The following is a 57,671-nucleotide window of genomic DNA, read 5'->3' as shown; positions in this document are numbered from 1 at the left end:
GCGCACACATTAAGCCATTTTCACAGTTTTATGATAGCAAAATTAATAATGGAATTGCTCTTTGCAAAAATCATCATTGGGCATTTGATAGGGGTTGGTTTACTGTAGATAAACAATACAAAATCATAGTTAGTAATGATTTAGTAGAAGTATCTCCCCATGTTAAACCTATGAAAGATTTTCATGGTGAAACAATACTTCTACCAAATACAGAGCAACACTTTCCAGAACTAGAAGCACTGCAATGGCATCGCCAAAATATATTTCAAGCATAATTACAGGATAGGTGGAAGTCCTACCGCTTTCGGTTCAACAAGCTTGCCATCAAAACTTATAGTTTTATCTTCCACAGTCCTAGCATCCGCCAAAGCTTTACGAAGTTCAGCACGTTCCATCTGTTCCTGAATTCCACCCAGGATGTAAACCAATAACTTCGCCGCTAAATCTCGTCCAGCAACCTGCACCCGCTTTTTATTTGGGTCATACAAAACCCCATACCAGAGAGATTGGGGATATTCCATACCACTAAAGCCGCCTTGTTGGTCGAACTTCCGCAGCTTCTTAAAAATATCTGCTAGGGAAAAACCTTTTTTAAATACCAAAATTCCTAAAGCTTGCGCTAATGCAACTTGAGCAACCGGACGGAAAAGCATATTTCCTTCACCTCCATCTTTCTCAAAGCTAAAGCGCCGCAAAGCTGGTGTATCCTCGTGTTCTAAAATTTTATAACTTGAAAGACTAGCTAAATTATCAAATAGCTTGCTAAATTCCTGAATTCCCTGCTCAAGTTCTTCATCTTCTGGACGCATGGGTATTAGACCTTTCTCCAAGGGTTTCCAGTGGGGGAACTTTTGAGCCAAATATCGCTCAGACATATCTTGTAGAGCTTGCAATGTCGTCAAAACTGTAGAATTGGAAGCCACTGTTGCACTATTCCAATTAACGCGGGGATTGCGTTCTTGTCGTTGTTCTAATAGTGGATGTGTAACTGCAATTTTTCTAGCAACGATCGCAAAACCATCATCCTCATTCAACTGTGTTAGTTGCCCTTTAGTCAACGGTGCAGCCATCAGGTTGACATGAACAAAAATCGATCTTACCCTCCGCCTCGCCTGGGTGCGAGTTTCCCCAGCCGCTACCGCACAGATAAACTCAATACCAATTTTTTCCTTGGGTAAATTTTGCAAGTAAGCAAGGTCTACTTGGTACTTTTCTATCAAATCATTGACTGTAATAAAACTGTCATCAGCACCTTTATCTTTTTTATATCGCTGGAGTTTACGAGTTTTGATTAACTCCATCAACCCCTGAACCCCCATTAATCTGTGTTGCCCATCTAGTGCATAAATAGTTACATCATCCTCAGAAATATTTAGCAGACCTACCTTACCGTCTTTATCTAGGGGTATAAAATCAGTCGTAGACTTTGTAGCGCGTCCTTCACTATCCCACTCAGCAGCTTTGGGATTATCCACCCACGGTTGATTAATCACCACTAGCACCGGCGGAAACTTATGATTGTCTCTAGCCGCTAAATACTGGACTAGCGGTGCTTGACGTGACCAATCAAGCGGACGTTGCTGAATTTCATCAATACTATCTGCGTCAATCTCGACATTATCAGTTTCAGGATTGTACTTTTTTTGAAACAAAGGTAAGCCAGAGGCGAAGTGAACCCGACCTGCGAACCATTCCAATGTAACAGAGCTAACATAAGCCTCAGTACCACCCATCTCGGTTTTTTGAACGAGAATCTGATCTTTTCTCCCTAAAAACTTCTCTAGGAGTAATGCTAGTACCTGCTTTTCCTTGTTTTCCCGTTCCAGGTATTCTCTAGCAATGTCAGCAGTGGGGTCAGATGCGCTATCTTTCATGTTAATTTTAAAAACAGAATAGGATTATGTCGTTTAATTATCCAAAAATTTGGATATTAGTAGTAAAGTTTTTAAAAACTTTTCTTCAGCCCAGGTCGGTGGGTTTTGTCTATATAGCCGCGAATTCTATTCGCCCGAATATTACGCCAGGTTTCCAGAGAGAAGGAGAAATGACTACAGCACAACAAGCAGAAAATAAAGGTCAGCAAACACGTACTGTAGCAGAGTTAGTGGAATACATCCAAGCTCTCACCACTGAAATTCAAGAATTGTATTGTTTAGACCAGATACCTTGGGTAGTAGGCTATTCCGGTGGTAAAGATAGTACTGCCACTTTACAGCTTATCTGGAATGCGATCGCAGCACTACCAATTGAAAAGCGAAAAAAGACTATTCATGTTATTACAACTGACACACTGGTAGAAAACCCTGTAGTCTCTGTTTGGGTACGCAAATCCTTAGAAAGGATGAAAGTTGCTGCTCAAGAACAGAAAATGCCCATTGAACCACATTTATTACACCCAGAAATCAAAGAGACATTCTGGGTAAGCTTGATTGGTAAAGGTTATCCAACGCCGCGAGGAAAATTTCGTTGGTGTACAGACCGTCTAAAAATTCATCCTTCTAACCACTTTATACGTGATGTGGTTAGAGTAAATGGGGAAGTTATTCTTGTTTTAGGTACGCGCAAGGCTGAAAGTGTCAAACGTGCTATCTCAATGGAAAAGCATCAAGCAGGTAGCCTTAAAGATCGTCTTATTTCTGATTCAAGTTCACATACATCTCTGCTTTACCATAGTGCAAGCTTGCCTAATTCTTTAATTTATAGCCCTATTGAAGACTGGCGTACTGATGAAGTTTGGATTTACCTAAATCAATGGCAAAACCCTTGGGGATATAGCAACAAAGATTTGTTCACTATGTATCGAGGTGCTACAGCAGATAATGAATGTCCACTAGTTGTTGATACTTCGACTGCTAGCTGTGGTGATTCTCGATTTGGGTGCTGGGTTTGCACAATTGTTAGTAAAGATAAATCAATGGAGGCAATGATTCAAAATGATGAAGAAAAAGAATGGATGCAGCCTCTATTAGATATCCGTAATGAATTAGATAATAGAGATGACCGCGATAAAAGAGACTTCCGTCGCATCTGGGGAGAAGTCCAACTTTTTGAACGCCATGTAGATGGTGAAACCTCTATTGAACCAATTCACGGCCCCTATACTAAATTTTGGCGGGAACATTGGCTCAGACGATTATTAGAAGCGCAAACAAAAACTCGTCGTACAGCGCCAGAAAATATGCGCGACATCACCCTAATTACTCTAGAAGAAATGAGTGAAATTCGCCGCATTTGGCTAGAAGAAAAACACGAATTTGATGATAGCTTACCCCGGATTTATCAAGAAGTGACTGGTGAAGAATTTCAAGATCCCCGTCCTGGTGCTGACTATAGCTTACTAGGTCGTGATGAGTGGATAGTATTAGAAGAAATCTGTGAAGGTGACGCGATGCACTTGGAACTCATGGCGAAATTGTTAGACACAGAACGCCAGTATCGCAAAAAGACTCGTCGCGTGGGAATATACGAAACCCTAGAAAAATGTTTTAATACAAGTTCCCGTTCCCCAGAAGATGCGATTAAAAATGCTCGTTTGAAACGCGAGTTAAGCGAAGCAGTTAGTCAAGGTGATGTTGCAAAAGTCAAGCAGATGACTTTGGGCGATGTTGCACCAATCAATGAAGTAGATGAAGGTAAAAGTGAAAGCGATGAAGAGGTAACTTGGGCAAGTATGAAATTCAAAAAGGAAAACTCAGAATAATAGAAGATGGGAGTCAACAAACTACTTAAAGAACGCTTGACAAAGTTTGATCATTTTAAAACAAGCGAGGTTCTATGATTCAAGCCATACACAAATTAGTAACTTTTGAAGATTTTGCAGCTTGGCGGCCTGAAGGTGGAAGATACGAATTACATGATGGCGTGATTGTTGAAATAGCTCAACCAGTAGGAGATCATGAGGATGTTGTTGGTTTTTTGGCGCTAAATATATCTATCGAAATTGGGCGACAAAAACTTCCTTACTTCATTCCAAAAACTGTATTAGTCAAGCCATTTGAAGGTGAATCAGCTTATTCACCAGATATTTTAATAATCAATCGACCAAATTTAGTGAATGAGCCTTTCTGGAAAAAAGAATCAACTGTATCTCAAGCTACATCTATTCCCTTAGTTATTGAAGTTGTTAGTACTAATTGGCGAGATGATTACTACAAAAAATTAGCTGATTATGAGGCTATAGGTATTCCCGAATATTGGATTATAGATTACGCGGCTATAGGTGCTAGGAAGTTTATTGGTAATCCTAAACTGCCTACTATATCCATTTATGAATTAATTGATAGTGAGTACCAAGTTACTCAATTTAAAGGCGATACCCATATTGTCTCCCCTACTTTCCCAGAATTGAATTTAACCGCCGAACAGATTTTTCAAGCTGGAGGTGTGCAAATCTAGCCACGCTTACCAACACCGAGACAGATGCAATCGCATTTCTTAACAGTTAGTGATGGTATTATCTATATTTCATAGACAATATTTTTTCTCAATGCATCAGACAAAATCATCTAATTAATTTTATCTGATTCCTTTGATCGCAAAGTTTCTGCTTCTGCGATCGCCGTTGAACTCATGTTAATCTTAGGATGTTTTAAAAGTCGTGATTGATTTATCAAATATTTTACCCCACCCTAACCCTCCCCTTATAAAGGGGAGGGAACTTGATTTTCTTGTTTCCCCCCTTTATAAGGGGGGATTAAGGGGGGTAAAAAATCACACCATATAACTTTTCAAACACACTCTTAAAAATCAATGATATTTCTTGAACTCGTATTACAAAACTTTGGCCCCTATAGTGGAAAACAAGTAATCAACCTTAACCCAAAAATTGATGAGGAAACCTCACACCCAATTATCTTATTAGGTGGGATGAATGGCGGCGGAAAAACTACCCTTATGGATGCCATTCGTCTCGCTCTTTATGGCCCCCGCGCCCAATGTTCTACCCGTGGGAATTTAAGTTATAGCGATTTTCTCAATCAATGTGTCAACAACAAAATAGATCCAATTGCAGATACCCGGATTGAATTACTTTTTGAACATATTGAAAACGATAAACCAATAAAATACCGTGTTGTGCGTAGTTGGACAAAAAATCCTAAAGACGGGAAAGATACATTAGGTATTTTAGGTGACAGTGATACCTGGCCTGATGCTTTAGTTAATATTTGGGATGAATATATTGAAAATCTCCTACCATTAGGTATTTCTAACTTATTTCTCTTTGATGGTGAACAAGTTAAAGAACTCGCAGAACAGGAAACACCACCACCAGTTGTAGTAGATGCGATACGCGGACTTTTAGGTTTAGAATTAGCAGATCGTTTAGCAGTTGATTTAGATATCTTGGTTAACCGTAAACTTAAAGAAGTTGGTAATAGTAAAGATTTAGCAAACCTAGAGGAAATTGAAACTAGGTTAACCCAACAGCAAGAAGATTATCAAACAACAGAAGAAAAGTTAGAAACTCTCAAAAATCAGGTAGAAGACTTAGAACAAAAGCAGCAAGAAGCCTTTGATAAATTCATTTCTGAAGGTGGGAATATTGCCGCAGAACGCAATCAACTAGAACTACAACAGGATACAAAAACTGCGGAAATCGAACAAGTACGTCAATCGATGTGTGAATTGGCGGCTGATGTTTTACCTCTGGCATTAATTCCCAATTTGCTTAATCAGGTACAAGCACAGGGAGAAAAGGAATTTCGCCATCAACAGGTACAAATTTCTAAAAATTTGTTAATTGAGCGAGATCAGCGCTTACTCGCTTGGCTAAATCAAGGGGAAATTTCTCCGATTCAAGTTGAAAAAATTCAATCTTTTCTAGTCCAAGATGTAGATAATTTATATGCCAAGACTATCCAAATAGAAGCACCTTGGCTATTAGCTGATGATGAAAGCTTAAGTCAGCTAGATAATCTCATATATCACTTACAAAATTCTAAACTTTCTGCAAAAGAGAAATTAGGTATTCTCAAAAATAAAGAAGAAGAAATTCATACTCTAGAAAGACAAGTGCAAACAGCAGCAGCACCAGAAGATTATACAAAGCTGCGTCAAGCACTAGAAACGGCACAAAATCAAGTTGTTGAAGCTAAAGCAAATTACGAAACAATCCGCCGCCGTTTAGCTGAATTAGAAACTATTATTGCCAAGTCAAAAAAAGAATTAAGTGATTATACTGTCGAAAATATTAAACATAAAAATAGCGAACATATTATTACTTCAGCAGCAAAAGTTCAAGAAACACTCAAGACTTTTCGGGAAAAATTAACTCTGCGAAAACTCAATAAATTAGAAGAAGAAGTTAAAAATTGCTTTCTTTATCTCCTGCATAAATCAGATTTAGTGCATCGCATCACTATTGATACTAAGACTTTCAGCCTTTTGCTATACGATTTAAATGGTAAACCTGTTCCTAAACATCGTTTATCAGCAGGTGAAAAACAATTACTTGCGATCGCCTTCCTCTGGGGTTTAGCCAAAGTCTCTGGACACCGCCTCCCAGTAGCAATCGATACACCATTAGGTAGACTAGATTCCTCTCATCGCAACAACTTAGTTGAACGTTACTTTCCATCTGCTAGCCATCAAGTAATTTTACTATCTACAGATACTGAGATTGGCAAGAAAGAAGTAGAAACACTGCGAGAAAACGAAGCGATCGCCCGCGAATATCTCCTCAAATACGACTCCTCCACCCGCCAAACAACTATTCAACCAGGCTACTTTTGGTAATTCGTAATTCGTAATTCGTAATTCGTAATTATTTACCTTTGAGTCGTTTGGTGGAAGCAACTAGAATTTTGCCAATTTCATTTGCCTCTTGGAGAAGTAGTTGAAATTTGTGTCTATCCACTAATTCGGATTCAATTAATATTTCCAACCAGTATTGTGTTTCTCTTGCTTCTTTCAAAGCGATTTCTAATTTATTGATAAAATCTCTATTAGATTGGGCAGACTGTGCTTCTCGAACATTTGCACCAATCGAAGTACTGGAACGAAGTAATTGTTTAGAGAGAATTCTATAAACACCAGGTTTTTCCTCTAAAAAGCAACAAGCTTTAACAATTCTTACTGCAAAACTTCTTGTCCGATCAGTAATGCTACTATTAGTTACCAGATTTCTCTTTTAAATCTTAATATCTATGTTTCCCCCATCTAAAATAAAAATTACAGTATCAGTCTAAATCAATTACGAATTACGAATTACGAATTACGAATTATTATGGAATCCCCAATCGAAAGAATAAAACTGTCTCAAACAGCCAAAGACCAACTTACCAAACTTAAGCGCAGCACCAAAATCGATCAATGGAATATCCTATGCCGTTGGGCGTTTTGTCGTTCCCTCGCAGAAGCAACCACACCCTCCCCCGTCCCAATTCCCCAGGATAGTAATGTCGAAATGAGTTGGCGCGTTTTTGGTGGCGAAATGTCTGATATACTCCTCCTCGCCCTCAAGCAACGCTGTCATAATGACGGTTATTCTATTGACAAAGAAACCCTTGCTACCCAATTTCGGTTACATTTGCATCGCGGAATTGGCTACTTAGCAGGCGATCCAAATATCAAGAAAATTGAAGATTTAATTGAACTGGCTGTTAAACCTTGAAAGAATATTAGCTGCTAACTGTCTTAATTACGAATTACGAATTACGAATTACGAATTAGTATTATGCCTGAAGCGCTAGAAATTGAGCGTCATAGAGCTGCGATCGCTCGCACTGATTTATCTCGCCCCGTGCGATTGGCAATAGAATGGGCAATCCTGAATCCAGACACCACTTTTTTTGATTACGGTTGCGGCTATGGTGGTGATGTCCAACGAGTTAAAAACTTAGGCTACACCAGTACAGGCTGGGACCCTTACTACTATCCCGATGTCCCACGCACCCCCGCCGATGTGGTCAACTTGGGCTATGTCCTCAACGTCATTGAAGACTCAGAGGAACGCCGTCAAAGCCTAATCCAAGCTTGGGAACTCACCGGGAAAGTTTTAATTGTCGCGGCTCAAATACTAATTAACGCTCCCAGCAAAACCCAACTTGCTTACAATGATGGCATTGTGACGCGCCGCAATACTTTCCAGAAATATTACGAACAACAAGAACTCAAAACTTATATTGATGAAGTCCTAAATGTAGATGCAGTGCCGATCGCATTAGGCGTTTACTTTGTTTTTCGAGATGAAGCTGAAAAAGAAAGTTACAAAGCTATCCGCTTTTTTTCTACCACTTCTACACCGCGAGTCCGCATCCCCACTAAGCGGTTTGAAGATTATCAAGAACAACTGCAACCACTCATGGCTTTTTTTACCAAGCGCGGTAGACTACCTGTGAAAGGCGAATTGGAAAATGAGCAAGAATTACTGAGGGAATTTGGTAACTTTCGCCGCGCCTTTGGTGTAGTTTTGCAAGCTACTGATGAGGCTGAATGGGATGCGATCGCTTATCGTCGTTCTCTGGATATCCAAGTTTATCTCGCCCTGACTCACTTTGATAAACGTCCCGCATGGCAAAAACTAGCTCCAGAAATGCGTCACGATATCAAAGCCTTTTTTAGTAGCTACGAGGAAGCGTGCCTTGTAGCCGATCAAAAGCTTTTCAGCTTGGGTAAATCTGGAGTAATTCAAACTGCTTGCGAAAAAAGCAAAATTGGTAAACATACGCGCGGTGCGCTTTACGTCCATGTTTCCGCACTAGCAGCACTTGACCCAGTACTGCGAATTTGTGAAGGTTGCGCTAGCCGTACCATTGGGCGTGTCGATGAAGCCACATTAATCAAATATCACACTGATAAGCTGCAAATATCCTATCTGTCTTACCCCGAATTCGACACCGATCCTCATCCGGCATTAAAAGCCAGCATTGGTATTGATTTAAAAACCCTATTCGTCACTCATCGAGACTATGGAACTAGGGCAAATCCGCCGATTTTGCACCGAAAGGAAACATTTGTGATCGGCAACTACCCAGGCTACGAAGAATTTGCTAAACTCACCCAACAAGAACAGGAATTAGGATTGCTCAAGGACAAAAGCGACATCGGCACTCGTGAAGGTTGGAAAAAATGCCTAGCTGCCCACAGAGTCGAAATCAGAGGGCATCAGGTTTATCCAATTTAAGAAAGTTAAGAAAACGCTGACCTATAAGGTTATCCTGAATTTGTATTTAACCCAAGTAAATCTTGGTAGTTTGTCATATTTGCGATAAATTACACAGCTGCTGTAGCAAATTCCAATCCCCGATCGGGATTATATAAGGAACTGCTGCCGCTCGGATAATTCAAACCTTTATAGGTAATAGTTACATGATATGCTTTTACATTTCCTCGTTGGATTTTATTGATATTTCCTCAAAAGAGGCAAAAAGTTGAGAATATGAGGAAAATTAAATCGCTGCTGGGAGTTTTCGGTAGTCGCAAGATGGCGGCTTTATTATTTTTAGGTTTTTCATCGGGTTTACCATTATTGTTAATTGGTAATACCTTAAAAGCTTGGATGACCGTAGAAAAGGTAGACTTAGCCGCTATTGGTTGGTTTAGCCTTGCTAGTTTGCCTTATTCCTTGAAGTTTCTGTGGTCGCCGTTCCTGGACAGATTCAGCTTACCAATTTTGGGACGAAGACGGGGTTGGTTAATTTTGACGCAGATTGCTTTGATTATAGCGATCGCATTCATGGCTTTCCAACAACCCAAACAAGCATTACAGCTACTAGCCATCAACGCCATAGTCATCGCTTTTATCAGTGCAACTCAAGATATCGCTGCTGATGCCTACCGTACCGACGTTTTGGAAAAACTAGAAATGGGGGCTGGTGCAGCAGTTTTTATCTTAGGTTATCGAATTGCCCTATTAGTCGCAGGTGCTTTAGCTTTGATACTTGCTGACAAACTGCCTTGGTCATCGGTTTACTTGTTTATGGCAGGAACGATGGTAATTGGTATTCTTGCCACCTTGTTCGCACCAGAACCCCAGGAAATTAGCCCTCCAAGTTCTCTTGCTGATGCTGTCATCTTGCCGTTTCAGGAATTTTTTCAGCGTCAAGGGATTATCAAAGCTATTTTAATGCTTGCATTCATCACTCTATACAAGCTAGGCGATGCTTTGTTGAGCAATATGACCACGCCTTTTTTGCTGCAAACTGGTTTTACCAAAACCGACATTGGGGCAATTCAAGTGGGGATGGGGTTAATTGCGACGATTGTTGGCGCTTTAGCAGGTGGTTCAATTTTGAGTGCTATTGGCATCAATAGATCGCTTTGGGTTTTTGGTATTCTACAAGCAGTAAGTAATTTAGCTTACTTTTTTCTAGCATATATCGGTCAAAACTACCAAGCTATGGTACTTGCCATCAACGTAGAACAATTTTGTGGTGGATTGGGGACAGCAGCCTTTGTTGCCTTTTTGATGAGTCTTTGTAACCAGCGATTTTCCGCTACCCAATATGCTTTGTTATCCAGCTTAATGGCTGTCAGTCGTGATATTCTGGCGGCCCCTGGAGGCGCGATCGCCCAAAGCACGGGTTGGCCTATATTTTTCTTAATTACCATCGCCGCCGCTGTACCAGGACTATTCCTATTGCCAGTATTTGCCCCCTGGAACCCTCAGCCAGTGGCAGTATCCAGACCAGGACTTGAGGACGAAGAAGAGGATATATGGGGAATCAAGTAGTTATTGCTGTCGGCACATTCATCCTCTTACTGACTGGTTTATTACTTGGCTATGTTCTCTCGCAGTTAGTTCTAGGATTTTTAGCATTTAACCTCTTAACTTTTTTTGGAACACTCAGCCTAATTTTAATTTTTGGTACGCTTTATTACGTTTTATTTTGGCAATTGCGAAGAGAACAATCCCGGCCATCAACTCCATCAACCATCAATCAAGGGATACCAACCCAGGTAGAGGAGGGTTTATCTGATAGCTATCTCAAAAACAGGCTAATAGCTAAATTATCTGGTGACACTGCCGCAGCCGAACGGTTAATTGAACAGGCAAAGGAAACTTATCCTGGGATGCCGGAGAACTGGTATTGCGAAAGAGTACTTGATGACTTGGAAAGCGATCGCCAGAGGGAGTAGGGGAAGCAGGGGAGGCAGGGGAGCAGGGGGGCAGGGGAGCAGGGGAGCAGGGGAGCAGAGAAGAATAATTAATCCCTAATGCCCAATTCCCAATGCCCCATTCCCATCTACAAAAAATTGCTAAAATCAATCAAGAATACTTCACAAATCTTTAGCTAGGTTCTCATAAAAGTTCCTAGCTTCTTGCAATTAAAATATGGCTATTTTTCGTCAATACATCGCCCCACTGCTTGTAGTACTAGTATTTGTTTTTGCCCTAGTGGCAGTCAGCGCCCGGATATTTTTACCATCCGATATGGCAGCACCCGCACCAATTGAAGAGGTACAGGTAACTTCTCAACCTACTCCAACTGATTTACCTCCAGCAACACATAACGCGATCTAGCTAAGTCAATAAATATCAGTAGTGTCTGAGCAACTATTACCTGGATACATTATTCGCCGTGGCTCCCTTTTAGAGCGATCGCTGCTGCTCAAATTCATGCAGCGAACTTACCAGGATCTCTTTCCCAACGAGGATTTTTCCCACTTAGAGCAAACAGTTAAGCAATACTTTTCTAGCGATACGCCCTTGTGGTGGGTAGAAGAGGAGGGGGAGCTGGGAGCAGGGAGCAGGGAGCAGGGAGAGCAGGGGGAGATGAGGGAGACAAGAAGAATAAGCAATGCCCCATGCCCCATTCCCAATGCCCAATTCCCAACGCCCAATTCCCCCATAGCCTGCCTCTGGGTGGGCAATGCCATAGATCAAGTACATGGGAACCGTCATGCTCACATCTTTATTCTCTACGTTGTACCAGAACATCGGCGGTGGGGTATTGGTACAGCTTTAATGGAATATGTGGAAAATTGGGCTATTCAAAGAGGCGATCGCCAGATTGGACTGCAAGTATTTCAATCAAACAAACCCGCATTGAATCTTTATAATCAGTTAGGCTATCAAACCCAATCCCTATGGATGGTAAAATTCCTGAGTGCAGAAAAATAAACTCAAGGATAGCGATAATATACTGTTGCATCTGAGTTATGGAGGTTCTCGTTTGCATAAAACTCAACGAGGAAGAAAGGAAAATGTATAAGAACCCAACTAATATATATAAATATAAAGATAAAGCTTTAACTTATTAGCGCGGGGGATTATGTGTTAATCCCTTTTCGGGATTGAAATCAAATTATGTATGACGAAGACGATCTAAGCCTACTGGATATTGAGGAGGAGCTAGAAAGCCCCTTAGATAAAATAGAGCCGCTAACTGCCGAATCAGTTGTGGCCAAGCCCGATCCAGAAGTGATGCTAGCCTTGCTGGAAAATCCCCAGCCCCAGCAAAGAATGTTAGCAGCACGTGCTTTTTGTGATATAGAAGATGCCCGTGCTACCCCCCATCTGATTCGCCTGTTAACTGATACCTGTCCCTTGGTGCGGGTAAGTGCAGCTTATGGCATCGGACGCAATCCCAGTTTAGAAGCAGTGAGTCCGTTAATTGCTCAACTAAACAGTGATTGGAATGGCTATGTGCGTAAAGGTGTAGTTTGGGCTTTAGGAAACTGTCGCGATCGCCGTTCTTTAGCACCTTTAGCAAACGCTCTCAGAACCGACATTTCCGCAGTGCGTTTGTGGGCTGCTAGCGCCTTAGCACAAATGGCAGAAGTCGGTTATGAAGCAGTGATAGGCGCAATACCACCATTAATTGAAGCCTTAGTCCAAGATCCCGTGGCAGCAGTGCGGAGTAACAGTGCTTGGGCAATCGGTCAACTGTGCCGCGAATTACCTTCTAATGTAGTTTATGCCACAGCGATCGATGCCCTAATTCAAGCCTTTGCCGAAGACCAAGATTTGGGAGTGCGAGAAGACGCTAAAGCCTCACTGTTAGGAGTGGGCGATCCCCGTGGCTTACAGTTGATTGAAACGCTGGAACAAGAAGGGTGGTTTTGATTTGGGCATTGGGCATTGGGCATTGGGTATTAATCACTTGAATTCCAATTCCTAACTCCCAACTTCTAACTCCTAACTCAGCCCTTACTGTCCTTCAGCTACAGGTTTGACCAAATTTAAGTCATAAGGGCGCTCAGTATCATCCTCACCCAAATATTCACCATTTTGAATTTCCAGAATAACTAGCGGAATATGCCCAGGATTATCTACTTTATGTAGTGTTGCAGCCGGGACATAAGTTGATTCGTTTCGATTCAGTAATATTTCCGTATCGCCACAAGTCACCTTCGCCACGCCGGAAACTACAACCCAATGTTCATTGCGGTGATAATGAATTTGTGGTTTAATTCCGTGCCTGGGCTTAATTTCCACACGACTAATTCTATAAGTTTCTCCCTCCTCGATTACCTCTACCTCACCCCAATATCGTGTACCTGAATGTGGAGACAATTCGTTGATATTTGACTGGGTATTATTTTCATTGGGAGTCATAATTAATTTCTCAACCAGATAAGTATTAGTATTTATCAGTAATTTACCGTAAACGAGATAAACCTGGGTAGGGAGATGCAGTAACAACGTCTCTATTGATGACAACTGCTCTAACTTTACTTGAGGCAACAGATTCTATCCGTGAATTTTTAAATGTTTGAAGGCGTGAATTGTTCACTCCCCCGTATACTGAATCCGATAAATCCGATTATTGGCTTCTTCTGTTAGTAGTAAACTGCCATCTGGCAACACGAGTAAACCTACAGGCCGTCCCCAAGTGGTTGGTACAGAAGGATTTAGCAAAAATCCTGTGAGAAAGTCTTCGTAGTAGCCAAGCGATCGCCCTTTAGCATCGAAGGGAACAAATACAATTTTATAACCAGTGCCGCGATCGCGATTCCAAGAACCACGAAAAGCCGCAAAAGCACCGTTCTGGTATTTTTTGGGAAACGTTTTACCATCATAAAACTGCAAACCCAATGCTGCGGAGTGTGCCTGAAACAGTACATCTGGCGTTTGAGTTCGGGCTACTAAATCAGGACGTTTACTTTTGTTATCCGTCTTTTGCCGCGGATCGAGGTTGTTTGGTGTTAGATAAGCATAGGGCCAGCCGTAAAATGCCCCTTGTTTAACGCGTGTCAGATAGTCTGGCACCAAATCATCACCAATCCCATCCCGTTCGTTAACAGTGGTATAAAGTTCCTTAGTTACAGGATGAAAGTCTAAACCAACAGGGTTACGCAAGCCGGAAGCGAAAGTTTGCTGCTGAGAACCATCTAAATTCATCACCTGTATCGAAGCCCGTGGTAGGGGTTCTTCATCTACATTGGTTCCCGATCCAACTGAAATATATAATTTATTGCGATCGGGCGAGACAACAACATTGCGCGTCCAATGGTTGTTATAACCTTGAGCGGGCAAATCGGCAATTTTTTCCCCTTTACCTGTAATTTTGTTTTGCTCTTTCGTATAGGGAAAACGCACTACAGCATCTGTGTTTCCCAGAAAAAAGGAATTACCTGCAAAAGCCATTCCAAAGGGTCTATTGAGTCCGTTATCACTACTAGCAAAGGTTTCTCGAACGTCAGCGACACCATCGCCGTTGCTGTCACGCAACAAACGAATCTGATTTTGCCCGGTTTCAGTCACTAAAACATCACCCCTGGGGGTTAAAGCTAGCCAGCGTGGGGCATCTAAACCTTCAGCAAAGACATTTACTGTGAAGCCTGGTGGTACACGCAGCACCGGATTTTCTGGAATAGGCACAACTTCAGGCCGCTTCGAGGCGCTTTCGGTTGCAAAGGGTGCTGGTAAATTCTTTAGATTGATTCGGATTGGTGTAGGTGAAAGTACTTCAGTACGGACAATATTTTTCGACTGTGTAGGATTCTGTGTCAGTTGGGCAGAAGGTACGGATTTTTGAGGTGTGGGATTATCTGAGTTAGCGCGAGTCTGGTTACAGGCTGCTGCCAAAATCATTAAAAAAACTGGCAGCAAAAAACGCGCAGGAACTTTCATGGTGGTAGACACTATACACAATGTTCCTACTCTAGACCTGAGGCTTAATAATTGTCGCCAGTCAAAAGTTTGATTTTTCTTAGTTGTCAACCTATTAATAATTCAAAAATAAAGCACTAGTAACTAGATTCTATTCCCGATGACCAATGCTCAATGTTTACACATACAAACATTTATTAGTGAACAAAAAATTTTCAAATTCTGCTGCTGGTAAGGGACGACTAAATAGAAAACCTTGCATAGAGTTACATTTGTATTGGCGTAAAAAACCTAGTTCTGGTTCTGTCTCTACACCTTCAGCCACTACATCTAAATTGAGATTGTGAGCCATCTGAATTAATGCCTTAGCGATGGCTGACTTTTGCGAATCATTAGCAACATTATGGATAAAATAACGATCTATTTTTAATGTATTAATTGGTAAGTTTTTCAGATAAATCAAAGAAGAGTAACCCGTACCAAAATCATCGATCGCAATTTTTATACCCAAGGATTGCAATTTGCTCATAGTAGCGATCGCACTATTGACATCTTGCATAATCATACTTTCAGTGAGTTCTAGTTCTAAGTCATGTGGTTCTATATTATTCACGGATATAAAATTAACTATATTATGAATGAAATCTGGTTGATTAAATTCAATTGCTGACAGATTTACAGCAACAATCAATGAATCAATTCCAGCATCACGCCAGCTTTTAATTTGTTCGCATACCCTTTTTAATACCCATTTCCCAATTGGAACAATTAAACCTGTAGACTCTGCTAACGGAATAAATTCTGTTGGATAAATCATTCCTAACTCTGGACTTTGCCAGCGTAATAAACTTTCAGCACCTACTATTTTTCCAGATGTAATATCGACTATTGGTTGATAATAAATTTCAAATTCTTGAAAATTATGTTGTTTTATAGCTCGGTGTAAGCTAATTTCTAACAACTGCATTTTTGGAGACAAGTTATTAATGACAGTCTGAGAAGATAAATACCTTTTTAAAGTAGCGTATTTTTCCAACCTGTTCATAATGGCACTTAATAACTCAGCTCGAGTGAATGGCTTAGTTATATAGTCATCTGCACCCATATCCATACCTTGGCGGAAGTCAGATTTAGCAGATTTGGCAGTGAGAAAGATGAAGGGAATGGTTGCCGTAGATGGTTCTTGACGTAATGCTGTTAGCACGCCATAACCGTCAATTTCTGGCATCATCATATCACAAAGAATTAAATCAGGAACTTCGGAGATAGCCAAATTTACCCCAATTCTGCCATTAGCCGCAGCAATAGTTTCAAAATCCTCAGCTTCTAGCAAATCTAAAATGTTTTCCCGGACTGCTTCTTCATCTTCTATTATTAATATTTTTGGCATAAATTACCTCATATTTATATCTTATTCTTTTCCGACATTATCCAGTAATACTTATTACAAAAAAAATATTTTTTGTAATTTAAGTATTTTAACTTTGTAGATATCTCCACAATTTTGTAAAATTGTCATTTTCAATCTAGCATCTAGTATATTAACACCATTGATAGCGCGATAAAATGATTTAAGAATATTTCCTATATTTTCTTGGAAAATACAAATTTGCCAATCTTTAATTTCAAATAAGGTTTGTCTATATTGGCTAAGTAAATTCAACTTGAAATTGCTATCATCAGAGAAAGATTTAATATAAATTGAAAACAAGTTAATCAAGATGTGTGCCAAAAGTTTTTCATCGATGCAGCAGGTTACAAATTTATATTTACTGATGAAAACAATCAAGCGCCGATAGCCCAGATTCATCTGTATTTGTTCTGGCGATTGTCGGCTGTATTCAACCAAATTGAAGTATGTTGGTCTATACTCTAATTTTCCTACTTCTAACTGGCCAATAATCAACACATCATTCAACATTTCAGTCATGATTATGTGATATTTGGGCTTCTTTGTCTGCATGACCCTATTAGACTTACGGTAAAAGTCCAAATCTCCCTCATAAACTTCAATGAAGTGAGTGTATTTGCTTGTCGTAGCTTTACGTACTATAGCGCGTACTAGTAACCATTGGGGCTTGAGTAATTGTCTCTCAACGAAAATCTGATGTTCTACCTCCAAGGAACCAATACTAGCATTACCTCTAGTTTTCTCTGTTTTTTGTGCCAGTGCTTGACAGATATAGATGCTTTCAGGAGTAATATTACCGACAATGTTACGTTGCTTATCTACAACTTGAAGTAGTTCCAACTGATGCTGGCACAACCGTGATAGCACTGAGACTATCTTTGAAAATTCTGACATGTTAAATGTCATGACTAAGGTATGCATAACTTCAAAAGTATTGGCTGTTTTCAAGCTAGTTTCAGAAGCTACAAACAGTACCATATCATGCTTGCTGAAGTACCTTACTACCTACGAAGATGAAAAAACAAGATACTTTTACCCTGTGATACATCAGTGCGTAAGCGTAGTTAATTGTATAAATAGCATCTACTTAAATAGTGATGTTTTTAACACAACCATCAGGAGCAAACAGTCAATTCTTAACTCTAAGCTTTGTAGGCTGATGAACTGAGGTAAAGTTTGCATAGATTTTCACGATAGCTATCATCAAATAATAGTTATCTAAAGCTGCTTATCTAAGTATTTTCCAATATTTTGACCTTAAACAACTAGTAATTTTTGGGATACAAACACTACAAAAAGTGTGTTAAGAATTACAAACTAGCTTATATCCAGCTAGTTGGGTATTGAGCATTGGGCAAAACAGTTTTGAGTGCTGTTAGCGGAAAGCTAAGGTTTAGCCCGTGCTGAGTTAGGAGTTTTCTTTTGTCCCCTTGTCCCCTTGTCCCCTTGTCTCCCCGCTTCTCTGCCTCTTCACAAAGGACGTAACTGCAACCGCCGTTCGCCATAACGTAATAGCCTTTCTATAGTTACGAGCCGATTTTCCCAAACTTTGACTTGATAAGAATTCGACTTAATTTCTTGGCTCATCAATACCCGAAATTGAGACTGGAACCGAGTTAGAGATGCTCTCGCCACGAGTAACTTACTAGCAGAAGGAGAAGCGGCAAGCTGATTTAAAGCACTGCGTAAAACTTCTGCCTGGTTGTTAAAATCTGAAATTTTCTGAGATGGCCTTGGTCGTTGGTCATTTTGGAAAACAAATTTCCATTCCCGTTGTAGCGCGGTGTAACGGATGGCGGCAGTTTGAAAAGGCTGACTCAGAGGAATCGGTTCACTTGTTGTAGATTGAATTCTACCTTGGGTGCTATTAAAGAGTTTTTGGAGATCGTTGCTAAAATTTTCTGCGGCAAATAGTGCATAACCACTAACTGGCAAGTCCCTTACCAACTGGAGTTGATCGAATGCCCCGATGGTTGGCAAAGAAAGTAAGCGAATTCCCGGCACCAACAAGGTAGCTCCCAATTGTTTAGAGGCAATCCAGGGTTGGGCCAGTCGTTGAAATCGAGAAGTATCAAGAGCATAAGTCATGGGAACAATTAAATCTACATCCCCCCGTTTTGCCCAAGTTTCCCAATTTTGTTGAATTTTCTGAATCCGTTCTAGTTCTGGCAAAGGAAATACTGCAACCGACAAAATCAAATTCGGTTGCTTTTGTCGCAACTGCTGTGATACTTGGGCGACAAAGCTATCAACTTGCTCGGTGCGAAATTTTGTCCATTTTTGCCACAAATCTGCTTGGCTAGGAGAAATATTCACTGGATCTACACCAGTAAGTTTCTGAAATTGCGCTCTTGCAGCTTTCCCATAGCCATAAGTTCGACCTGCTGATGGATCTTGGAAAGGGTAGCGAATGTAGTCTAGCTGTAAACCATCCACCTTATATTTAGTGACAATTTCCTCATACAGCTTGAGCAAGTATTGCCGCACTTCGGGGTTAGCTGGATCGAAGAATGGCTTGGTCTGACCAACGGGAATCATGTTGCCTAGATTATCGTAATTTGCCCAGTCGGGATGAGCCGCCAGTACTGGCCCTGGATAATTAGGATTAAGATTGAGAATTTCATTATGACGTTGGTTGCCAGCAGCAAAAGTCCACACCCAAGCGTGTAATTCCATGTCTCGCTCATGAGCTAGTTTCACCGCTTCTTCCAGTGGGTTCCACCCACGAATTAATGGGTTTTGCTCTTTTGCGACTTGGCTTGGATAAATTGGATAGCCAGCGTTAACAGTTTCAAAAAAGACGGTATTAATCCCGGCTTGGGCGAGGCGATCAAAAATCTGTGCCAGTCCCGCCTTACTACCAGCGCGAACAATCGTTCCCCGATCTAACCAAACTGCGCGAATTTCTGGTTGAGCTAGTTTCCGATCGACAGGAAACTGCTGCCACAAAGTTGTTTTAGCAGTCAGCCACTGTTGACGAGCCAAAGCGTAGTTTTTTTGAGCAATCAATTGGGGTAAATTTTTAGCAATTAGCCTTGCTTGTGCTAACACTTGGTCTTTACTTATGGCTAACGCCCCCAGTTTGGTTGAGGCTAATTGTGTTGGCTGTTCTTTGACAGACTGGGGGGTGTTCAAATTCCTAGAAAACTGTTTTCCCTCACCCTCAGATATTGTTTCGCCAACATTAGCCGCATCAGCTAACACCGCTAAATGAGCGCTTTCCACCCGACCAATCAGATTTTCTAGTTCTTGCTGGAGAGCGATCGCTTGGTTGTTATCAATCGGCTCGTTGGAGTTGGGTGCAACATCCAAACGCACCGCTTGTTCTAATTGGTCAATAGCCTCCTGAGAACTTGGAGGTTTGACCATAGGCAAAGGTCTAGGTATAGGAGCAGTGGCAGTTTTAGGAGGAGTCAATGAGGGAGATAAGGGAGATGAACTACCCCTCTGCCCCTCTGCCCCCCTGCCCCTCTGCCCCCCTGCCTCTGTGCTCCCCGGCGCTGAGGGCGCAGCTGCAACAGTTGTAGAGCAGCTTTGGGAACCTCCTGGTATTTTTTTGGTGCGATTTGATGGCGCTAGTGCTGTTAAATAGTGATTGATAGTAGTTTTTAACCAGGCATTATCCAACTCGGCTGCGGAGGCTGTATCTGTTCCCCAGCGCCAGCCCAAAAAGGTGGAACGCTCAGTTGTCACGACTGCGGCCGGACTATCTTTGGAATTCCAAACAACAGGAGATTCAGTGCCCATATCATTAGGAATCACAACGCCGCCGCGCACTTTACCAAATAGTCCAGTTTGATTTGCCCATTCTGGAATCCTGGTTTTTGCAGCTTGAATCTGTTCTGTGTCACTAAGGCTGAATCCCCAATAACCTCCCAAGAGCGATCGCAATAATTGCCGTACTCCTGGCGATGATAAACTACCTACAGGCCCACTAGCAATCAAACGCCCTCCCTTACTCATCCAGTCTTCTAGAGCGATCGCTTGAGTTGGTGTTAATGTCTCGACGTTTGGCAAAAATAATACGCGGCGATCGCCCCAATCTGCCCCACTCTTGACATCATTTAGGGAAATTACACAATATTTCACTCCTGTTGTCTGTAAGCGATCGCTTATCCCTCTCCATTGATTTACATTTTCTTGCCCATACACTACGCTTAATACGGGTTCTTCAGTCGCTGCCGTTGCTGGCAAAATACTCAAAAAACTTAAAACTACAATTTCACAACTTAAAATAAATAATCTTTTAGCTTCTTTAATTTTTAAACTTATATCTTTTTGGTTTTCCTGATAATTCACCAGTGACTCCTCACTTCATTATTAATTAATTTAGTTATTAGTCAGAATTCATTAGTACAGAATATAGGACTTGAGCTTTATCCTAGTAAGTTTACTGAGATTCTCACTCGGCTTAAGTAAGCTAATCTTGAACTTAAAAAAAAAATAGAATTCCTATAAGCTTTTCGTAGAAGTACTTAGTGAATGACTTTCATCAATCTAGCCTATCAAAAGCAGTAAAAAATGCCAAGATGGATACTCAAATTGCCCAGGCGATTCTATAGAAATTGTTAGCTATTACATTGGGAATTTCATTCTATTGATGACTAGCTTTTTAGAAAATTTTGTGTTTACCAATTCCAATAGGCTTTTGAGCAATTGCAGAGATTTTTTATTTAAACCTAAAATAAAAAATGCCACTCTTATTCTGATTATCTATTTTTCAGGATTTTTGTGAGTTAAAAAAGTAATACTAGTGCATTTTAAAGCCCTCACCCTAAATCTCTCTCCCAAGCTTGGGAGAGGTACTTTGAAATTGGCTCGGCTCCCTTTTTGCCAAAATTGTGAGAACGGGTTGGCGGATGAAGACAGATTTTGTATTTGTGTAATAAGTCTAATTATTACTCTTGACGATCGCCAGAGTTAAACTAACAATAATTTTTCACGAATTTTTCCAGAAATTTTTAGATAAAATAAGATAATAATTTCAACAGTCGCAATTGCAATCACCAAAATTTATTAAATGTAAAGCTTATCAATTTTGTATTTAACATTAAAATCTTTGGATACAAAAAAATTGCTTTGAGTTGAAAAGCTTAAAATTATACTGATTCAAAAAACGTTTATAACAGATAACCACACCCCCAAAGCATTTTCTTGACAAGAATAGGGATCGGGGGTGAAATTTTGCTATGTACTTCATCCACCTGGAAACTACTATAAAACTAAAAGACTAACAAAAACAGCTTAAAGAATACAAGTATTGATTAAATCTTCAACTCCTCCTACTGGTAAAATTTTGGTCTCAAGTTTGCAGGCTAATTCTTCAATACTCATATCATCTAAAAATACCAATTCACCATGTTTGAGCATTACATTTGGTAGTAAAATTCCGTCTCCCAAATCTTGTCCTTGTAAGTTCAACAGCAAATCATGACCCGTTAGTAATCCCGTGACAGTGATACTCTGTCCCCAATAATCACTACATAAAGCACGCATATTTACTTTTAATCCTTCAACAGAATTTAACCGTTTCAAGATAGGTTCAAAGGCATTTTCTACTGCGTTGCCTACTACCCAAGTTAATTTTCTCTGAGGATAAACTTTTGGCGGTAGTAATTCTGTTGCCGCGGCTGCAAATTGCTTGATAAACAACTGAATTGAACCAACACCATTATCAATTTGGGGATACTCTTCATATTCAGATTCGCTCGGTAATTCTTCACCTGCAATCAAAAACCACTCATCAGCTAACCAAGCGACGTTAGAGGAAAACTTTTGACGAAATTGTTGCGAGAGTATTCGCACTTGAGAAATCACTTCTTTCGCTTTTTCTTTGGTTACGGGTGTAAGTTCGTCTTCTGGAGGCCGAAACCTTGTCAATCCGACTGGCACAACTGCCACCGATGCCACCGTAGGCACTTCACCAGTATGAAAGGATGCTAAGTCTTTTAAGGTTTGCTCTAGATGTTCGCCATCATTTATACCAGGACAAACAACTACTTGAGCATGAACTTGTAGCCGTCTTTTTTGAAACCACTTGAGTTGTTGCAAGATTTGTCCTGCACGAGGATTTTTCAAGAGTCTAATTCTAACTTCCGGCTCCGTGGCATGAACAGAAACATACAACGGAGATAAGCGCATTTGTTCAATCCGCTGCCATTCTCTTTCTGGTAAATTGGTCAGGGTAAGATAAGAGCCGTACAAAAAGCTTAAGCGGTAATCGTCGTCTTTAAAGTACAAGCTGGTGCGCTTACCTGGTGGTTGTTGGTCGATAAAGCAAAAAGGACAACGGTTATTACACTGAATTAAGCCATCAAATAGGGCAGTTTCAAATTCTAGTCCTAAGTCTTGGTCGTAATCTTTTTCGATTTCCAAGCTATGAGTTTTACCAGTAGCGTCTAAAACTTCTAATTCTAAAATTTCATCAGCACACAAAAACTGATAATCAATTAAATCGCGGGGACGTGTACCATTGATTGCAACGATCGCATCCCCAACTTCAAAACCAATCTCTGCGGCTATTGAGTCTGGAAGAACTTTGGTAATTCGAGCAGGATGAATGGTAGTCATGGGGAATGGGGCATTGGGCATTGGGCATTGGGCATTATAGCGTTTCTTAGTTGAGTTTAATACAGACTTAACCTCAGCCTCTTCCCTAGTCGCGTTGGTGAGTAAAATTTAAAGCCTCTCTCCTAAAAGGAGAGAGGAATGGAAGTGAGGTTAGATTGTATTACATACAACCGAGCGATCGCTCTAGTCATTTGCTTTGGACAAAGGACAAATGACTAATGACTAATGACTAATGACTAATGACTAATGAATATTATCCTTTCCAACCTGCTGCGATCGCTAGTAAGATTGCACTACCGAACGCTAATCTATACCATACGAAGACCAAAGTGTTTTTGGTTGCTAAGTATTTGATCAAAAATGCAATTGATAGGTAGGAAAAAATAAAGGTTGAAATAATTCCTAAAATTAACAGTGCAACAATGTTATCTGGCAACTGGTGAGCTTGAAACAACTTGAATATTTTCAAGCTTTTGTACAGCGTCGCAATGGTAAGAGTTGGAAACCCTAACAAAAATGAGAATTTTGCTGCTGTAGCACGTTCTAATCCTAAAAATAAGGCAGTTGTCAACGTCGAACCAGAACGAGAAACGCCCGGAATCAAGGCAAGTGTTTGTCCCAATCCAACCAAAATACCATCCTGAATCTGCAATGACTCAAAACCGCGCTTACGAGTGCCAATTTTTTCTGCTAGAGCTAGTAAAAGTGCCATAATAATTGACATTATGCCAATAATTAATGCACTCTCAGGTAAAATATCTTTCAAAAGGAAGCCGAAAATTAAAGCCGGCAGTGTTCCGACGACAATACCGACAAGAATCTTCCATTCTTCGCGTTGCCAGTCTTTGGCTTTTAGTGCTTCGACTCCACCTTTGACAATACTATAAATCAGCGACCAAAAATACCCCACAATTGCGATAACGCTGCCGAATTGAATCGCATCAACAAAATCTTTAGAACCTAGTTCTTTCCAACCAAATACCTTGGTAAAAATTATAAGATGTGCAGTACTACTGATTGGCAAAAACTCTGTAATACCTTGAACAATACCTAAAATAAAAGCTTGAATAAACTCCATATACAATTAATACCTTTTTCGTGTGATAGAGATCGTGATGAACATTGTTTGGCTGAGTTTAGCTGATGATGTTGCTTTATATACTCTCTATTGCACCCAATCTTATAGAAAACTCAATTTGACCGATCGAAAACATCATCGAAGACGCTGACTATGTTCTTACACCCGCCTCAATAAGTCAACGCAATTTGAAAAATTCATCAAATTTTAATATTTAGCAGACTCATAGCAGCTGACTTTTCACCTCTGTGTAATCCCTTATTTATAAGGAACTACAAAGGAGTTCTGTATCAGTGGAACTTTAATGGATTCGTCTGGCGCAGAATGTTTTGTTTGGTTTGCACCAGCGCTTGTGAAAATTTTAGTATAATTACAATGCCCCAGGGGGGGATTTGAAAATGTGATATCTTAAGTAAAATAAAGTTTAGTAACAAATATTAAAAACTTTGATTAATAATACACTGTCTTCCTACAGCGTTTCTACCCCTTCTATTGATACTGAGTTGGATTTAGCTGATACTGCGCAAAACGGTATCAGACAATTGGAATCTACACTTTCCCTTTCTTCCTCTTTACCCTTATCTCCTTCTACCCGACAAACTTGGTTAGTGTTTGCAGCAGCGGTGTTTTTGGTAACAGTGCCAATATTTATAGAAGCGCCAATAGTGCGATCGCTACCAAGTCTGAGTTTAGCGATGACAGGATTTTGGGTGTGGCTCAGTTTTGCATTAATGTCACGTCCTGCAACTTACGTCTGGGGCGATTTGCTCTTGGGGTTTAGCTGGAGTTGGTTAGCAGGAGCGATTTACTGGGGTTGGTTACGTTGGGAACCTTTATGGCATCTGCCTGTGGAATTTATCGGTTTACCGTTTGCTTGCTGGTGTCTGGCAAAGAATTGGGGCAAGGTAGGTAACTGGTTTTATTTAGGTTCTTTACTCGGTACAGTTTTAACAGATGTATATTTTTATATAGTAGATTTGATGCCCTATTGGCGGCAAATTATGAGAGTAGATGCAGATGTAGTACCGCAAATCTTACAAAATGCTCTCATACAAGTACAAGCACCTTGGGGACAAACTTGGGCGATAATTCTCGCCGTAGTGCTATTAACAGTAGGAATTTCAGCTTTAGGTCGAAATCAAAGACACTGGTATGCTTTTGGCGGCGCAGTTTTAAGCACAATTTTGGTAGACAGCCTATTTTTGTTAGCTGCGATCGCAGCGTGAAGAAGGTAGGAGACACTATATAGGAATCCATTTTGATTCGGAGAAATTATTTGCGTAGGGAGGGAACAGGGAACAGGGAAGAAGGAATAAAAGTGTACTGAGTTTTTTTCAAAAATCAAATACGAGTCCTATTATATGTTGATGTTGCAATGAGCGTGTGGGCTTCTCTTACTGAAACTTTTCCCAGCCCAATCTACGGCACATCAAAAATGATGCTGTAGATGATTAATTAGTTAAGAAATATTACATAAAAATCGATCGGCATCAAGTCTTTTTTGGCAAGGTTTTCGATCTTAGAAATCGTGCAGTTTTGTGTCTGCTTGAAAGGTAGAATCAGCCACCCCGATAAGATTTCGCCAAGCAGAGAATGCTGCTGGAATCGTCGATGTAACGCTATTGCAGCCATGCAGGCACTCTTTCCACGATGAAAATTTTTGGCAAAAGTATAGTCAAACCCAGTAACGGTAAATATTGTGGATATTAATACGCTGTATATTAGTTTCTGATGACTGCTGTGTTGACTAAGCTATCAGCTTTTGTCCTTTGTCCTTTGTCCTTCGTCCTTTGTCAGTTGTCAGTTGTCCTTTGTCCCTTGTCAGTTGTCCTTTACAAATGACCAATGACCAATGACCAATGACCAATGACCAATGACTAATGACTAATGACTAATAACTGTTGTTAGCTTAAAACTTTTATTGCTGTTTGATGGAAAGAGGTAGAAAAATCGTGAAAGGATTGGCGCGTTTATTAACAGTGTTTAGCTTGTTACTTAGTTGCTGGGGATGGTTGGGAACAACTCAGATAGCCCAAGCTGCTAGTTTCAACAGTTTTGCTTTTCCCCAAGTCCCAGTTCTGGCAATTGAGCGGCAGAATCGGGCAGACGCTAAACTAAGAACGGAATTTGGTAAAAAAATTGATTTGAATAATACCAACGTCCGAGCTTTTCAACAGTTTCCAGGGCTTTATCCTACCTTGGCTAAGAAAATCATCACCAATGCTCCCTACCAAAAGGTAGAGGATGTATTGGATCTTCCAGGATTGAGCGATCGCCAAAAACAAACCCTGCAAGCCAACCTCGATAAATTCACCGTGACAGACCTAGAGCCTGCCTTCAATGAAGGAGACGATCGCTTTAACAACGGTATCTACAGATAACTGAATTGCAGTTAATGTAGCAAATAGCAGCCCACTCCTGATTCTAGGGAGTGGGAGATGATATGAGTTAGGAGTTAGGAGTTATGAGTTAAAAATTCAAAACTCCTAACTCCTAACTTCTAACTCCTCACTTCCCCCTACACATTACCTTGTCTCAGATAGATATTCCCAGCCAATTTGATGTCTTAGTAGTCGGCGCTGGTGCCGCTGGACTATACACAGCGCTATGTCTGCCAGAATCCTTGCGAGTCGGTTTGATTACCAAAGAAACCGTTGCTTTATCCGCTAGTGATTGGGCACAAGGTGGCATTGCCGCAGCGATCGCCCCAGAAGATTCTCCCACGCTGCACATTGAAGATACGATCCAGGCGGGTGCAGGTTTATGCGATCGCACCGCTGTTGAATTTCTCGCCGAACATGCCCCTAGCTGCATTCAATCCCTAGTTAACTTGGGGGTAGCTTTTGACCGTCATGGTCAAGCTTTAGCTTTAACTTTGGAAGCCGCCCATTCTCGCCGCCGTGTTCTCCACGCTGCTGACACTACAGGCAGAGAAGTTACTACTACCCTCACCGCTCAAGTATTACGTCGCCAAAATATTCAAGTCATTCAGCAAGCTTTGGCTTTGAGTTTGTGGATTGAACCCGAAACTGGTTGCTGTCAGGGAATTAGCCTGTTTTATCAAGGTAAAATCACCTGGATAAGAGCTGGTGCTGTGGTACTAGCAACCGGTGGCGGCGGTCAGGTATTTGCCCAAACCACTAACCCGGCAGTGAGTACCGGTGATGGGGTAGCGATCGCAGCTCGTGCTGGGGCTATCCTCCGCGATTTAGAATTTGTTCAATTTCACCCGACTGCTCTCACTAAACCTGGTGCCGATCGCTTCTTGATCAGCGAAGCTGTACGCGGTGAAGGGGCACATCTCATCGATAATGAAGGGCGGCGTTTTGCTTTTGACTATCACCCTGCGGGTGAACTTGCGCCTAGAGATGTTGTCAGTAGAGCAATTTTCAGCCATTTACAACGTACTGCCCTTGATTTGGCTACTGCTCATGTGTGGTTAGATATGCGCCCCATCCCCGCTGACAAAATTCGTCAGCGCTTTCCCAATATCATCAAAGTTTGTCAGCATTGGGGAGTTGATGTCTTCCACGAACCAATTCCTGTAGCGCCAGCTGCCCATTACTGGATGGGTGGAATTGTTGCGGATCTGATGAATCGCACAAATATCCCTGGTTTGTATGCAGTGGGTGAAACCGCTAGTACTGGTGTACATGGAGCAAATCGCCTTGCCAGTAATTCCCTGTTAGAATGTATTGTGTTTGGGGCCCAGATGGCTGATATTAAGTTAGAAAATATTGGGCTATCCTCAGAAATACCAGTGCTGCCGTTACGGAGATTTAATGCCGATCCTAGTGAGTGGCACATCCAACAAGCACAGCTAGAAGCACTCAGGGAGAAGTTACCGCGTCTAGTGTGGGAAAGTGCTGGTATTTGTCGGGAGCAATCAAGGCTGGAAAGTGCGATCGCGACTATTGAATCTTGGCAGCAAGATTTTGCCGCCTTGCCTTTAACTCAATTCTTGCTTGCTTTACGTCCAGCAGAACCCGCTAGTTTTGACCTACCAGATGTTGAACGGCAATTAGCACTTTGGGCAGAAACCCGCAATTTAATAGATGTAGCTGATTTAATTCTCAAAAGTGCTGCTTTTAGAACCGAAAGCCGAGGCGGACACTTCCGTTTAGATTATCCTCAACCAGACTCAAATTGGCAAGTTCACACACTTATACAAACAAATCATTGGTGGAAATCTCCACTATTGTCTTGAATAAACTACCTTAAATAGCCTGATGGTTTTCGCAACCCTAAGTACAACATCTTGGAATCAGCTGTTAAGTACAAAGATGTGGTGTCCAAGACGGTAGTTAATTCATCGCGTTGCTCACCAGAATCTAAAATTCAAAATTGCCATCAGCGAGTGCCGCTACCATTATGACTGTCGGGACCACCATAATTTGGTGGAATGTATATGTCTTGTAAATTTTGAGAATTGACCTTGCGGGCGATTAAGGTATTACTGCTAGTAGGGCCAAAAGAATTAGCACTTGCAGTACTGAATATACCTGTGCAATCGGCAATTTTTGGGATCAGTAAATAAGCACCTATGCAGAATATGATAAACTTTGTGATTCGGAAGTTACTCTTCATATATTTCAGTAAATTTACTAAATTTTTTATTTCAAAACGTATTTTTTAGTTACTACCGTATATTTACTGTACTTTTTCAAAAAAGTATTTTAACTTTATGAAATTATTGCTGGTACTGTACAAATCATTGTGGTATTTCCTTGTCGATTAACCTTAATTTGCCGATATTAAATAGTTTTCATACTTAAGTGGTATTTCAAATAGGCGATTTTTACATCAGTCTCAAGTTAGATATGTCAATGATTTACTGCCAGCTTTTTGAGTACTTCATTATTTATTAATAATATCTTAATACTTTTAAGTATAAACACTATGTTCCATAAATCATAAATTCAAAAAAACATGAAATAATACTTATCTAATTGTATAGTTTATAGATTTGATGAGTAAAGATATGTAAAGATAAAACAACATATCTATAGTAATAAAAGGATTTTAAAATTTTGTCTTGCATAATAAGCGAATAAGTACAAGTATAAAAAAAATTGTAAATTAAATCACATTAAATTTATTTTTAAAATTATTTTTGATCGCTAATTATTTTCTGACATAAATTAGGAGGTTTATCGTTTAAGCAAAAAAGCCTTACCAGGTCTATATTTGACTAAAAATTTACCTCGCAAGATATACGCTATATTTTTTCGAGACAGTGCCTTAGACCTGTCTCTGGTCTAAATTCTTAATTTGAATGTAAAAATTGTAACTTTAGTGAAAAAAGCTGGAGGCTTGACTCTTAATTAATTAAGCAAACTCGTAGCGATTTTTACCAAGGCGCTTGGCACGGTACATTGCTGTATCAGCTTGTTTCATCAAAGTTTCACTGTCTTGACTGTTGTATGGATAAACACTAATGCCAATACTGGCAGAGACTCGGATTGTATAGCCATCCAAAACAATTGGCTTGGTAATACTGCTTAAAATTTTTTCAGCGACTTTAGCAGCTATTTGGACATTAGGTATTGCCCGTAAAATCACAGTAAATTCATCGCCACCCAAACGAGAAACTGTATCACTAGCGCGTAAAGAGTTGCTGAGTCTTCCAGCAATAGTCATTAGCAAGCGATCGCCCGTCTCGTGTCCTAAAGTATCATTGACTTGCTTAAAGCCATCTAGATCGATAAACAGCAGTCCCAACAACAAGTTATTGTGTTGTGCCCAATGTAAGGACTCGTAAAGTTGTTCGGCAAAAAATTCGCGATTAGATAAACCAGTGAGGGGGTCGTGATATGCTAAATAACGTAAGTGGTCTTCTTTGAGTTTTAATTCATTGTTAGAGCGGGATAGTTCAGCAGCAGTACGCTTCAGCTGTTCTTCCATCAGCTTGCGCTGAGTAATATCTCGGATGACACCAACTAAAAAGAAATTGCCGGCTGAGTCTTTGTGGAGCGATCGCTTAGTGGCAATTAGATGAGTCTGGCCATCGGCATTTGTAAATTCTTCTTCATGTTCTTGGGGTTGCTGAGTCCGAAAAACAAGATCGTCTTGTTGTCGAAATACATCAGCTTCATGTTTTGGGAAAAAGTCATAGTCTGACTTTTCAATCAAAAACTTATTTGGATAACCGATAAATCGACAATACGCCTCATTTAAAACAATCCACTGATGTTGTTCATTTTTCACAAAAATTGGATCGGGGATCGTGTTGATAACGTGATGCAAAAATTCCTTGGAACGTTTCCACTCTCCCTGCATGTGAGCAATATGACTAGTCATCCAAATAGCTGAAGTGCCAAAGCAAACCAATGAGGGAATGAGTGGTATCCACCAACCATATAAGAAGAAAGCAAGGTATGCACTCAGGGTCAATACAAAGCAACAAATTAGGATACAGAAGAGACTCCTAGTTGCGTGTCGTATCTGCCATATCGTCACGGCTCCCAGATAAGACCAAACAAAAATCCACAAGTATTCCACCAAGTCAGGCCAGACTTTCAGTAATGGTCTTCCATCAACAGCAGCAGAGATTAACTGACTAATAAAATAAGCCTGCAATTGAATACCAGGTAGAGGCTCAGGCTTTGCTATACCCATTACACTGCTGGAGTAAGGAATAAATACAGAATCTTGGAGACTGGGCGCAGTTGAACCAACAAGTATAATCCGATCTTTGATTAAGTTTGCTTTGACTTTATCTGCCAGTACATCTCTCATCGATACTTGGCGAAAACTACAAAATTCTCCAGACGAACTTTGACATTTAGGTTTGGGAAAATTGCTCAAAATTTGATAGCCTTTATCATCAGCTCCCACATAAGCACCATCATTAGCCTCAAAACGAGTAAATGCTGCCTTACCCAATTGCAAATACTCAGGGTTGCTTTTTGCTTTGGTGGGAGTAATTCCCTTTGACTTTAAATACAATAAAGCCAACTTCAGGGCAAAACTTTCGTGTACTTCATTTTTAACGTGCCAATACAACAAACTGCGACGCACTTTACCATCAAGATCGTACAGCACGTTATTAAAGCCCACTTGATTTTGATTCAGTCCCACTGGAGGCGGAACACTAAAGTTTTTGTTTTTTGACAGTAGTTCAATACCAATTAAGTTGGGCATTGACTGATAAACATTACGCAATTCTTGATTACCAGGCTCTACTGGCAAATTTCTGTAGATATCTAAGCCAATCGCACGGGGTTTGTGGACATTTAATTTTTGCAACAACTGGACAATCTTCGCATCTGAAATCGGCCACGAACCTACTTCGTTTATATAGGTTTCATCAATTACTACGATCGTAATCCGGTCTTCTGGTGGTTCATTTGGACGTAAGCGAAAAAATTGATCCAAAGCCGCTAACTCCAAAGATTGCAATAATCCAAAGGAGTGCAAAAGCAGGACGCAGACTGCAACGCTGGCCGCAGTAATCAATTCTCTGTGTCCTCGACTAAGCGATTGTTTCAGTCCAAAGGTTAACTTCACAAAACGCTTGCCTAGCTGCTGATTCATTGCCATTACCTAGTAGGCAGAAATATTCTCTATTTCCTATAGCTATTAACTATCGGACTAACATAGCTCAAGTAAGAGCTAAATAGAGTTTCTAAAAATTTTTTTAACTCAGCAAGGTTCTTTAAGACATCGTGATATTTGTGATGTATTACCATATATTGAGGCTAATTGTCTGACTAAAAGGCAACTGTGATTGTGGCTCTCAGCACAGATTAATCAATATTGTTGGAAGTGAATTCAGTAAATTTAACTCTCAAAGCCTTCTCTAGTAGAGCCTACTTAATTAAACTCACATTTGCGATCGATTAGGTATTTTACTGAGAATTACGTTAACTTCTAACAGAAACAGCTCTCGGTTCGAGCCTGACATGATTACATCCCAAGGTGGCTCTCAAGTGTTATAAAAAGAAATTAAAATATACAATTTTTAAAGTAAATGTACTTAGCTAATTTCCTTGAGCTTAAGTATTTGCAGATCAAAGCCGAAATAAAATTAGTAATTGGGCATTGGATGAGACCTATTATCTGTTACCAAAAACAAAAAAGCCAACTGGAAACAGATTTTACTGTATTCATCCAGTTGACTATGGGGTGTGAACTACTGAATATTCAGTGTAGGTACTTTACTTAAAATACTTGAAGTTCTGAGGCCCTGTGTAACCAGAAACTTTCGCTAGTTCCTCTAAGTTTTGGACTCCGCTATAGCTTTTACCATTAACGATCCAAGTGGGGAAACCTTCAATTTTTGCAGCTTTACATACTTCTGGTTGAGCTTTGAGTCCATCGGGGGCGCACTCTACCTTAATGCCATTATTGATTATTTCCTCAGCTTCTTTACCAAAAAGTAGCTTTTGTTCGTGACAGTGAGGACACCAATAAGCACTGTATTCCTTTGCACCTACCTTTGCCAGATGGCTTGCTAAGGCTATTTCTGCCTCACCAGAAGTAGTGGTAACTTCCCAACCGAACGCTGGGTTGGGGTTTTCTTTGGGAGTAAAGGTAATTTTAGTGGGTTGTCCAGGAGTGGCAGGTGTCACACCTGATTGATTCACGCCAGCATAGACGCCTAAAGTACCAATCAGCGTTACCATCCCGACAATCAGGGCGGTAAACAAGATTTGTCCAATATCCTCCCAAGTCCGACCGATAATCGTTAGTACCAAAAGACTTACAGAGAACAAAGCTGAACCGATACAGTAAAGACAAATCGCTTTGATTTGAGATGTCAGCACATACATTAAGTAGCCGCTAAAGACAGACATAGCGATCGCACCTACCAGCAGCAGCCACCACGTCCAATTTTCCAATTGTTTGCGGTTATTGTTTTCCCCTGAGTTGAATACCAAGGGAGCCAAAGCCAATATCACCATACTGGTGTATGCCAAAAACCCAAACAAAGCTAATGGCTGTCCAAAAACCGTTGCCCAAGGACTGGAAAGCACATCATTACAGCCCTTAGCGCCAGCCTGTGCCACACAAGCGGCACTGCCTCCGGTTAACTTTTCTATAGTGAGATAACCTGTTATCAGGGCACCACATCCAGCGATCGCGGCAATCAATGGACGTGACCATTTATGAATCCAAGGAGTAGAACGGCGGCGAATCATAAATTGTTATTGGTTAATGGGCATTGGGGAGGCAGTTGCTCCACTTGGGGTCTCCTCAAGTGGAGCAACTGCTGTCATTGGGCATTGGGCATTGGGCAATTGAGTATTAATTATTTCTTCCCATGCCCCATTCCCCATGCCCCATGCCCCAATTAAGAATGTAACTTCACTTGTTCTGCTGATTTGCTTTCACCTTTGGAGTTCCAATTGCGACGGGCAACTTCCACAAATTGACTGACGCGAATTGGGTCAATTGGTTGCTCTATGCGTCCATGACGTTTTAGGGAACTGGAAACTATTACACCATCTGCTGCTTGCATCAATGTATCAATATTTTCCCAATTAGCCCCACTGCCGATGAACACTGGCGTGCCATTTGCTGCACCACAAGCTAGTTCCAAATCTTCTAAATTAGGAGGACTACCTGTAGCCCAACCAGATAAAATCACTCCGTCTGCTAAACCCCTTTCAATGGTGTCTTTCACGGCGACTGTGAGATTTGGAGAACTCAAAGGACGGGCGTGTTTCACCAACACATCGGCCAGGATTTTAACATCACAGCCCAACTCCCGTCGATAGCGGAGTAGTTGATGGGCTTCTCCCTCAATTAATCCCTGGTCGGTTGCCATCACCCCTGTGAGGACGTTGACGCGGATAAATTGCGCCTGTACGCAGCTAGCGATCGCTATTGCACTTTTGGCGTCATTTCGCAAAACATTTAAGCCTATAGGCAAAGTTACCAAATTCTGTATCCGCTGCACCACAATGGTCATGGCACTCACAACTACTGGGTCGACTTGGTTTTTGGTAAACGGCGCGTCGAAAAAATTCTCGACAATCAGACCGTCAACCCCTCCACTTGCTAAGGCTGCGGCTTCTTGTTCGGCACGGTCAATGACCGCTTTTAGGCTACCTCCCCAACGGGGTGAGGTAGGCAGTGGTAGCAAGTGAACCACGCCAATAATTGGTGAGCGAGTTTTAAATATCTGATATAAGTCCACGTCTTTAATCCGCCTCGCACAGTCCAGAGTCCAGATTTTTTTGACTATTGAATGCCAGTTCAACACCACTCCCCTGAAGGTTGGGAACCTCTATATAAGGGTGGCTCTTCAACGGGGAAAACCCCACACGTGACTGGCTTTTCTTGACCCTTGACTCATGACTTTTCATTAACTAGTCAAATGTGTTTTATGATAGTCGGTTTATTGCCTCTTTCCTCAGATGGAAATTGGCGTGAAACCTCCCATAAGATATGTTAAGATAAAACCTGGCTACAAGAGGAGTTTGCCACTCACTAGACGCAAGGCAGCTTTCCGTGGTTTAGGCGTCTTGTCCGCGCACAGTCGTAGGACTTGCCAATCGCCAGGGTAGCATTACTGCTTTATAGGCGTAGTCGCTTTCGTCGATTTCTCTGAGGGTAGCGACTTCTCACAACAAGCCCTTTGGGCGGCTTCCCGATGGGTAGGTTAACAACGCACACGCTGTGGTAATGTAAAATATCAATAGGCAAATTGTTAAAAAAGATTACAAGTGTCAAATGTACCCAAAGACACTTCAATTTACCCTGGGGAACAGATTGATAAAAGTATCATAACATGACCTCTATTTTTATTATTTGATAGGGTCATAAGTCTATGGACAGTTGCTGACAGTGAGAATCTGTTGTCGTACTGTTATTAGAAGGATAGCGATCCCAAACAAGCAAAATTAGCGCCAGAATGTTGACTACAAGAAAAAAATGAAGATATTTTCAAAATATGGGTGACAAGCCAACAATTGCCATTTCTCACCTGGGCTGCGAGAAAAATCGAATTGATACAGAACACATGTTGGGAATGCTCGTAGAAGCAGGCTACGGTGTAGATACAAATGAAGAATTAGCAGATTACGTTATTGTTAATACTTGTAGTTTTATTGAAGCGGCCCGGCAAGAATCTGTCAGAACTTTGGTAGAACTGGCAGAGGCAAACAAAAAGATCGTAATTACTGGCTGTATGGCGCAACACTTCCAAGAACAACTTTTGGAGGAGTTGCCTGAAGCAGTAGCCGTTGTGGGTACAGGCGATTATCACAAAATTGTAAATGTAATTGAGCGTGTTGAACTTGGCGAGCGGGTCAAACAGGTTAGTATTGAGCCAACCTACATCGCCGACGAAACTACACCTCGCTATCGCACGACAACGGAGGGCGTAGCTTACCTCCGAGTTGCGGAAGGATGTGATTATCGTTGTGCATTTTGTATAATTCCTCATCTTCGAGGAAACCAGCGATCGCGTACTATTGAATCTATCGTCGCCGAAGCGGAGCAATTAGTTAGTCAAGGGGTAAAGGAAATTATTTTAATTTCCCAAATCACTACTAATTATGGTCTAGATATTTACGGTCAGCCAAAATTAGCCGAATTACTTCGCGCTTTGGGGAAAGTAGATATACCGTGGATCAGAATGCACTACGCTTATCCCACGGGACTGACCCCAGATGTGATAGCGGCCATCCAAGAAACACCCAACGTCCTGCCTTATCTGGATTTGCCCTTGCAGCATTCTCATCCAGAGATTCTCCGCGCCATGAACCGCCCTTGGCAAGGGCGCGTAAATGATGGGATTATAGATCGCATCAAAACGGCGCTACCAACAGCCGTACTGCGGACAACATTTATTGTTGGTTTCCCAGGAGAAACACAAGAGCATTTTGAGCATCTACTAGAGTTCGTCCAGCGGCATGAATTCGATCATGTTGGTGTCTTCACCTTTTCCTCTGAGGAAGGAACTCCAGCTTATAAGTTGCCAAATCAGTTGTCCCAAGAGGTGATGGACGATCGCCGATACCAACTGATGGAACTCCAGCAACCGATTTCTCAAAAGAAAAATCAACAGGAAGTAGGCAAAATAGTCGATGTCCTGATTGAGCAAGAAAATCCTGAAAGTGGTGAACTAATAGGTCGTTCAGGTAGATTTTCCCCAGAGGTTGATGGTCTGGTGTATGTCAAAGGCCAGGCAAAGTTAGGAACCATCGTGCCAATAGCGATTCACCACGCTGATACATACGACCTCTATGGTCAAGTAGTCAATAACTAAATTGTCCTTTGTCTTTTGTCCTTTGTCTTTTGTTAAATGACCCTTACAGATTTACCCTTATCCCAATATCGACGCTGCATTAATGGCAGTTTTAATGAGGGTTTACCTGAAATTCGGGGACTCACTCGTGGGCATAGCTTCTCTAAAAGTTGAGGCTTTGCTATCGCCCTTGGCTAACTAACTAGCCAATAACTTAATGACTAATGACTAATGACTAATGACCATTGTACAGACGCGATTAATCGCGTCTCTACTGACTAAATGACTAATCCAAAAATCCTTACATAAAATTTAGGACGAATTAATGACTCTTTCATTTCAAGAATTAGGCATTTCCCAAGAACGTGTCGAACAACTAGAAAAAATTGGTTTTACCGAACCAACCAACATTCAAGTGCAAGCAATTCCCCAATTGCTAGCCGGTCGTGATGTGGTAGGTCAATCTCAAACTGGAACAGGTAAAACGGCAGCATTTTCACTGCCAATTTTAGAACGGCTAGATATTAATCAAAGAGCCGTGCAAGCCATAGTTTTAACACCAACTCGTGAATTAGCGATGCAAGTTCACGATGCGATCGCTCAATTCATCGGCAATGAAGGATTGCGGGTGTTAGCAATCTACGGTGGTCAATCAATTGACCGTCAAATGCTGCAACTCAAACGTGGCGTTCACATGGTCGTGGGTACTCCCGGACGGGTAATCGATTTGCTCGATCGCGGCTGTTTAAAGCTCGATCAGGTCAAGTGGTTTGTATTGGATGAAGCTGATGAAATGTTGAGCATGGGCTTTATCGACGATGTGATCAAAATCCTCTCGCAAGCGCCCGTAGAACGCCAAACAGCTTTATTCTCGGCAACAATGCCACCATCGATTCGGATGTTGGTGAACAAGTTCTTGCGATCGCCGGCGACTGTCACCGTTGAGCAACCAAAAGCCGCTCCCAACAAAATCAATCAAGTAGCTTACTTGATCCCTCGTCATTGGACAAAAGCCAAAGCTTTACAGCCGATTCTGGAAATGGAAGATCCAGAAACAGCTTTAATCTTTGTCCGCACCAGACGCACAGCCGCAGAACTCACCAGTCAGTTACAAGCAGCTGGTCACAGTGTCGATGAATACCACGGTGACTTGTCGCAACAAGCGCGAGAACGGTTATTAAGCAGATTCCGTAACCGTCAAGTTCGCTGGGTGGTAGCAACTGATATTGCCGCACGAGGCTTAGATGTCGATCAACTGTCCCATGTGATCAACTACGACTTACCCGATAGCGTAGAAACCTACGTCCATCGCATTGGCCGTACTGGTCGTGCTGGTAAAGAAGGAACAGCAATTTCTTTAGTACAACCATTTGAGCGGCGTAAACAGCAAACATTTGAACGTCATAATCGCCAAAGTTGGCAATTGCTGTCCATTCCTACACGCGCCCAGATTGAAGCAAGACACATTCTGAAATTGCAAGAACAGGTGCGAGAAGCTTTGATGGGTGAGCGTTTGGCTTCATTCTTGCCAATTGTTAGCGAACTAATTGAAGAATACGATGCTCAAGCGATCGCCGCAGCTGCACTGCAAATCGCTTACGATCAAACTCGTCCCGCTTGGTTGAGTTCAGACGTAGAAATTCCTCAAGAGGAAAGCTCAACTCCCAAACCAAGACTCGGTAAACGTCGCGAATCTTCTAGCGATCGCCCCCGTGCTGCGTGGAAATCAGATAGCAACAATGGTGAAGAAAGACATTCTTCTCCCAAGCCCAAACTGCGGACAAGTGGACAGGATTCTTCTGCATCTCCTAGTAAAAAAATAGGTTCACCTACAGCTAGGGAATCAGCTTCTTAGTCAAGAGTTAGAAGTTAATCAATTTTGGATTTTAGACTTTTCCTTTAATCCAAAATCAAAATCTAAAATTCGGCAAAGTTAAGAGTTGAGAGTTAAGAGTCAAGAGTTAAGATTTTGACTTTATACTCTTGACTTTTTGGCTTTTTTAGAGGGTTAAAAATACTACAGCCAAGGACGACTAACTTGTTCTAACTCTCTAATTTCATCCTCGTTTAATTTCCAGCCCAAAGCACCAGCATTCTGACGTACCTGTTCGGCTGTCTTCACCCCAGCAATGGGAATAACGTTTCCCTGAGCAATTAACCAGTTGAGAGCAACTTGGGCAGGAGTGCGATTGTATTTTTCTCCGAAATTGCGTAGCAAAGATATGACTGGGGCAATTTTTTGCAGACCTTCTTTCTTAAATCGTGGGTCTATTTTCCTTGCACCAGTGGGGGTTTCGGTACTATCAATACTATACTTCCCTGTGAGTAATCCTTGAGCCAAAGGACTGTAAGCCAAGATAGTCACACCCAACTCACGCGCAGTTGCGATAATACCTTTGCTTTCAACTTGGCGAGTGAGTAAAGAATAGCGCACTTGATTGACAGCCAAAGGTACTCCACGGGTCGCCAATATTTGATGCGCGTCTCGCATTTGCTCTGCTGAGTAATTACTCACACCGACTGCGGCAATTCTGCCTCGCTTCACTTCATCTGCTAGGGCATTCATCAAAGTTTCTTGGCTTAAAAAGAAGGCAAAAGGCCAATGCACTTGATACAGGGCGATTCGTTCAAGTTGTAGGCGTTTGAGACTGGCTGTTAAAGCATCAGAGACGGATTGGGCTGTAAATCGCCACGGTAGTGGGCCAAATTTTGTAGCGATTTGTACAGGTTGTTGTGTCTGTTGCAGAAATTGCCCCAAAAATTTCTCTGATAGTCCCATTCCGTAGATTTCGGCAGTGTCAAAGAAGGTAATACCAGCTTCTAAGGCTGCTGTAAATGCTTCTTGTAACTGTTCTGGGCCGTAGGCACTGCCATAATTCCAAAATAGTTTATCACCCCAAGCCCAAGTGCCGATGCACAAGGGTGTAACAACTGGGCCATTTTGCCCCAATGTGATGTTTTCCACGGTTGCAAAATTTAGTTTATTTACATTTCTTTACTTTTATAGTCTATCGTTACAGGCAGGATTGGGTGCGATCGTCATCATTTGCCGCAATTCTTGTTGTGCGTAGGCGTAGCCCCTCGTAGACATCGCAGTTTGCATCAAGATTTACAAATTACACTTGACAATATATCTATTCTCAGAATTAAGGGAGGCTAATAACCTCCCTTTTATAATAGTTGAGTGTATTTACTTGTATTTAAGAATTAGATGATTTATCCTGCTTGGCTTTTTTGATTAATTCCATGTAGACATTAATCTCACTAATTTCTACATCATGCTCAACTCTAGTTACTTTCCATTTCTCCTTTTTTAGGTAAACTTCCTCTCCTACTCTGGGAGTAAATTGGAGGTCATAAAACTTTTTTAGAAAATCTTTTTGATTTTCTTCCCATAATATTACTTTGACTACTTCTTTGCTCATTGCTTATGCCTTTTTGGTTACTAGATGAAGCTAAGTACTTTGATGACATATACACGGCAAGTTTATCTTACTAATTCAATTGAATAGCGTAGTTAAAACCACATTTTAATATTGATATTTTTATGTGGTTTGATTGCGTCCGATAAAGTTACAGGGCAATGCGATAACTTTAGTAAATTTTACTATTGGGTATATTTGAAAATATTTCTCCGTGTGTTGAGGTTAGAAAAATAAATAAAATCTGTCAAACTAAGAGTTATTGCCGTTGCTCAATACTGATTAATACAGTCATTTAGCAACACCAAAATTTTTATACTCCCTAATATACTTAAATGGAAAAGGGATTACGGTACTTTGCCCTGTGCGGACAAAATCAACATCCATAGTTTCAAGGAGTTGTCTAAATATCAGTTTTGAGTTATCCACCGCCACGATTTTACGAAGATGACAGGCATCTTTGAAAGAGAATTGTATCTTTTCTTTTCGATCGCCAACAAGGTAATAAGCTTCTTTTTCAGTTTCACCAAAATATTTTATGTTGAGAGAAGCGTCGAATAAATCTTCTTTGCTCTGGTTATCCTGCGGGAATTTCAATCGAATTTGATGTTTGTCAAGAAGGTAATCTCTAAAACCAATAGCTTCACTTGTACTACTAACATCAATATCCTTATCTCTTACCTTCTTTGTTGTCCCCAAATACTGCGCGATTAAACGCTTAAAATCTCGTTTTGATATAGATTGGTTCCCAATTTTTCTAAGTTCCGATGAGAATGATTCAAATTTTTCAAGATTAAGGTCAGATGCTTCTTGTAAGAATTCTTCAACTAGATCAGCTAGCTCATCTCCACTTCCCTTATCTTCAGGAAGTTCAGTTTCGACTTCCTTGAGAATAGCTTCAATTTTAGAAAGGTCAGGAATACTGATTTCATCAGTTATAAATATCTGATTTATATCACCAGCATCAGAAATAACAAGACCTTCTAATGTCTCGATTTTATCTCCTGAGCTATCCTCTGTCATAAATTTTCTATATTTCTCAAACTTTTGCCAGTTAAATAATATATCTTGACCATCTATTTCGTAAAATTCAAAATTACCATTTGGTTGAATTTCCATAAAAATTACGTGGTCTCTATCTTCATCCCAAGCAGCAAAAGTCCAAATTCCTTTTAGTTGAAGTTTAGCCCAATCAAACAAGTTCAATGTTCGAGAGCTAATATCACGCTTTATAAGCTGTTCCTTTAGAATTGTTTTAACAATAGACTTAGAGACATTTTTTGTTGATTCAATTGTCAGATGTTGCCGCTGAAATTTATCTGTTGAAGGGAGGTATTCGTCCTTTTGTCCTCTTTTTTCATAAAATTCAGCATCATGTATAATTCTAAAATTTAGAGTGTTTTCTTTATCACGTTTACTAACGGTGATTAGTTTTTCATCAGTGATATAAGGAAGAAGAAATTCTTTCAGTGTAATTACTAAATTAGTAGAATCTTCATCATTCACTCTATCAACTATATGTATTGCCTGACCATCTAGTTTTGAGTAAAGTTGTTTTGGACTTTTAAGCAAAGTATTTTTGAGTTCAATGCTGCAATCAATTTCAAGAGTGGAAAAATTAACATTCATGTATTCCGATAGATATTGTTGAATACTATTGAAAACTTGAAACAAAATACCTGCTCGGCTTTTCTCAAATTTATCTATACTTTCAAACTCAAGGAAATTGGTATGAAGCTTTTTACCTTGTTTACTGCATTGTATGTAAGACTTTGTAGGATCTGTATTTTTACCATCAGATGGAAGCGACCTTTTCAGAGTTCCTGTGCCACTATGGAACACATATTCAGGTCTTTTAAGAATTTTTTTTAATTCTGCTGTGCCTTTATATTCTTTTAATATGGAAACCTTTTTTCGATAAGAGACTACACTAACTTTTAATAAGAATTCGTTTGTTTGGCTCTCATCACGACTAAGAGTGATTTCAGCAACACCAATTGCATCATAAAGTTTATTGTTTAAGGGAGGGACTTTAAGTAATGCTCCAGTCAGATTTGAGAAATGTAGATGTTTAAATCTAGAGCGTGATGAACCTAGAGAGTTAACTAATAAACGGGCAAGTGTTACTTCACATATACATTCATCATTTCCAGTATAAACAGCCTGGGGTTTTACCTCAATTGCAGATACACTAGCAAATTTAGGATCGGTTCTAAGTTTTTGAAGTAATACGTAAGTATCATTCGATTTTTTATCAAACATAGCATAGGCATATTGAGCATATCCAACAGACATGGCTTTATAATCTTCACCTATAATACAATCCAGTTCTTCTGCTCCCCACCATTTGCCATTTTTGCCTCGTTTAAAGCGGATAAAAACAAAATCTCTTTCAATAGCATCAATATGAAAATTTATATTTAGTTTATTTGTAAGAATGCTCATGTTAAAAATTCATTCACAATAAATTTAAGTGCTAAATTATCGATTGTATCATTTTTACAGAGATAGGGAACTTCTATAATTTTTCCGCCAAATGATGGAATCGGTTGAAAGGGAGTGTTGGAAGAACCAAGAATATTGATGACAAAAACCCTTTCTGCTCGAACAATCGCCATTTTCTCACAGATTTTATCAATTATTTCATCAGCTTTTACTGCAACCCGATCATTCCATAGCTTGAAGTCTATATAAATATTTTGCTCTGTTTTAAAGTCAAAGAGTTCAAATTCATCTATATTCAGTTCTAGTAAGGGAATATTTAAGAGGTTTTGAAAAATATGTTTCCCACAGACTTCGCCTAATGCCCCTTTATAAATATTGTTAAACATGGGAGGGGTCAGCATTAGTTGAGATTTAGTAAATGTTGTTGCCCAATTAGAATCAGTGAATAATTTATGTAGAGTATCGATTTTCATCAACTCTGTAAGACGGGCAGTTTGTTCGCTCACTTCTTTAACTTCTCTTTTACCGTAGTCATCAGAAAAGAAAACTTCGATATCATCATAGTCATTTTCATGCGAGAAATAATATGAATCGGCAGGTTTTGGCAAATGCAGGTAAATATTATTCCAGTTAATATTGCATTCTGACTCTTTGACAATACTTGGTTGATAAAGAACTTGTTCTCTTAGTTCTTGCCACTTTTTAACACTCTGTTTTGTCCACGGCGTACTCAGTTGGCGACGTATGTAAACAGCAGTTTGATTACTTTTATGGGATGCACGGTTTTGTGCTTCTATTAAATCTTCAGATTGGTTAGTCGATTCACCTGCTGATTCAAGGAGAGCAGTATATTCACGAATAGGAATTACATCTTCTGGTAGAGAAAACCCGATTAAATGTTTTCGGATAGAAGCGTCAGCAAGAATATGAATTGTTGGAGCCTTCATATTAGTACGACATATTCGACCTAGTGCCTGAATAATAATTTTATTTAAGTAACGTGAATAAGCATTTGTATTGTATGGGCTGATGAAGTCCTCAGCCTTTCGTCTAGGCTTATATCTTCCTATATATTTATGAAAAGCTTCATCTAGCTTGCTCTTAAACTGGTTTAGTGAAAAATCTCCATTCTCCCGAATAAATTCCAATTGAAAAATATATTTTATAAATTCATCATCATCTATATTATTTTTAAATATATTAACAATAATATTTCTTGGGTTATCTAAATATATCCCGTTAATATCCATGTTTGAATGCTTGGGTAAGCTATTAATATGTATTGGCTCTAGACCAGAAGAAACAGGAAATTGTAAATTTTGTCCAACACCAATCGTTTGGTATGCAGAAATAATAAATCGGCGTTTATTATCTTTTAGCTCATTGAGCAGTTTTTCTTTATTTGCTTCAAATTTATTTGAACTAAGCACAAAAAATGTATCAGCCACAGAACCTTCAATAGTATTTTGATGGCTATCCAATAAAAAATCCGCATATTTATGCAATATATGCAGGTCGAACTTTGGGTCGGAAGGCTTTGGTAATTTACTAAAAAGACAAAGGAACGCATGACAATCAGGATTATCCAAAAAATATTTCCATGCTGTTAAAGCTCTTACATAACGGCAAAATGAAAATTCAATACTTTCTTCATCATCATTAGTAATTGTATGGCGAAGAGTATTCCATAAATCCTGGGCTACTTCTCGATCATTGAAAAGGTCTTCAAGCTGTTTGATTGCTTCTTTTTGTATATCTGTCCCAATAAATTTAGTTTTTATAGAGACTTTATTATATCCTTGAGTTGCTTCGTTATATGCGTTTTGAAGTTTAATAAGAGCATCATCTTTAATACGTATAAATGAATCTCCTAAACGAGATTTCAGATACTTAAGATCATAATTACCAATGTTTGTATAAAGCCCAGCCGTAGCTGAAATACCTACTACCAAAGCTTTTGAGCAAACTCCAGCTAAAAAAGATTCGGGTGTACGGCTGAAGTTAAACATATATATTTTTGATAATGTATCATGCTCATCACTATCGACGATATCATAGTAACGAAACCCCCTATCATAAAAAGTCTGATTTTGGATTGTTCCTTGATAGGATTGCAAGCCATACGGCAAATCATCTTCAAGAATTTTACGGGTTAAAAATTCCACATCTTTAAGGTGAAAATTATTAAGAACTGTCTGAATAGCTAATTTAAAAGGAAAAGTTTCCTGTCCGCCTTTATCTTCCTCTTTTAAATGGCGATAGTTATTTGCTAAATATTTAATTCCTGTCTGAAAATATGATAAATAGCCAGTAATTGTACTCAGCAATTCCTGTATGTCAATACCCGTCTTTTTATATTTAATATTAAAAGCATTAATCCAATTTGTACGGCTATTTATATCTCCAATAATCTCTACACGTTGATTACGATCCAGCACATTATGAAATTTATAATCATAAAAAAGAAAGTTTCTTTCCTTAGTTGAAAAATTCTCGTGAGATTTACAGATATGCTGTAATTGATATTTTTTGAATATATAATTAGCTTTCTCTCGTAATGATTCAATCTGTTCTCGTAGAGATGGCCAGTTTTTACCTGAAGATTGCTGCTTTCGCCATTTTGATTCTTGTAAAAGTACTTCAGGGCACTCGGTTTGCATCAGATGATTATGAATATTTAAGAATAAATCAATAAGATCCACTCGATTTCTTAACCCAGATTCAATAATATTTTTGAGTACAGTTTCTTTGGTAGTATCAAACTCATCAATAAAAATAAGTGATTTATTAATAAACCGCTCAGAGAAGTAATATGATGGTTCAATAAGTGTTGTGTTTTGAGCAACAAACTTATCTATACTAAGAAATAAAATAGTTTTATCATCTGTAAATACTGCGGGATAAAGTTTTCCAATCCATTGGTAATCTTGATTATTCTTGATAGCTGACAGACGAGCCTTTTTCGTTTTAAAATTTTCTGACAATATTCTTTTAATAATGTCTCTGAATGCTGGCTCAATATTTTTACGAATATCTGTTTTAATGTTTTCTTTAAAGTCGCTAGGTAATTGCTCACTTTGGAGCATTTCTATATATTTTTTTAGTTGCAAATATATTTTATTTTTAAATATATCAGGAATTTCTTGGTCAAGTTTTAGTAAGTTGTTGATAACAGGATCGACATTAGAATCAATAAAAAGAACATATTTTTCAAAATCTTCCTCATTTCCATCGGCGATAAAATGTTTTTTTAGTTCGTCAATAGGTAAGTTTTTTTTAAGGTTAGTAATAAACAGAATTTTTCTCTTTTGCTTGGCAAATTCCTTGTAATTAGAATGTATAAACTTTAGAACAATGTATGTTTTACCCGAACCAGTTGCCATACTTAGGAGAAGCAGCCCAAGATTGTCTTGTTTGCAGTATTGGTTTAATATTTCTTCCATATCCCTGATAACCTCATTAAAGTTGAAAAAAGTTGGACGTGAATGTTAAATCTAGATAGCGATCGCCAACTATGACACCACTATTAGCAGTAAAAGTAGAAGTAAAGTAGACTACTATCTCAGTTAGCTCCTATTGATGCCCAGCAAGATTTAAGCCAATGCTTACAAAACAAGCTCTAAATTATCCAAAAGGTGTCATTTACGGTTCTTTTGGGTGGAATAGAGGGGCTATGCAAAGGTTAAATACTGGGATATTCTGCTATCAAGTCCCAGCCCCGATGGAGTAATGAGTATCTTACATCCATCTGTAACATTTTGGCGCGATCGCATCATCGCCATACAAAAAGTTAGCTATGGTAAGCGGTGAAGTATTTGATACCAAAACAAAATTCTCTAACCTCTGTAGCTTCTGCTTTTCAATGAAGTGAAGAATTTAGCAGCTTAAACAGAGGATTTATTTACTCTTTGATAAAATTATGAGCATCTTAATTTGTCATATTTTGGCGCGATCGCTCTGGAAACCATAAAAGGACATTTGAGGATTTTAATCAAGCTCTTGTCATTTTGTAAAAATATAACAACAGACATGAAATGTCCATTCTATGTATTTTGTTGTGCGGCAAGCTGGACAGCTTCTATATCAACATTGAGGTGTTGAGCAATCTGCTCCACACTCATCCCTGTTTTTAGTAACAGAGGCACGGTAAGTTTCAACATTTCAGCTTCCCGTTCTTCTCGACCTTCTTCTCGACCTTCCTCTCGACCTTCTTCTCGACCTTCGGCTTTCGCTTCCTGATAAACCCTTGTTTGCTCTAAAGTCAATCCCAGCATAGCTTCAACTTCCTCTCTACTCAAGGTCGAAAACTTATAAACGGCAATTGTGGTTATGATATTGAGTATTTCGTTTTGCGGCAGTGTGTCCGTTTCCTCTAATTTTACCCGCTCAATCAATTGCTTTGCCTGCTCTGCCATCACTTCATCCGATGCTAGAGTCAACTGCATCAAGTTGATGCCTATTGGCTGCTGATTAGTCGCGCCTAACTCATCTAAATAGATTCGCTGCACTTGGTCGCTATTGAGAAATATTCGATGAGTTTTTTGATCGCTTGGTTCCAAAGAGCGTGATGAAAAAATTACCACACAGAACCAGTCATCATACTGAAAACGATTCCGGTTTAGGTACATCAGCGACTCGGTAAAGAACCGATGGTAAAGAGCTTCATCTCTTTGGAATTGAACTTCAGCAAAAAAGATAACTCTGCATGTTGCATCCTCTGGAGGTAAAAAAACACCATCGATGCGGAAAGCCGTTTCTTTGACTTCAAGTGATTCAAATCGATAGTTTTGTGCTTGAGGAGGAGGGACATCAATCAGTTCAAAGAGTAACCCAGGAAAGCGCTTAAAAATTTGATAGTAAATGGAGTCTCGTTTCACTATTTCATCCTAAAATTCTCTGGTTATGCGTAGGCGTAGCCCGTCGTAGACATCGCACATTACAACCAAGTCCTAAAAATTAATCGTAACTTGGCTGAAGCCTACGCTAATCAAGGTGTATAATCGCTTGCCAAATCGCAACTTCAACTTTTCGTTCGCTGATTTGGAGTGAGTAGGGTTTATCTTTATTTAAGGAGAGAAATTAAATCCTATAAAGCATACGAAAAAGTAGCTATGGCAAGCGGTGAAGTATTTGATACCAAAACTAAATCCCTATCTGTGCCAAGGGTAAACCTGCTGACCATGTTCCGCCTGGGTTTATTTCAAATGGGGTTGAGCATGATGTCCATCTTGACTCTAGGCGTACTCAACAGAGTCATGATTCAAGAAATAGCAATTCCGGCGACGCTGGTATCGGTAGTTCTAGCACTGCCTTTATTTGTTGCTCCTTCCCGTGTCTGGTTCGGCCAGATTTCCGATGCCAAGCCGTTATGGGGAAACCACCGCACAGCTTATGTTTGGGTGGGCGCGGCAATATTTGCGATCGCAGCCTTTTTAGCTGTACAAGTAATGTGGCAGATGAATCTTGCTGGAAATAGTGCAGGTGGTTGGGTATGGACAACCCAAACAATCGGCTGGACAGCACTTTTGGCTTTAGTTTTCGCTGTATACGGTCTAGGAATTTGTGCTAGCGGTACTGCTTTTGCTGCTTTGTTGGTGGATATATCTGAAGAAGATAACCGTTCCAAAGTAGTCGGCGTGGTTTGGTCGATGCTAATGGTGGGGATTATTGTTGGCGCGATTATCAGTGCTAGTTTGCTCAAGCAGTTAACTCCAGAAGCAACTGTAGAAACCTTGCAGCCAGCAATCAACCGATTGTTTACTATTGTCCCAGCAATTGTATTTGGTTTAGCGATCGCAGCGACATTTGGCGTAGAAAAAAAATACTCTCAATACTCAACCCGTTCTACATTGGTGAATCGGGAAGATAGCATCACTCTAGGCAATGCTTGGAAAATTTTGACAGCTAGTCCACAAACAGGTATATTTTTCACCTTTTTATTGGTGATGACTATCAGTTTGTTTATGCAAGACCCGATTTTGGAACCTTATGCGGGTCAAGTGTTTAAAATGCCCCTAGCGGAAAGTACCAAATTAAATATTTTTTATGGAACAGGTCTATTGATTGCTTACGGCGTTACGGGCTTTTATATTATCCCGCGTTTGGGTAAGCGCAGAACCGCACGTTTTGGCTGTATGTTGGTAGCATTCTGTGCAATATTACTAGGTATCTCAGGATTCACAGCTAATGCAGCAGTTCTTAAACTAAGTTTGGTCTTGTTCGGTTTAGCCACAGGTTTCTTAACTACAGCCGCAATTAGCTTGATGTTGGATCTTACCGCAGCAGAAGCCGCAGGTACGTTTATTGGAGCATGGGGATTAGCGCAGTCCATCTCTAGAGGAATCGCTGTGGTAATTGGAGGTACAGTTTTGGATATTGGACGCAAGCTGTTACCTAGCGCAGAGTTAGCTTATGGACTGGTATTCGTTCTAGAAGCGGTAGGAATGGTGCTGTCGATTTGGTTTCTGAATCGGGTGAACATCACAGAATTTCAAACAAGTACCAAGCAAGCGATCGCTTCAGTTTTAGAAAGCGATTTAGATTAAACTGTATAGGGCATGGGGCATGGGGCATGGGGCATTGGGCATGGGACAAATGACCAATACTTCGGCTTCTCTACGAGACGCTATGCGTTAGCGGAGCTTTCGCTTTAGCGATACGCTCAGTACAAGTGACAAATGACCAATGACAAATGACAAATGACTAATAACCAATGAATGATTTTTGGACAACAATTCTTGATTTTGCCCAAACTACCACTACCAGAGTGGGCAAGCAGCTAATGCAAGATTTTGGGCAAGTACAGGCTGACCAAAAAGCTGATGGTAGTTTGGTGACGCAAGCAGATAAATGGGCAGATCGGGAAATTCGGGATGCGATCGCTTCTACTTTCCTTGGCTACGGCATTTTGAGCGAAGAGAGCGATCAGTCATTTCCCGGTACTGAGTGGTGCTGGGTAATCGATCCTCTTGATGGTACAACGAACTTCACACGCGGCATTCCCATCTGGACAATATCTCTGGGTTTGCTGTATCGAGGTACGCCCATTTTTGGGTATATTTACGCCCCAACTCTGAATCAAGCTTTTCATGCGTTTTGGGCAGGTTCATCTGGGTTAACACCCCCAATAGGAGCATTTCTCAACAACCACCCCATCCACACCAGTGTAGATAGTCCTAGCAATAATCACTTTTTTAACCTCTGTTCCCGTAGCACCGCAGCTATCAAAAATGGCTTTCCTTGCAAAATTAGGATGTTGGGTGTAGCTAGCTATAACTTTTTGACAGTTGCTACTGGGGCTACTCTCGGTGGGATTGAGGCGACACCAAAAGTTTGGGACTTAGCCGGGGCTTGGGTAATTGTCCAAGCTGCTGGTGGAGTCTGGGCTTCGCTGAAGTCAGAGCCGTTTCCATTGTCACCAGGAGAAGATTATAGCGATCGCTCTTTTCCCACCCTTGTGGTTAGTCGTGCCGAATTAATTCCGGTATTTCAACCTTTTCTCGAAGGCGTAAAAATTTAATTTGCAAATTAATACCTTAAGTAAGCCCTTTTGTCAATCAGCCTCTCGGAGTATTGCATAAGCGATATTAAACTTAACAAAACCCAAGTCAAACAAAGAATTGAGTATAAATAAAGCTAGTAATAATCCTGATTTAAGTGCAAAACCAGTGTAGTTATTAATTTAAGTATAATTGTGACTTTCATCACACTGGTTAATTTAGTATAAAAAATTTTATGTTGTCTAATCTAGATTTAATTCGAGAGTTTGTACAAAACTCTATTCAAAAAAAAGACGTTTTGTTGTCAAATCCTGTTTTGACAGCGCAAACAGTGTATAAAATAAACCAACTGACAGCAAAATCTGAAGGCGTAATTGCCACTGCTCAACTATCAAATACCCTATCTGAATTCTCGATTTCTCCAAAATCAACCCAGTGGGAATTGATAAATCAGGCATTAGCAGAATATAGTTATATTCTCAAAGGAGAAGTAGATAGTCGGGGTTTCTATCAGTATCAATACTGCGAAGTTCCCAAAGGCTATCAGATGAATTGTACTAAATGTGTCATTCTATGGCGGGCCTGGTGGAAATATTGCAAACATAGTTCAAGACCAGGGATTCCGTTGGAACTTCTGATTAGAACACGAGATTCATGGTACCCAATTAGAGATTTAATTATCAGTGACGGACTTCTTTATATCAAAACCTTGGGAAGTGAGATTGCACTTGGATCAGACGATTTAGTTACTTGGTTAAGCAAAGTTGATGTAACCAAAATTAAAGAAATACCTTCTACAGAGACATAGGTGTGGGTATGGGGTTACGGATGTATACCCCTATATTTATTTGCAAACATTTTTCAAAGTGATATTGACAACATAATTAGGCAAAGGACGTGAAGAGAAATGAAAGGACTTTGGCTCGAAAATAAGCAGTTGCAATTACGCACAGATATTCCGGTTCCTGAGCCGCCACAGGGAGAAGCCTTAGTACGCGTCTTGCGTGCAGGTATCTGTAATACCGATCTGGAACTACTTAGAGGCTACTATCCCTACACTGGTATTTTAGGGCATGAATTTGTCGGCATTGTCGAACGAGGGCCAGAACACTTAGTTAACCAACGCGTAGTTGGAGAAATCAATGCTGTATGTGGGCATTGTCGGTTTTGTCGTAGCGGACAACCAACTCATTGCGAAAATCGTACAGTTTTGGGTATTGTCAATCGCAACGGTGCCTTTAGTGAATATCTTTGTTTGCCGGTAGAGAACCTGCATTTAGTACCTGATAATGTGCCAACAGAAGTAGCAACATTTACTGAACCTGTAGCAGCAGCTTTGGAAATTCAGCAGCAAGTGCCATTGCATCCAAACCATCGGGTGCTAGTAGTTGGAGATGGCAAACTAGGGCAATTAGTAGCTCAGACACTAGCTCTAACTGGCTGTGAACTCGTAGCTGTGGGGCGTCATCGAGAAAAACTGGCTAACTTAGAAGCACGGGGAATAAAAACGAGTCTAGCTGATGATATTACAGATGGATATTTCGATATCTCAGTAGAATGCACTGGCAATCCAGAAGGATTTGCGATCGCCCGCCGCGCTCTCCGTCCCCGTGGTACGCTTGTACTGAAAAGTACTTATGCTGGCAACCTCAGCCTAGATGCTTCTTCCTTAGTAGTAGATGAAATCACCCTCATCGGCTCCCGTTGTGGCCCCTTTACCCCAGCCCTCCAGCTACTAGCCACAGGACAAGTTGATGTGCAACCCCTGATTCATGCCACCTACCCTCTCATTGAAGGGCTTGCAGCTTTTGAACACGCCCAGAGTCGGGGTGTTTTAAAGATATTGTTAGAGATTAGTTAATTGTCATTGGGTATCGGGCATTGGGCATTAGGAATGCTGAGTGCTGAGTTAGGAGTTAAGAGTTAAGAGTTTTGTTTATCTCCTTGTCCCCTTGTCCTCTCATCTCCCTGCTCCCCTGCTTCCCCACTCCCTAATATAGATAAGGATTAGTCTTTGGTTGATAGTCACGACAATAGATTGCTTCTTCTGTATTGGCAATAGATGGGCGTACAGTACATTTAAGACGGTAATTGTCGGTAAAAAATTGGCAACCAGTACAGGGAATTTGATGCATTTGCTTGGCTGTACTAACACTATCTCGTGCGGCCGTCCAGAGACTCAACACAACCAGAATAGTTACAGTCCAAGCAACTACAAAACAAATCGGGACTAATAAAGGTTGAATCCCATTAATTAAGAAAAATATCAATTGAAGCATAGTATGTCCTGATACAAATTAGGAGTTAAAAGTATATTAACTCTTAACTCCTAATTCTTAACTTCCCACTATGGAGGTACAAATTAAACGCCAGCATGACCCAGGGCTAAACCTGTTACCAGCATTCCCAGAACAAGGAAAGGTTGGGCACTAGCTTGGTACTTAACATCATTTTTTACGGGGTCACGTAGGAAATACATATCCTGCAAGGTGATTTGCGGGATGATTAACAGTACTAGTATTGCTGCATACAAATTTTCGTGGATGCTGACGAGGTAAGCTGCAATCAATCCTTGAAATATATCAATTGTCGCTACACAAATCCATGCCGCAGTGGTGATGCCAAACATTACGGGTAGTGAATTTAATCCTAGCTGGCGATCGCCTTCTACACTCTTAAAATCATTGACAATGGCAATACCCAATCCAGCCAAGCTGTAGAACATTGTCAAGATCACAATTGTGGAATTCAGTTCTCCAAATAAAGCGTGTCCTGTAGACCAAGGTAGAGTAATGTAGCTTGCACCCAAGGCGTAGCTACCTAGCCAGCCGTTTTGCTTGAGTTTCAGGGGAGGCGCAGAATAAATATAAGCGATGAAAGAACCAATAATCGCGATCGCTGTAATTGTCGGGAATTCATGACCAGACCACACATCTAGCGCAAATGCCAAACCATAGCCAGCAATCAGTAATACCCAAATCTGAATAATTACCTGGGGTAAGGGAATTGCTCCAGAGGGAATCGGGCGATAAGGTTCATTGATGGCATCGATTTCGCGATCGTAGTAATCATTAAGGATTTGGGTGTAACCTGTCATCAATGGCCCAGCCAATAACATACAGGCTGCTACCTTCAACACATTTTCCAGCGTCCAAGTATAGTTACCAGAAGAAGCCGCACCACAGACTACACCCCAAATTAAGGGAATCCAGGTGATGGGCTTCATGAGCTGTAAACGAATTTTCCAAATCGAAGTTTCTCCAGACGCTGCACCTTTCATCCCCAACATCTGCCTAGTTTTCGCATTGCGATCGGCAGATGTGAGCACTTGCTCATTGAGATTATTTGCCACTGAGTCTAGTGCTTCAGATGGGTTAGGGTCTGGGGGAATGGGAGTTGATTCTGACATAAGGCGTATTTTTTTAGAGTGAGGAGTTAGGAGTTAGAAGTTATGAATTATTAGTTAGGAGTTAGGAGTTATGAATTACGTCTAATGTGAATTAAGTCTAGAAACCCTTGTAATTTCGTGGGTATTCCCAATCATACAATTTTGGGCGAGTCTAGAAACCCTTATGCGATAAGAGGCTTTTCTAATTCACATCAGGCGTGAATTATTATTTTTATTCCTAACTCCTCACTCTTAACTCCTAACTTTGTTCCTACTCCTAACTAACTTAAAACGAAATTATCAAATAATGATTCTGAAACTTTGCTCCAGCAACGGGTCTGCCACTCAGAGCCGGGGGTAAGGGAATATTGCGTCGCTGATCTCCTGCTTCTACCGTGACTTCTGGCCCATATTGGGTAAGTTTGACTTGCTTTTTGTCAAATCCTGGTAAGAATAAGCGTACCTGACGATTGTGGATGTCTATTTCAATAGGTTTGGGAGCCTGTAAAGCTTGTGCTTCAAAGTTAGGTAGAGCGTCTATCAGTGGTTGCCAATCACCCGTGGGCGAGTTGGGAACGACGCTTACAGGTAAGGGTATAAATTCCTCTGACAGATTGATATTTGTCTCAGTAGACACAAGCAAAACACCACCGACAGTTAAACCGATTTGTTGAGCGCTACCCCATAAATAACGAGCATTTGCTACCTCAATCGGATCTCCTGTAGTCACTAAGAAAGCAGCGAGACGCTTGGGATCGGCCAGAGCGGCTCTCCCCTTTTCTAAGAAATTATTGACTTGGTTAGTGGGAGCGGCAAAGTTATCTGCTGTCCAGTTGATATTGAAAAAACTGCTAATCAGAGGTTGAATCAAAGGTGATTCAGTAATTGTCTTCCCCAAGTCGGAGTTGACAAACAATTGCCGAAATCGCCGGACATACCAACTCAGAGATTCTGGCAAACCCAACATTCGCAGCGTTAAAGAGTCGCCCGTGCCATCGTAGACGATCGCATCATATTTGCCACTGGCATCATATTCGCGAATAGCGTTCAGCGCTAGGGCGTTGTCCATCCCCGGCAAGACTACCAGTTCTTGACCAAAAACGTCTTTGAAGATGGGCGTGCGGAGATATTGCGCCTCAAGTTTTTTCACTTCGTCCCAGTTGCGCTCAAGCAGTACAGATGCTTGAAACTGTACCGCCTGTAACTTGGGAGAGATTTCTTGAGGATCGGCAGCAATGGGAGTCCCTAACAGGATTGACAATGTTGGTTCTGCTTGTCCTGCTAGAAGTACGCGCTTGCCTTGACTTGCCAATAATTTGGCGGCGGCGATCGCAATTTTGGTACGAGCGGTTCCGCCTTTGCCCAAAAATGTCAATATTTGAGCCATTAGTTGATTCCTATTTTCACCGCCGATCTTTTCAACTCCAACTTAGCACTCAATATAGACTCTCAACCTGTGCTTTCAACTTCAGAGCCAAAGAAAAATCCGGATCTGAGTTTTTTACTACTACACAGGTTTGATTTCATCTTCAAAAAACCAAGTAGAATAATTGTCTTCAAACAGAACCACTACACCGATTCCACCACCATCAGTGACTTTGTAGCCTTGGATGATACCCACTTGTCCGAGTTTTTTTACAACTGGGGCAGAAACGCGATCGCGTAAACGAAAAACTTTAACCTTTTGTCCGATTTCCATGCCTGATTACAATTTCAGATAAACCAAGTCTCAGTGTAGCGGAATCCGTGACTCTGCTCTCATCAATTCAGGGCAGATGAGGGAGAGATGAGAAAGAATAACTCCTAACTCCTGACTTAACAGCTTAAAATTAAATCGGCAACCAAACAGGTAAATACTTAATGTTTGTCTTTTTTGTTCAAAGACACCCAAAAGCGATCGCGTACTTCTAACAGAGAAAATTGCTATTGTCGGGCAACAATAGACACCGAAAGCACAATTGCGGTTGTCACAGGAACGGCTGCGATCGCACAACTTCGCTAGATAGAGCAGCGCTTCGATCGTTCCATGAACAAATATCTGAATAAAAGCATTTTTATTGACTATAAAGCAATTATATGGTAGAAGTCCTAATTATTTGCGATCGCTCAGTTCTAGGAACCAATTGATAAATTCATTGGTCTTGCCCGGATAGGATGTGATTAAGAGTATAAAAATGGTAACTATTAGGACTTCGATTTGATTTCTAAAAACATACTGAGACTGAAAAGCTTATTTTATAAGGGTTTTATCTAAAATCTTGTTCAAAAATCAGATATGAGTCCCATAGTAACTTATGTTTAACAACGCTTTTTAAAATAAAGTTTTTATTGTTAAAGTAATGCGGTAAAGTAGCCACCAATAGTATAAAATCTGCAAATAATTTAGCTATGAACTGTAGCGGTGTGTAAGGATGAAGCTTTCGGTTAAAAGTAATTCAACTTGGTTGCAAGTGTGGCGCTACTGGGAATTGCTGCACGTCTTGGTAGCGCGAAATCTTAAAGTGCGTTACCGGGGTTCATTTCTAGGGGTTTATTGGTCGCTATTGAACCCGTTGATTATGACCGGGCTATACACTGCAATTTTTGGAACAACGTTTTCGTCGTATTACAATAACTCAATCCCAAACTATGTATTAGCAGCATTTACAGGACTGGTGGTAATCAACTTTTTTTCAGCTTCCACTTCTCAGGCACTGAGTAGTGTAGTAGGTAACGGCTCACTTTTAAATAAAATTCGTCTGCCAGTCAGTATTTTCCCAGTATCAATGATTGCAGCAAATGTGTTTCAGTTTGCCGTTGGAGTGTTGCCTTTATTAGGAATAATAACTTTTGTTAAATCCAAAAGTTTATTAAACGTGGTAGCATTGCTGGTTCCATTTTTAGCGCTGGTTTTAGTCTGTATGGGAGTTGGTTTTTTGGTCAGCGCTTTATATGTATTTTTTAGAGATTTACCTTATTTTTATGAGCTAATTGTATTTGTAATTTGGATCGGTAGTCCTGTATTTTATCCGCCAGACATTGTTCCAAAAACAGTAAAAGCATTTTTAGGATTAAATCCTTTATCACCAGTTATTGAAAGTATCCGGCAGATTACACTATCGGGAATGCTACCAGATTTAAGTTTAATTTGGGGAGCCTTGCTGAGTGGCATAATTATTTTGTCACTGGGATGGGTTTGTTTTCAACTGTGGCGGCATCAATTTATGGATTTGCTGTAAATAAATGGAAGTAATTCGCCTAGATCGAGTTTCGCTGTGGCGACGAACGCAAGAAGAGTTTTCTTATGACCTAAAGAAAACACTCCTATCTTTTTTGGAAGGTAAATATCACCAGCCTGCGAAGAAACAGGTGCTAAATGAAATTGATTTAGTTGTTGAAAAAGGTGAAAAAATAGGTATTATAGGGGCAAATGGCTCTGGTAAATCAACATTATTAAAGATAATTTCTGGGATTTTACAACCTACTAGCGGATTAGTGCGAGTACGAGGTCAAATTGCGCCATTGATTGAACTTGGAGCGGGGTTTGATGCAGAAATTTCTGTGATGGATAATATTTTGTTGTATGGCGTATTACTGGGATATTCCCGAGCAGAAATGCGAAGAAGAACGCTTTCAATATTAGAGTTTGCAGAGTTAGAAGATTATGCATTAGTACCAGTGAAGGGATTATCTTCTGGAATGGTAGCGCGATTAGGGTTTGCGATCGCCACCGATATACAGCCGGATATTTTGATATTAGATGAAGTATTGTCGGTAGGAGATGAAAGTTTCAAAAACAAGTGTAAGCGAAGAATTGAGCAATTTTGGAATCAGAACGCTACTGTATTAGTAGTTTCTCATGATTTAAAATTTATCAAACAATCTTGTGTTAGAGGAATTTGGTTAGATCAAGGAAAAGTGCGTTTTATGGGAAACGCGGATGAAACTGCCGACTACTATTTAAACTCAGTAAGTAAAATTTAATTTAAATTATCTAAATTTCCTTATCAGTAGTAATTTTGCCTGAAGGAAAATGATTTGATGAACTACGTGAATCGAAAGACTATATGATTAGATATACTTAGGCAAAAATTTTAGTTAAGCTTTAAACAAAAATGTATTCTATTGTAAAGAATGATTGATGATAAATTTCAGGAGAATCAGATGGATTACGAAAAAATACTAGAGCGTATAAGTGATGTTTATCAACAATCCGTTAGATTTTATCGTCCGGCTGGAAATGAGGAAGAAGAATCAAGCAAAACTCTACCTCATCAACTACTAAATAATAGTTATGTTACAGAAATTGATGGTAACTATTTATTATTTTTTAATGATATATATACAAATACTATTCGAAAATGGCTAAAAAATATTTTAAAAAAAATATCATGGCCTATCTTTAAAAGACAAGTTTATTATAATTCTGCTGTTAGACGAGTTTTATACAATTTAATTCAAAAAACTGATCAATATTCTACAAGGGATAAAGAAGTAAATAATAAGCTTTCTCAGTTTGAGCAGAAAATAGACCAACTATCTCAACTTAAGCAGAAAATAGACCAACTACCTCAACTTAAACAGAAGATAGACCAACTACCTCAACTTGAACAAAAAATAGAACAGCTTTCTCAACTTGAGCAGAAAATAGAGCAAATTTCTCAACTTGAGCAGAAAATAGA

The 57,671-nt window shown here is 40.2% G+C and carries 45 protein-coding genes (1 of these 45 only partly in view); 24 read left to right on the top strand and 21 right to left on the bottom strand.

Annotated elements, in window-relative coordinates; all coding sequences use genetic code 11:
• A protein-coding gene (locus RMY64_RS00535; protein WP_322669920.1) for an HNH endonuclease crosses the window boundary here: on the top strand, positions 1-275 show its end. The gene continues 667 nt to the left of window position 1, outside the view; the window shows 275 of its 942 coding nt (coding positions 668-942); its start codon lies off the left edge, out of view; its stop codon occupies positions 273-275.
• Here the strand turns inward: RMY64_RS00535 and RMY64_RS00530 are convergent, their stop codons facing one another.
• The gene (locus tag RMY64_RS00530; RefSeq protein WP_322669919.1) at positions 276-1,874 is read right to left on the bottom strand and encodes a DGQHR domain-containing protein; all 1,599 of its coding nucleotides are present in this window, start codon (positions 1,872-1,874) and stop codon (positions 276-278) included. It lies immediately after the preceding gene.
• Between the two features lie 170 nt (positions 1,875-2,044).
• Between RMY64_RS00530 and dndC the strand changes: the two genes are divergently transcribed.
• The 3 genes from dndC to dndD all read left to right on the top strand — a co-directional run bounded on the left by dndC (position 2,045) and on the right by dndD (position 6,735).
• On the top strand, positions 2,045-3,700 hold the full coding sequence (gene dndC / locus RMY64_RS00525; protein WP_322670044.1) for a DNA phosphorothioation system sulfurtransferase DndC: 1,656 nt from the start codon (positions 2,045-2,047) through the stop codon (positions 3,698-3,700).
• 74 nt (positions 3,701-3,774) lie between these two features.
• Positions 3,775-4,395 carry a Uma2 family endonuclease gene (locus tag RMY64_RS00520; RefSeq protein WP_322669918.1) on the top strand — a complete coding sequence of 207 codons (621 nt, stop codon included), beginning with the start codon at positions 3,775-3,777 and terminating at the stop codon, positions 4,393-4,395.
• Between the two features lie 354 nt (positions 4,396-4,749).
• On the top strand, positions 4,750-6,735 hold the full coding sequence (dndD, locus tag RMY64_RS00515) for a DNA sulfur modification protein DndD (RefSeq protein ID WP_322699005.1): 1,986 nt from the start codon (positions 4,750-4,752) through the stop codon (positions 6,733-6,735).
• Positions 6,736-6,763: 28 nt separating this feature from the next.
• On the opposite strand, the gene RMY64_RS00510 is transcribed toward dndD, so the two are convergent.
• Complete coding sequence (locus tag RMY64_RS00510; RefSeq protein ID WP_322699085.1) at positions 6,764-7,120, bottom strand: four helix bundle protein; 357 nt, start codon at positions 7,118-7,120, stop codon at positions 6,764-6,766.
• 105 nt (positions 7,121-7,225) lie between these two features.
• Between RMY64_RS00510 and dndE the strand changes: the two genes are divergently transcribed.
• The 7 genes from dndE (at position 7,226) to RMY64_RS00475 (ending at position 13,009) form a co-directional block, all read left to right on the top strand.
• A complete protein-coding gene (dndE, locus tag RMY64_RS00505; protein WP_322669915.1) occupies positions 7,226-7,612 on the top strand; it encodes a DNA sulfur modification protein DndE in 387 nt (128 codons plus the stop codon).
• A 63-nt stretch (positions 7,613-7,675) separates the two neighbouring features.
• Positions 7,676-9,124, top strand: a complete 1,449-nt coding sequence (locus RMY64_RS00500) for a DNA phosphorothioation-associated putative methyltransferase (protein WP_322699004.1) — start codon at positions 7,676-7,678, stop codon at positions 9,122-9,124.
• A 255-nt stretch (positions 9,125-9,379) separates the two neighbouring features.
• Positions 9,380-10,672 (top strand): AmpG family muropeptide MFS transporter, encoded by a 1,293-nt coding sequence (locus RMY64_RS00495; protein WP_322699003.1) that lies wholly within the window; start codon positions 9,380-9,382, stop codon positions 10,670-10,672.
• On the top strand, positions 10,657-11,079 hold the full coding sequence (locus RMY64_RS00490) for an ABC transporter permease (RefSeq protein ID WP_322665288.1): 423 nt from the start codon (positions 10,657-10,659) through the stop codon (positions 11,077-11,079). The genes RMY64_RS00495 and RMY64_RS00490 overlap by 16 nt, the downstream gene beginning before the upstream one ends.
• A gap of 196 nt (positions 11,080-11,275) precedes the next feature.
• Positions 11,276-11,464, top strand: coding sequence for a hypothetical protein (locus RMY64_RS00485; protein WP_322669912.1), 189 nt, complete (start codon positions 11,276-11,278; stop codon positions 11,462-11,464).
• 21 nt (positions 11,465-11,485) lie between these two features.
• Positions 11,486-12,064 carry a GNAT family N-acetyltransferase gene (locus RMY64_RS00480; protein WP_322699002.1) on the top strand — a complete coding sequence of 193 codons (579 nt, stop codon included), beginning with the start codon at positions 11,486-11,488 and terminating at the stop codon, positions 12,062-12,064.
• Positions 12,065-12,250: 186 nt separating this feature from the next.
• The gene (locus tag RMY64_RS00475; RefSeq protein ID WP_322685136.1) at positions 12,251-13,009 is read left to right on the top strand and encodes a HEAT repeat domain-containing protein; all 759 of its coding nucleotides are present in this window, start codon (positions 12,251-12,253) and stop codon (positions 13,007-13,009) included.
• An 84-nt stretch (positions 13,010-13,093) separates the two neighbouring features.
• On the opposite strand, the gene RMY64_RS00470 is transcribed toward RMY64_RS00475, so the two are convergent.
• The 7 genes from RMY64_RS00470 to RMY64_RS00440 all read right to left on the bottom strand — a co-directional run bounded on the left by RMY64_RS00470 (position 13,094) and on the right by RMY64_RS00440 (position 24,057).
• Positions 13,094-13,501: a phosphomannose isomerase type II C-terminal cupin domain gene (locus RMY64_RS00470; RefSeq protein WP_322669909.1), complete on the bottom strand. Its 408-nt coding sequence runs from the start codon at positions 13,499-13,501 to the stop codon at positions 13,094-13,096.
• Between the two features lie 174 nt (positions 13,502-13,675).
• Positions 13,676-15,019, bottom strand: coding sequence for a sorbosone dehydrogenase family protein (locus tag RMY64_RS00465; RefSeq protein WP_322699084.1), 1,344 nt, complete (start codon positions 15,017-15,019; stop codon positions 13,676-13,678).
• Between the two features lie 157 nt (positions 15,020-15,176).
• Complete coding sequence (locus RMY64_RS00460) at positions 15,177-16,388, bottom strand: EAL domain-containing response regulator (RefSeq protein ID WP_322690565.1); 1,212 nt, start codon at positions 16,386-16,388, stop codon at positions 15,177-15,179.
• Positions 16,389-16,442: 54 nt separating this feature from the next.
• Positions 16,443-17,387, bottom strand: coding sequence for a hypothetical protein (locus tag RMY64_RS00455; RefSeq protein WP_322699001.1), 945 nt, complete (start codon positions 17,385-17,387; stop codon positions 16,443-16,445).
• 492 nt (positions 17,388-17,879) lie between these two features.
• Complete coding sequence (locus RMY64_RS00450; protein ID WP_322699083.1) at positions 17,880-20,711, bottom strand: family 10 glycosylhydrolase; 2,832 nt, start codon at positions 20,709-20,711, stop codon at positions 17,880-17,882.
• A 942-nt stretch (positions 20,712-21,653) separates the two neighbouring features.
• Positions 21,654-22,979, bottom strand: coding sequence for a TIGR03279 family radical SAM protein (locus RMY64_RS00445; RefSeq protein WP_322690598.1), 1,326 nt, complete (start codon positions 22,977-22,979; stop codon positions 21,654-21,656).
• A gap of 253 nt (positions 22,980-23,232) precedes the next feature.
• Complete coding sequence (locus tag RMY64_RS00440) at positions 23,233-24,057, bottom strand: undecaprenyl-diphosphate phosphatase (RefSeq protein WP_322690567.1); 825 nt, start codon at positions 24,055-24,057, stop codon at positions 23,233-23,235.
• Between the two features lie 446 nt (positions 24,058-24,503).
• Here RMY64_RS00440 and RMY64_RS00435 point away from each other — a divergent pair, with 446 nt between their 5' ends.
• The 3 genes from RMY64_RS00435 to nadB all read left to right on the top strand — a co-directional run bounded on the left by RMY64_RS00435 (position 24,504) and on the right by nadB (position 28,264).
• Complete coding sequence (locus RMY64_RS00435) at positions 24,504-25,283, top strand: DUF3120 domain-containing protein (protein WP_322690568.1); 780 nt, start codon at positions 24,504-24,506, stop codon at positions 25,281-25,283.
• Between the two features lie 726 nt (positions 25,284-26,009).
• Complete coding sequence (gene psbU, locus RMY64_RS00430; RefSeq protein WP_322669903.1) at positions 26,010-26,438, top strand: photosystem II complex extrinsic protein PsbU; 429 nt, start codon at positions 26,010-26,012, stop codon at positions 26,436-26,438.
• A 149-nt stretch (positions 26,439-26,587) separates the two neighbouring features.
• The gene (gene nadB, locus RMY64_RS00425; protein ID WP_322699000.1) at positions 26,588-28,264 is read left to right on the top strand and encodes an L-aspartate oxidase; all 1,677 of its coding nucleotides are present in this window, start codon (positions 26,588-26,590) and stop codon (positions 28,262-28,264) included.
• 1,121 nt (positions 28,265-29,385) lie between these two features.
• On the opposite strand, the gene RMY64_RS00420 is transcribed toward nadB, so the two are convergent.
• The 3 genes from RMY64_RS00420 to btpA all read right to left on the bottom strand — a co-directional run bounded on the left by RMY64_RS00420 (position 29,386) and on the right by btpA (position 34,201).
• A complete protein-coding gene (locus RMY64_RS00420; RefSeq protein ID WP_322669901.1) occupies positions 29,386-31,593 on the bottom strand; it encodes a CHASE2 domain-containing protein in 2,208 nt (735 codons plus the stop codon).
• Between the two features lie 623 nt (positions 31,594-32,216).
• Positions 32,217-33,200, bottom strand: coding sequence for a vitamin K epoxide reductase family protein (locus tag RMY64_RS00415; RefSeq protein WP_322685143.1), 984 nt, complete (start codon positions 33,198-33,200; stop codon positions 32,217-32,219).
• Between the two features lie 152 nt (positions 33,201-33,352).
• The gene (gene btpA, locus RMY64_RS00410) at positions 33,353-34,201 is read right to left on the bottom strand and encodes a photosystem I biogenesis protein BtpA (protein WP_322670041.1); all 849 of its coding nucleotides are present in this window, start codon (positions 34,199-34,201) and stop codon (positions 33,353-33,355) included.
• Positions 34,202-34,957: 756 nt separating this feature from the next.
• On the opposite strand from btpA, the gene rimO reads away from it, so the two are divergent.
• Both rimO and RMY64_RS00400 read left to right on the top strand, forming a co-directional pair.
• A complete protein-coding gene (gene rimO / locus RMY64_RS00405) occupies positions 34,958-36,277 on the top strand; it encodes a 30S ribosomal protein S12 methylthiotransferase RimO (protein ID WP_322669899.1) in 1,320 nt (439 codons plus the stop codon).
• Between the two features lie 304 nt (positions 36,278-36,581).
• Positions 36,582-38,111, top strand: a complete 1,530-nt coding sequence (locus tag RMY64_RS00400) for a DEAD/DEAH box helicase (protein ID WP_322669898.1) — start codon at positions 36,582-36,584, stop codon at positions 38,109-38,111.
• Positions 38,112-38,273: 162 nt separating this feature from the next.
• Here the strand turns inward: RMY64_RS00400 and RMY64_RS00395 are convergent, their stop codons facing one another.
• The 5 genes from RMY64_RS00395 to RMY64_RS00375 all read right to left on the bottom strand — a co-directional run bounded on the left by RMY64_RS00395 (position 38,274) and on the right by RMY64_RS00375 (position 47,000).
• Complete coding sequence (locus tag RMY64_RS00395) at positions 38,274-39,221, bottom strand: aldo/keto reductase (RefSeq protein WP_322685145.1); 948 nt, start codon at positions 39,219-39,221, stop codon at positions 38,274-38,276.
• Positions 39,222-39,456: 235 nt separating this feature from the next.
• The gene (locus RMY64_RS00390; RefSeq protein WP_322669896.1) at positions 39,457-39,681 is read right to left on the bottom strand and encodes a hypothetical protein; all 225 of its coding nucleotides are present in this window, start codon (positions 39,679-39,681) and stop codon (positions 39,457-39,459) included.
• Between the two features lie 288 nt (positions 39,682-39,969).
• Positions 39,970-42,123 carry a hypothetical protein gene (locus tag RMY64_RS00385; RefSeq protein ID WP_322669895.1) on the bottom strand — a complete coding sequence of 718 codons (2,154 nt, stop codon included), beginning with the start codon at positions 42,121-42,123 and terminating at the stop codon, positions 39,970-39,972.
• Positions 42,120-45,566 carry a DEAD/DEAH box helicase family protein gene (locus RMY64_RS00380; protein WP_322698999.1) on the bottom strand — a complete coding sequence of 1,149 codons (3,447 nt, stop codon included), beginning with the start codon at positions 45,564-45,566 and terminating at the stop codon, positions 42,120-42,122. Before RMY64_RS00380 ends, RMY64_RS00385 begins: the two co-directional genes overlap by 4 nt.
• A gap of 600 nt (positions 45,567-46,166) precedes the next feature.
• The gene (locus tag RMY64_RS00375) at positions 46,167-47,000 is read right to left on the bottom strand and encodes an Rpn family recombination-promoting nuclease/putative transposase (protein WP_322698998.1); all 834 of its coding nucleotides are present in this window, start codon (positions 46,998-47,000) and stop codon (positions 46,167-46,169) included.
• A gap of 234 nt (positions 47,001-47,234) precedes the next feature.
• Here RMY64_RS00375 and RMY64_RS00370 point away from each other — a divergent pair, with 234 nt between their 5' ends.
• From RMY64_RS00370 to RMY64_RS00355, 4 genes are all read left to right on the top strand, one after another.
• Positions 47,235-48,668, top strand: a complete 1,434-nt coding sequence (locus tag RMY64_RS00370; protein ID WP_322698997.1) for a BCD family MFS transporter — start codon at positions 47,235-47,237, stop codon at positions 48,666-48,668.
• Positions 48,669-48,835: 167 nt separating this feature from the next.
• Entirely contained in the window at positions 48,836-49,642 is an 807-nt protein-coding gene (locus RMY64_RS00365; RefSeq protein ID WP_322698996.1) for an inositol monophosphatase family protein, read from the top strand.
• A 215-nt stretch (positions 49,643-49,857) separates the two neighbouring features.
• Positions 49,858-50,430, top strand: a complete 573-nt coding sequence (locus RMY64_RS00360; protein ID WP_322669890.1) for a hypothetical protein — start codon at positions 49,858-49,860, stop codon at positions 50,428-50,430.
• Between the two features lie 99 nt (positions 50,431-50,529).
• Positions 50,530-51,483, top strand: a complete 954-nt coding sequence (locus tag RMY64_RS00355) for an MDR/zinc-dependent alcohol dehydrogenase-like family protein (protein ID WP_322698995.1) — start codon at positions 50,530-50,532, stop codon at positions 51,481-51,483.
• Between the two features lie 130 nt (positions 51,484-51,613).
• On the opposite strand, the gene RMY64_RS00350 is transcribed toward RMY64_RS00355, so the two are convergent.
• The 4 genes from RMY64_RS00350 to RMY64_RS00335 form a co-directional block, all read right to left on the bottom strand.
• The gene (locus RMY64_RS00350) at positions 51,614-51,901 is read right to left on the bottom strand and encodes a hypothetical protein (protein WP_322669888.1); all 288 of its coding nucleotides are present in this window, start codon (positions 51,899-51,901) and stop codon (positions 51,614-51,616) included.
• Between the two features lie 83 nt (positions 51,902-51,984).
• On the bottom strand, positions 51,985-53,031 hold the full coding sequence (gene chlG / locus RMY64_RS00345; protein WP_322698994.1) for a chlorophyll synthase ChlG: 1,047 nt from the start codon (positions 53,029-53,031) through the stop codon (positions 51,985-51,987).
• 265 nt (positions 53,032-53,296) lie between these two features.
• Positions 53,297-54,397, bottom strand: a complete 1,101-nt coding sequence (locus RMY64_RS00340) for an ArsA family ATPase (protein ID WP_322669886.1) — start codon at positions 54,395-54,397, stop codon at positions 53,297-53,299.
• Between the two features lie 120 nt (positions 54,398-54,517).
• Positions 54,518-54,709, bottom strand: coding sequence for a DUF2862 domain-containing protein (locus RMY64_RS00335; protein ID WP_322669885.1), 192 nt, complete (start codon positions 54,707-54,709; stop codon positions 54,518-54,520).
• Positions 54,710-54,874: 165 nt separating this feature from the next.
• On the opposite strand from RMY64_RS00335, the gene RMY64_RS00330 reads away from it, so the two are divergent.
• The 4 genes from RMY64_RS00330 to RMY64_RS00315 form a co-directional block, all read left to right on the top strand.
• Positions 54,875-55,012, top strand: coding sequence for a hypothetical protein (locus RMY64_RS00330; RefSeq protein WP_322669884.1), 138 nt, complete (start codon positions 54,875-54,877; stop codon positions 55,010-55,012).
• Between the two features lie 409 nt (positions 55,013-55,421).
• Entirely contained in the window at positions 55,422-56,228 is an 807-nt protein-coding gene (locus tag RMY64_RS00325) for an ABC transporter permease (protein WP_322669883.1), read from the top strand.
• A gap of 4 nt (positions 56,229-56,232) precedes the next feature.
• Positions 56,233-56,973, top strand: a complete 741-nt coding sequence (locus RMY64_RS00320; protein ID WP_322669882.1) for an ABC transporter ATP-binding protein — start codon at positions 56,233-56,235, stop codon at positions 56,971-56,973.
• A 180-nt stretch (positions 56,974-57,153) separates the two neighbouring features.
• Positions 57,154-57,671 (top strand): hypothetical protein (locus RMY64_RS00315; protein ID WP_322669881.1); only part of this gene is annotated, 518 nt, incomplete at its 3' end.

The sequence above is a fragment of the Nostoc sp. DedQUE08 genome (assembly GCF_034530895.1).
In the GTDB taxonomy this organism is placed as follows: domain Bacteria; phylum Cyanobacteriota; class Cyanobacteriia; order Cyanobacteriales; family Nostocaceae; genus Nostoc.
The sequence above is the reverse complement of the archived record's forward strand: the minus strand, read 5'-3'. Positions and strand labels throughout refer to the sequence as shown.

Coding starts and splice junctions, on each gene's coding strand:
- RMY64_RS00325 (WP_322669883.1), top strand. CDS start 55,422: ATGAAGCTTTCGGTTAAAAGTAATTCAACTTGGTTGCAAGTGTGGCGC.
- RMY64_RS00500 (WP_322699004.1), top strand. CDS start 7,676: ATGCCTGAAGCGCTAGAAATTGAGCGTCATAGAGCTGCGATCGCTCGC.
- RMY64_RS00355 (WP_322698995.1), top strand. CDS start 50,530: ATGAAAGGACTTTGGCTCGAAAATAAGCAGTTGCAATTACGCACAGAT.
- RMY64_RS00475 (WP_322685136.1), top strand. CDS start 12,251: ATGTATGACGAAGACGATCTAAGCCTACTGGATATTGAGGAGGAGCTA.
- chlG (WP_322698994.1), bottom strand. CDS start 53,031: ATGTCAGAATCAACTCCCATTCCCCCAGACCCTAACCCATCTGAAGCA.
- RMY64_RS00415 (WP_322685143.1), bottom strand. CDS start 33,200: ATGATTCGCCGCCGTTCTACTCCTTGGATTCATAAATGGTCACGTCCA.
- RMY64_RS00465 (WP_322699084.1), bottom strand. CDS start 15,019: ATGAAAGTTCCTGCGCGTTTTTTGCTGCCAGTTTTTTTAATGATTTTG.
- RMY64_RS00460 (WP_322690565.1), bottom strand. CDS start 16,388: ATGCCAAAAATATTAATAATAGAAGATGAAGAAGCAGTCCGGGAAAAC.
- RMY64_RS00490 (WP_322665288.1), top strand. CDS start 10,657: ATGGGGAATCAAGTAGTTATTGCTGTCGGCACATTCATCCTCTTACTG.
- RMY64_RS00335 (WP_322669885.1), bottom strand. CDS start 54,709: ATGGAAATCGGACAAAAGGTTAAAGTTTTTCGTTTACGCGATCGCGTT.
- RMY64_RS00400 (WP_322669898.1), top strand. CDS start 36,582: ATGACTCTTTCATTTCAAGAATTAGGCATTTCCCAAGAACGTGTCGAA.
- dndE (WP_322669915.1), top strand. CDS start 7,226: ATGGAATCCCCAATCGAAAGAATAAAACTGTCTCAAACAGCCAAAGAC.
- RMY64_RS00365 (WP_322698996.1), top strand. CDS start 48,836: ATGAATGATTTTTGGACAACAATTCTTGATTTTGCCCAAACTACCACT.
- RMY64_RS00445 (WP_322690598.1), bottom strand. CDS start 22,979: ATGACTACCATTCATCCTGCTCGAATTACCAAAGTTCTTCCAGACTCA.
- dndD (WP_322699005.1), top strand. CDS start 4,750: ATGATATTTCTTGAACTCGTATTACAAAACTTTGGCCCCTATAGTGGA.
- RMY64_RS00530 (WP_322669919.1), bottom strand. CDS start 1,874: ATGAAAGATAGCGCATCTGACCCCACTGCTGACATTGCTAGAGAATAC.
- RMY64_RS00495 (WP_322699003.1), top strand. CDS start 9,380: ATGAGGAAAATTAAATCGCTGCTGGGAGTTTTCGGTAGTCGCAAGATG.
- RMY64_RS00440 (WP_322690567.1), bottom strand. CDS start 24,057: ATGGAGTTTATTCAAGCTTTTATTTTAGGTATTGTTCAAGGTATTACA.
- RMY64_RS00350 (WP_322669888.1), bottom strand. CDS start 51,901: ATGCTTCAATTGATATTTTTCTTAATTAATGGGATTCAACCTTTATTA.
- dndC (WP_322670044.1), top strand. CDS start 2,045: ATGACTACAGCACAACAAGCAGAAAATAAAGGTCAGCAAACACGTACT.
- RMY64_RS00455 (WP_322699001.1), bottom strand. CDS start 17,387: ATGGTACTGTTTGTAGCTTCTGAAACTAGCTTGAAAACAGCCAATACT.
- RMY64_RS00520 (WP_322669918.1), top strand. CDS start 3,775: ATGATTCAAGCCATACACAAATTAGTAACTTTTGAAGATTTTGCAGCT.
- RMY64_RS00370 (WP_322698997.1), top strand. CDS start 47,235: ATGGCAAGCGGTGAAGTATTTGATACCAAAACTAAATCCCTATCTGTG.
- RMY64_RS00385 (WP_322669895.1), bottom strand. CDS start 42,123: ATGAGCATTCTTACAAATAAACTAAATATAAATTTTCATATTGATGCT.
- RMY64_RS00340 (WP_322669886.1), bottom strand. CDS start 54,397: ATGGCTCAAATATTGACATTTTTGGGCAAAGGCGGAACCGCTCGTACC.
- RMY64_RS00360 (WP_322669890.1), top strand. CDS start 49,858: ATGTTGTCTAATCTAGATTTAATTCGAGAGTTTGTACAAAACTCTATT.
- RMY64_RS00485 (WP_322669912.1), top strand. CDS start 11,276: ATGGCTATTTTTCGTCAATACATCGCCCCACTGCTTGTAGTACTAGTA.
- RMY64_RS00320 (WP_322669882.1), top strand. CDS start 56,233: ATGGAAGTAATTCGCCTAGATCGAGTTTCGCTGTGGCGACGAACGCAA.
- RMY64_RS00380 (WP_322698999.1), bottom strand. CDS start 45,566: ATGGAAGAAATATTAAACCAATACTGCAAACAAGACAATCTTGGGCTG.
- rimO (WP_322669899.1), top strand. CDS start 34,958: ATGGGTGACAAGCCAACAATTGCCATTTCTCACCTGGGCTGCGAGAAA.
- RMY64_RS00420 (WP_322669901.1), bottom strand. CDS start 31,593: ATGAATCAGCAGCTAGGCAAGCGTTTTGTGAAGTTAACCTTTGGACTG.
- RMY64_RS00470 (WP_322669909.1), bottom strand. CDS start 13,501: ATGACTCCCAATGAAAATAATACCCAGTCAAATATCAACGAATTGTCT.
- RMY64_RS00390 (WP_322669896.1), bottom strand. CDS start 39,681: ATGAGCAAAGAAGTAGTCAAAGTAATATTATGGGAAGAAAATCAAAAA.